Source organism: Streptomyces sp. NPDC046977, assembly GCF_040644455.1.
Lineage (GTDB): Bacteria > Actinomycetota > Actinomycetes > Streptomycetales > Streptomycetaceae > Actinacidiphila.
Genome location: NZ_JBEYWO010000006.1, coordinates 1 through 57012, shown reverse-complemented (window position 1 = coordinate 57012; position 57012 = coordinate 1). Strand labels below are relative to the sequence as shown.

The 57012-nt window shown below is 72.6% G+C and carries 51 protein-coding genes and 1 pseudogene (1 of these 52 only partly in view); 26 read left to right on the top strand and 26 right to left on the bottom strand.

Annotated elements, in window-relative coordinates:
• On the bottom strand, positions 1–238 hold the start of the coding sequence (locus ABZ883_RS11435; protein ID WP_360905253.1) for a PaaI family thioesterase. The gene continues 257 nt to the left of window position 1, outside the view; the window shows 238 of its 495 coding nt (coding positions 1–238); the start codon lies at positions 236–238; the stop codon falls past the left edge of the window.
• Between the two features lie 96 nt (positions 239–334).
• On the opposite strand from ABZ883_RS11435, the gene ABZ883_RS11430 reads away from it, so the two are divergent.
• A complete protein-coding gene (locus ABZ883_RS11430; protein WP_360905251.1) occupies positions 335–802 on the top strand; it encodes a helix-turn-helix domain-containing protein in 468 nt (155 codons plus the stop codon).
• A 61-nt stretch (positions 803–863) separates the two neighbouring features.
• Here ABZ883_RS11430 and ABZ883_RS11425 read toward each other — a convergent pair whose 3' ends face one another.
• Positions 864–1175 (bottom strand): hypothetical protein, encoded by a 312-nt coding sequence (locus ABZ883_RS11425; RefSeq protein WP_360905249.1) that lies wholly within the window; start codon positions 1173–1175, stop codon positions 864–866.
• A gap of 717 nt (positions 1176–1892) precedes the next feature.
• Between ABZ883_RS11425 and ABZ883_RS11420 the strand changes: the two genes are divergently transcribed.
• A complete protein-coding gene (locus ABZ883_RS11420) occupies positions 1893–3125 on the top strand; it encodes an MFS transporter (protein WP_360905247.1) in 1233 nt (410 codons plus the stop codon).
• A 40-nt stretch (positions 3126–3165) separates the two neighbouring features.
• Here the strand turns inward: ABZ883_RS11420 and ABZ883_RS11415 are convergent, their stop codons facing one another.
• Entirely contained in the window at positions 3166–4059 is an 894-nt protein-coding gene (locus ABZ883_RS11415) for a LysR family transcriptional regulator (RefSeq protein ID WP_360905245.1), read from the bottom strand.
• Between the two features lie 122 nt (positions 4060–4181).
• Positions 4182–5294, bottom strand: coding sequence for a PP2C family protein-serine/threonine phosphatase (locus ABZ883_RS11410; RefSeq protein WP_360905243.1), 1113 nt, complete (start codon positions 5292–5294; stop codon positions 4182–4184).
• A 342-nt stretch (positions 5295–5636) separates the two neighbouring features.
• Here ABZ883_RS11410 and ABZ883_RS11405 point away from each other — a divergent pair, with 342 nt between their 5' ends.
• Positions 5637–6533, top strand: coding sequence for an alpha/beta hydrolase (locus tag ABZ883_RS11405; protein WP_360905241.1), 897 nt, complete (start codon positions 5637–5639; stop codon positions 6531–6533).
• Here the strand turns inward: ABZ883_RS11405 and ABZ883_RS11400 are convergent.
• From ABZ883_RS11400 to ABZ883_RS11390, 3 genes are read right to left on the bottom strand one after another with little or no spacing between them, the layout of a single operon-like run.
• The gene (locus ABZ883_RS11400; protein ID WP_360905610.1) at positions 6460–7329 is read right to left on the bottom strand and encodes a metal ABC transporter permease; all 870 of its coding nucleotides are present in this window, start codon (positions 7327–7329) and stop codon (positions 6460–6462) included. The genes ABZ883_RS11405 and ABZ883_RS11400 overlap by 74 nt on opposite strands.
• A gap of 14 nt (positions 7330–7343) precedes the next feature.
• Complete coding sequence (locus ABZ883_RS11395; RefSeq protein WP_360905239.1) at positions 7344–8237, bottom strand: ATP-binding cassette domain-containing protein; 894 nt, start codon at positions 8235–8237, stop codon at positions 7344–7346.
• The gene (locus ABZ883_RS11390; protein ID WP_360905609.1) at positions 8234–9187 is read right to left on the bottom strand and encodes a zinc ABC transporter substrate-binding protein; all 954 of its coding nucleotides are present in this window, start codon (positions 9185–9187) and stop codon (positions 8234–8236) included. The genes ABZ883_RS11395 and ABZ883_RS11390 overlap by 4 nt, the downstream gene beginning before the upstream one ends.
• A gap of 191 nt (positions 9188–9378) precedes the next feature.
• Here ABZ883_RS11390 and ABZ883_RS11385 point away from each other — a divergent pair, with 191 nt between their 5' ends.
• The gene (locus ABZ883_RS11385; protein WP_360905237.1) at positions 9379–10218 is read left to right on the top strand and encodes a patatin-like phospholipase family protein; all 840 of its coding nucleotides are present in this window, start codon (positions 9379–9381) and stop codon (positions 10216–10218) included.
• Positions 10219–10281: 63 nt separating this feature from the next.
• Here ABZ883_RS11385 and ABZ883_RS11380 read toward each other — a convergent pair whose 3' ends face one another.
• The 3 genes from ABZ883_RS11380 to ABZ883_RS11370 all read right to left on the bottom strand — a co-directional run bounded on the left by ABZ883_RS11380 (position 10282) and on the right by ABZ883_RS11370 (position 15633).
• Positions 10282–13179 carry a M4 family metallopeptidase gene (locus ABZ883_RS11380; protein WP_360905235.1) on the bottom strand — a complete coding sequence of 966 codons (2898 nt, stop codon included), beginning with the start codon at positions 13177–13179 and terminating at the stop codon, positions 10282–10284.
• 235 nt (positions 13180–13414) lie between these two features.
• Positions 13415–14749: a GAF domain-containing SpoIIE family protein phosphatase gene (locus ABZ883_RS11375; protein WP_360905233.1), complete on the bottom strand. Its 1335-nt coding sequence runs from the start codon at positions 14747–14749 to the stop codon at positions 13415–13417.
• A gap of 287 nt (positions 14750–15036) precedes the next feature.
• Positions 15037–15633 (bottom strand): ABATE domain-containing protein, encoded by a 597-nt coding sequence (locus ABZ883_RS11370; protein WP_360905231.1) that lies wholly within the window; start codon positions 15631–15633, stop codon positions 15037–15039.
• A gap of 136 nt (positions 15634–15769) precedes the next feature.
• On the opposite strand from ABZ883_RS11370, the gene ABZ883_RS11365 reads away from it, so the two are divergent.
• From ABZ883_RS11365 to ABZ883_RS11345, 5 genes are all read left to right on the top strand, one after another.
• Positions 15770–16630 (top strand): DUF427 domain-containing protein, encoded by an 861-nt coding sequence (locus ABZ883_RS11365; RefSeq protein ID WP_360905228.1) that lies wholly within the window; start codon positions 15770–15772, stop codon positions 16628–16630.
• 53 nt (positions 16631–16683) lie between these two features.
• Positions 16684–17400, top strand: coding sequence for an SDR family oxidoreductase (locus tag ABZ883_RS11360; RefSeq protein ID WP_360905226.1), 717 nt, complete (start codon positions 16684–16686; stop codon positions 17398–17400).
• A 243-nt stretch (positions 17401–17643) separates the two neighbouring features.
• On the top strand, positions 17644–21477 hold the full coding sequence (locus tag ABZ883_RS11355; protein WP_360905224.1) for a S8 family serine peptidase: 3834 nt from the start codon (positions 17644–17646) through the stop codon (positions 21475–21477).
• Between the two features lie 90 nt (positions 21478–21567).
• On the top strand, positions 21568–22167 hold the full coding sequence (locus ABZ883_RS11350; RefSeq protein WP_360905222.1) for a hypothetical protein: 600 nt from the start codon (positions 21568–21570) through the stop codon (positions 22165–22167).
• Positions 22168–22338: 171 nt separating this feature from the next.
• Positions 22339–23001 (top strand): HAD-IB family phosphatase, encoded by a 663-nt coding sequence (locus ABZ883_RS11345; RefSeq protein ID WP_360905220.1) that lies wholly within the window; start codon positions 22339–22341, stop codon positions 22999–23001.
• Here the strand turns inward: ABZ883_RS11345 and ABZ883_RS11340 are convergent.
• From ABZ883_RS11340 to ABZ883_RS11320, 5 genes are all read right to left on the bottom strand, one after another.
• Positions 22985–23215 (bottom strand): hypothetical protein, encoded by a 231-nt coding sequence (locus ABZ883_RS11340; protein ID WP_360905608.1) that lies wholly within the window; start codon positions 23213–23215, stop codon positions 22985–22987. The genes ABZ883_RS11345 and ABZ883_RS11340 overlap by 17 nt on opposite strands.
• Before the next feature lie 219 nt (positions 23216–23434).
• The gene (locus ABZ883_RS11335) at positions 23435–26089 is read right to left on the bottom strand and encodes a hypothetical protein (RefSeq protein ID WP_360905218.1); all 2655 of its coding nucleotides are present in this window, start codon (positions 26087–26089) and stop codon (positions 23435–23437) included.
• Positions 26086–27003: a carbohydrate ABC transporter permease gene (locus tag ABZ883_RS11330; protein ID WP_360905216.1), complete on the bottom strand. Its 918-nt coding sequence runs from the start codon at positions 27001–27003 to the stop codon at positions 26086–26088. Before ABZ883_RS11330 ends, ABZ883_RS11335 begins: the two co-directional genes overlap by 4 nt.
• Positions 27000–27899: a sugar ABC transporter permease gene (locus ABZ883_RS11325; RefSeq protein WP_360905214.1), complete on the bottom strand. Its 900-nt coding sequence runs from the start codon at positions 27897–27899 to the stop codon at positions 27000–27002. Before ABZ883_RS11325 ends, ABZ883_RS11330 begins: the two co-directional genes overlap by 4 nt.
• Before the next feature lie 45 nt (positions 27900–27944).
• Entirely contained in the window at positions 27945–29228 is a 1284-nt protein-coding gene (locus ABZ883_RS11320; RefSeq protein WP_360905212.1) for an extracellular solute-binding protein, read from the bottom strand.
• 299 nt (positions 29229–29527) lie between these two features.
• Between ABZ883_RS11320 and ABZ883_RS11315 the strand changes: the two genes are divergently transcribed.
• Positions 29528–30574: a LacI family DNA-binding transcriptional regulator gene (locus ABZ883_RS11315; protein ID WP_360905210.1), complete on the top strand. Its 1047-nt coding sequence runs from the start codon at positions 29528–29530 to the stop codon at positions 30572–30574.
• 193 nt (positions 30575–30767) lie between these two features.
• On the opposite strand, the gene ABZ883_RS11310 is transcribed toward ABZ883_RS11315, so the two are convergent.
• The 3 genes from ABZ883_RS11310 to ABZ883_RS11300 form a co-directional block, all read right to left on the bottom strand.
• A complete protein-coding gene (locus tag ABZ883_RS11310) occupies positions 30768–32168 on the bottom strand; it encodes a hypothetical protein (RefSeq protein WP_360905208.1) in 1401 nt (466 codons plus the stop codon).
• 338 nt (positions 32169–32506) lie between these two features.
• Positions 32507–32953, bottom strand: a complete 447-nt coding sequence (locus ABZ883_RS11305; RefSeq protein ID WP_360905206.1) for a group III truncated hemoglobin — start codon at positions 32951–32953, stop codon at positions 32507–32509.
• Complete coding sequence (locus tag ABZ883_RS11300) at positions 32950–33384, bottom strand: hypothetical protein (protein WP_360905204.1); 435 nt, start codon at positions 33382–33384, stop codon at positions 32950–32952. Before ABZ883_RS11300 ends, ABZ883_RS11305 begins: the two co-directional genes overlap by 4 nt.
• 271 nt (positions 33385–33655) lie before the next feature.
• On the opposite strand from ABZ883_RS11300, the pseudogene thrS reads away from it, so the two are divergent.
• Positions 33656–34891, top strand: a pseudogene (gene thrS, locus ABZ883_RS11295) (threonine--tRNA ligase); the annotation flags it as partial.
• 16 nt (positions 34892–34907) lie between these two features.
• On the opposite strand, the gene ABZ883_RS11290 reads toward thrS, so the two are convergent.
• Positions 34908–35087, bottom strand: a complete 180-nt coding sequence (locus ABZ883_RS11290; RefSeq protein ID WP_360905202.1) for a hypothetical protein — start codon at positions 35085–35087, stop codon at positions 34908–34910.
• Between the two features lie 29 nt (positions 35088–35116).
• Here ABZ883_RS11290 and ABZ883_RS11285 point away from each other — a divergent pair, with 29 nt between their 5' ends.
• Complete coding sequence (locus ABZ883_RS11285; RefSeq protein ID WP_360905200.1) at positions 35117–35665, top strand: hypothetical protein; 549 nt, start codon at positions 35117–35119, stop codon at positions 35663–35665.
• On the opposite strand, the gene ABZ883_RS11280 is transcribed toward ABZ883_RS11285, so the two are convergent.
• Positions 35638–36249 carry a flavin reductase family protein gene (locus ABZ883_RS11280; protein ID WP_360905198.1) on the bottom strand — a complete coding sequence of 204 codons (612 nt, stop codon included), beginning with the start codon at positions 36247–36249 and terminating at the stop codon, positions 35638–35640. The genes ABZ883_RS11285 and ABZ883_RS11280 overlap by 28 nt on opposite strands.
• 170 nt (positions 36250–36419) lie before the next feature.
• Between ABZ883_RS11280 and ABZ883_RS11275 the strand changes: the two genes are divergently transcribed.
• Together ABZ883_RS11275 and ABZ883_RS11270 are read left to right on the top strand one after the other, a co-directional pair.
• Positions 36420–36782: a hypothetical protein gene (locus tag ABZ883_RS11275; protein WP_360905196.1), complete on the top strand. Its 363-nt coding sequence runs from the start codon at positions 36420–36422 to the stop codon at positions 36780–36782.
• A 164-nt stretch (positions 36783–36946) separates the two neighbouring features.
• A complete protein-coding gene (locus ABZ883_RS11270; RefSeq protein WP_360905194.1) occupies positions 36947–37516 on the top strand; it encodes an NAD(P)H-dependent oxidoreductase in 570 nt (189 codons plus the stop codon).
• A gap of 63 nt (positions 37517–37579) precedes the next feature.
• On the opposite strand, the gene ABZ883_RS11265 is transcribed toward ABZ883_RS11270, so the two are convergent.
• The 4 genes from ABZ883_RS11265 to budA form a co-directional block, all read right to left on the bottom strand.
• Positions 37580–37774: a hypothetical protein gene (locus ABZ883_RS11265; protein WP_360905192.1), complete on the bottom strand. Its 195-nt coding sequence runs from the start codon at positions 37772–37774 to the stop codon at positions 37580–37582.
• Positions 37775–37825: 51 nt separating this feature from the next.
• Positions 37826–38794, bottom strand: coding sequence for an alpha/beta hydrolase (locus tag ABZ883_RS11260; protein WP_360905190.1), 969 nt, complete (start codon positions 38792–38794; stop codon positions 37826–37828).
• Positions 38795–38987: 193 nt separating this feature from the next.
• Positions 38988–40673, bottom strand: a complete 1686-nt coding sequence (alsS, locus tag ABZ883_RS11255) for an acetolactate synthase AlsS (RefSeq protein ID WP_360905188.1) — start codon at positions 40671–40673, stop codon at positions 38988–38990.
• Between the two features lie 82 nt (positions 40674–40755).
• Positions 40756–41565: an acetolactate decarboxylase gene (budA, locus tag ABZ883_RS11250; protein WP_360905186.1), complete on the bottom strand. Its 810-nt coding sequence runs from the start codon at positions 41563–41565 to the stop codon at positions 40756–40758.
• Positions 41566–42037: 472 nt separating this feature from the next.
• Between budA and ABZ883_RS11245 the strand changes: the two genes are divergently transcribed.
• The 8 genes from ABZ883_RS11245 (at position 42038) to ABZ883_RS11210 (ending at position 49326) form a co-directional block, all read left to right on the top strand.
• Complete coding sequence (locus ABZ883_RS11245) at positions 42038–43270, top strand: ATP-binding protein (protein ID WP_360905184.1); 1233 nt, start codon at positions 42038–42040, stop codon at positions 43268–43270.
• Entirely contained in the window at positions 43267–43668 is a 402-nt protein-coding gene (locus ABZ883_RS11240) for a roadblock/LC7 domain-containing protein (RefSeq protein ID WP_360905182.1), read from the top strand. Before ABZ883_RS11245 ends, ABZ883_RS11240 begins: the two co-directional genes overlap by 4 nt.
• Complete coding sequence (locus ABZ883_RS11235) at positions 43665–44039, top strand: DUF742 domain-containing protein (RefSeq protein WP_360905180.1); 375 nt, start codon at positions 43665–43667, stop codon at positions 44037–44039. Before ABZ883_RS11240 ends, ABZ883_RS11235 begins: the two co-directional genes overlap by 4 nt.
• Positions 44014–44604 (top strand): ATP/GTP-binding protein, encoded by a 591-nt coding sequence (locus ABZ883_RS11230; protein ID WP_360905178.1) that lies wholly within the window; start codon positions 44014–44016, stop codon positions 44602–44604. Before ABZ883_RS11235 ends, ABZ883_RS11230 begins: the two co-directional genes overlap by 26 nt.
• A 61-nt stretch (positions 44605–44665) precedes the next feature.
• Positions 44666–46018, top strand: a complete 1353-nt coding sequence (locus tag ABZ883_RS11225; RefSeq protein WP_360905176.1) for a cytochrome P450 — start codon at positions 44666–44668, stop codon at positions 46016–46018.
• A gap of 100 nt (positions 46019–46118) precedes the next feature.
• Positions 46119–47381: a cytochrome P450 gene (locus tag ABZ883_RS11220; protein WP_360905174.1), complete on the top strand. Its 1263-nt coding sequence runs from the start codon at positions 46119–46121 to the stop codon at positions 47379–47381.
• Positions 47378–48193, top strand: coding sequence for an enoyl-CoA hydratase/isomerase family protein (locus tag ABZ883_RS11215; RefSeq protein WP_360905172.1), 816 nt, complete (start codon positions 47378–47380; stop codon positions 48191–48193). The genes ABZ883_RS11220 and ABZ883_RS11215 overlap by 4 nt, the downstream gene beginning before the upstream one ends.
• Positions 48194–48432: 239 nt before the next feature.
• A complete protein-coding gene (locus ABZ883_RS11210) occupies positions 48433–49326 on the top strand; it encodes an NUDIX hydrolase (RefSeq protein ID WP_360905170.1) in 894 nt (297 codons plus the stop codon).
• A 28-nt stretch (positions 49327–49354) separates the two neighbouring features.
• Here ABZ883_RS11210 and ABZ883_RS11205 read toward each other — a convergent pair whose 3' ends face one another.
• Both ABZ883_RS11205 and ABZ883_RS11200 read right to left on the bottom strand, forming a co-directional pair.
• Complete coding sequence (locus tag ABZ883_RS11205; RefSeq protein WP_360905168.1) at positions 49355–50860, bottom strand: aldehyde dehydrogenase family protein; 1506 nt, start codon at positions 50858–50860, stop codon at positions 49355–49357.
• A gap of 157 nt (positions 50861–51017) precedes the next feature.
• Positions 51018–51992: an aldo/keto reductase gene (locus ABZ883_RS11200; protein ID WP_360905166.1), complete on the bottom strand. Its 975-nt coding sequence runs from the start codon at positions 51990–51992 to the stop codon at positions 51018–51020.
• Positions 51993–52233: 241 nt separating this feature from the next.
• Between ABZ883_RS11200 and ABZ883_RS11195 the strand changes: the two genes are divergently transcribed.
• The 4 genes from ABZ883_RS11195 to ABZ883_RS11180 all read left to right on the top strand — a co-directional run.
• Complete coding sequence (locus ABZ883_RS11195) at positions 52234–53217, top strand: LuxR C-terminal-related transcriptional regulator (protein WP_360905164.1); 984 nt, start codon at positions 52234–52236, stop codon at positions 53215–53217.
• A 332-nt stretch (positions 53218–53549) separates the two neighbouring features.
• A complete protein-coding gene (locus tag ABZ883_RS11190; protein WP_360905162.1) occupies positions 53550–55007 on the top strand; it encodes an aldehyde dehydrogenase in 1458 nt (485 codons plus the stop codon).
• 92 nt (positions 55008–55099) lie between these two features.
• Entirely contained in the window at positions 55100–56071 is a 972-nt protein-coding gene (locus ABZ883_RS11185) for a class I SAM-dependent methyltransferase (protein WP_360905160.1), read from the top strand.
• Between the two features lie 162 nt (positions 56072–56233).
• Positions 56234–57012, top strand: a 779-nt coding sequence (locus tag ABZ883_RS11180) for a phosphotransferase (protein ID WP_360905157.1), incomplete at its 3' end; no start/stop codon positions are given.

The window sequence follows — 57012 nt, the reverse complement described above, 5'->3', positions numbered from 1 at the left end:
CGTAGACGCCGCCGTGGACACTGCCGATGGGGTTGTAGTGCTCCTCCCCCGGTTCCATGGTGAAGACGGCACGGCCGAACTCGACCTGTTGCAGAGTGATTCCGAGCGTCGCGGCGATGGGCGGGGCGGGCAGGCGTCCGGCCACGATGTCCTGGAGGAAGTCCAGTCCGCTGCGCTGCCCGACGGCGGCCGCGGAGACGCTCGGGTCCTTCCACTCGAACGTACGTGACCGGGTCATGACGGCCCTCTCCCTCTCTCCAGCTGACTTCGGCATCCGAAGTTAGAGGGTCGCACATCTGGCTGTCAATGCCGAAGCCAGCTTACGATGACGGGCATGACCTGGCTGGAGACCAGCACCGAGAACTGCACCGTGCAACGCACCCTCGACCTGATCGGCGAGAAATGGTCGCTGCTGGTGCTGCGCGAGGCGATGAACGGCGTGCACCGCTTCGACGACTTCCGCCGGCACATGGGCCTGTCCGAGGCGGTGCTCGCGGACCGGCTGCGCAAGCTCGTCGCCGCCGGGATCCTCGACACGGTCCCGTACCGCGAGCCGGGCAGCCGCACCCGGCACGAGTACCGCCTGACCCGCAAGGGCTGGGACCTGTGGCCCGCGATGATCGCCCTCAAGCAATGGGGCGACCGCTACACCGCGGATCCCGAGGGACCGCCCCTGGAGGTGGTGCACCGCGAGTGCGGCGCACCGGTGGAGGCGGTTGTCGTCTGCACGGACGGCGACGGGCCGCTGACACCCCGTCAGGCGGCCACGCGGCCCGGGGCATCGGCCCGCGCGGCCACCTGACACGGGGCTGCCCGTGCCCGGACCTGACAGGTCCGGGCACGGGCCGGGTGCTGCTCAGCGATCACCGGAAGCCGTAGCCACCGAAGCCGCCGAAGCCGCCGTAACCCCCGTAGCCTCCGAAGCCGTAGCCTCCGAAGCCGCCGTAACCTCCGTAGCCGCCGAAGCCACGGTAACCGCCGTAGCCTCCCCAGCCGCGGCCCCAGCCGCCACCCCAGCCTCCGCCCCAGCCGCCGCCACCGAAGTGGGCGGACGACACGGTGGCGGGAGCGACCTGCGGAGTGGCGGCGCTGGCCGCGCCGGCGCCGGCGAGTGCGAGAAGCGGTGCCGCCAGGGCGGCCGCGGCGACTCGACGAGTGGTGATGTTCGCGCGCATGGGACTTCCCTTCGGGACGGGAACGTCGGATCGCGGTCCGCGTGGGGCGACCGCTGCCGCACCGGCCCTTACGTGGTGGACCGGTACGACCTGGGCGCTTCGTCCGAGGACGTGGTCCCGCCGTTACAGACGTGACCAATGTGGCCAAAGCCACTAAAAACGCCCAGATATGACCGTGCCACGAGGGGGTCCGGGAGTCAAAAGATAGGCAGGAGGGGCCAAAGCGCCGCCTGGGAACTGGGCTTTCGCCGTATTTGCCACGCTCGGTAGCAAGTTGATCACTCACCGTGTGTGAGCGATGCCCGTAAGAGCGCCCGCACCTCGCACCGCCGGACGCACCGATGCGTCGTCCTGCCAAGTCCCCACATTCCGAGGCGTTTTGACGCCCGCTTCCGACCCCCGGCGACCCGCCGGCACCGGTGGGCAGACCCCGGATCGCCGCACCGGGACCACGGATTCGTGACGGAAAGTGTTCACGTAACAACTTCGCGTCGCACGGAAACCGGCCCCGGTCCGCGCGGCCCCGGCCCGCCTCGGGCATGGTTATCCCTCACAGAGATGACTGACATCATCATTCATCTCCACCGCATGGGAAGCGACGAGGCCTCCCCAACGCTGGACCACGCGTAGGGGCGGGTGCCGGCGAACGGCCCCGCCCGCAGGAGAGCCCCACCCGGACCGCACGACGCGGTTCCCGTACGAGGAGAGACAGCACCCGTGCTCGCATCAACCGCACAGCGGGCCCCGCGCACCACCGCGTCCGGCAAGGACGTACACGGTGTGCCGGGCTGGCTGGTCGCGCTGCTCGCCGTCGCCACCGGTATGACGGTCGCCAACCTCTACTACGCCCAGCCGCTGCTGTCCTCGCTGAGCCGGGTCTTCCACCTCGGTACCACCGCCGCCGGAGGGCTGATCACCCTCACGCAGGTCGGCTATGTGATCGGCATGCTGTTCCTGGTGCCGCTGGGCGACCGGCTGGAGAAGCGCCGGCTCATCACCGCGCTGCTGGCCGTCACCACGGTGGCCCTGGCCGTCGCCGGATTCGCGACGAGCTTCCCCGTGCTGCTGCTCGCGTCCCTGGTGAGCGGCGCCACGTCGGTGGTCGCGCAGATCCTGGTGCCCTTCGCCGCGAGCCTGGCCCCCGACCACGCGCGGGGCCGGATCGTCGGCCGCGTCATGAGCGGGCTGCTCACCGGCATCCTGCTGTCGCGCACCATCAGCAGCCTGGTCTCCGACATCGCCGGTTGGCGCTACGTCTACCTGGGCTCAGCCGTCCTGATGGCCCTGCTCGCGGTGGCGCTGCGCGTGGCCCTGCCGGAGCACGCCCCGACGACCTCGATGCCGTACGGCCAGGTGCTGCGGTCGACGGCACGCCTGGTGCGCACGCACCCCGCGCTGCGGCGCCGGGGGCTGTACCAGGCGGCGATGTTCGGCGGGTTCAGTGCCTTCTGGACCACCGTGTCCTTCGTCCTGACCGGGCCGCGCTTCCACTACTCCCCCGTCGGCGTGGCCCTCTTCGCGCTCGTCGGGGCCGCCGGTGCCGCCGTGGCCCCGCTGGCCGGGCACTGGGCCGACCGCAGGCTGGTGCGGCCCATGACGGCGGCCGCGTTCGCCGTGGCGGCGGTGGGCTTCGCCCTAGCGGGCTTCGGCGGGCACCACATCGTCCTGCTCGCCCTGGCCGCGATCCTGATCGACATGGCCGTGCAGACCACGATGATCCTCGGCCAGCACACCGTGTATCAGCTCGACGCCGGCGCACGGGCCCGGCTCAACAGCGCCTTCATCGCCATCTTCTTCACCGGCGGCGCCCTCGGGTCCCAGCTCGGCTCGCTCGCCTACCACGCCGCGGGCTGGACGGCGGTGAGCGCGTTCGGCGCCCTCCTGCCGCTGCTCGCGCTGGCCTACTGGGCCACCGAGCCGCGGCGGCCGCGGCCGGACGCCGCGGGCTGAGGCACTCGGAGCGGGCGACCGCGGCGGGGACCGGCCGGTGTCATCCCGGCACGCCGGTCCCCGCCGCGGGGATGTGCTCGATGTGCCGCAGCAGGGCCTCGACCGCCGGGGTCGGCTCGCCCTGCGGCCGGACCACCATCACCTTCCAGGCCGGGACGTGGTGGGTGAACCGCCGCACCGCCAGGCCGGGGAACCGGGCGGCGATGGACGCGGGCATGATGCTCACGCCCAGGTCGTGGCGGACCAGCTCGGAGGCGGCGACGATGTCGTTCACCTCGTAGACGGTGGCGCGTTCCACGCCGGCGGCGCGGAACGAGCGGTCGACGGCGTACCGGACCGCCCACCCCGGTGAGAAGTCGACGAAGGGCAGCCGGGCCACCTCGGCGTGCGACACCACGTCGGTCTCGGCGAAGGCGCGCGCGGGCGAGGCCACGAGCAGCATGTCCTCGCGCGAGAGCAGGCGGGTCACCAGGCCCCGCTGCTGCTCGCGGGCGAGCGAGACGACGGCCAGGTCGACGGTCCCCTCGCGCAGCGCCTGCCGGATGTCGGCCACGGCCGCCTGCCGCAGGTGGACGCTGACGCCGGGATGGTCCCTGCGCAGGTTCGCGAGGGCATGGTGCAGTCCGGCCCACACCCCCTGCATCGTGCCGACGGTGACGCGCCCGCGCAGTTCGCCCCGTACCGCGTCGACGGCGGCCCGCGCGTCGGCCGCGGCCCGCAGCGCCGTCCGCGCCGCGGGCAGGAAGGCCTCACCGGCCGGGGTGAGGGAGACGCGGTGCGTCGTACGGTCGAAGAGCGGGCTGCCGAGCTCCTTCTCCAGGGCGCGCACCGTCCCGGACACCGCGGACTGCACGACGTGCAGACGCCGCGCCGCCGCGGTGAACCCGCCCTCCTCGGCCACGGCGACGACCACTTCCATCTGCCGCAGGTCCATCGGCGCCCACCACCGTCCTCGCGTGTCCCGGGCTCTGGTGGGTCATCTCCGCGGGAGATGGCCCGTACCCGTGATCATCGCATCCGCCGGGGCGCGCGGCGGGGCGGGGCGGGCGCAGTGGTTCACGCGGAGGGTTCGCGGGCCCGGACTCCGTGGCACTGGACCACGACGGCGGCGATGTCGTCGCCGAGCCGTCCTCCGCCGTACCGGAGCAGGTCCTGGTGGAGCCGGTCCAGCAGTTCGCGGGGCGACCTGCGGCCCTGGCCCCTGATCCAGTCGGCGAGCGGGAAGAAGGCACCGGTGCGGTCCCGGGTCTCGGTGACCCCGTCGGTGTAGAGCAGCAGCTGGTCGCCCGGGTCGAAGGCGAAGGTGTCGACCCAGTAGCGGCCGCCGATCAGCCGCGCGAGGTTGAGCGGCGGGGACGGTGTCGTGGGCTCCAGCACGCGGATCTCGCCGCGGTGGATCAGCAGCGGCGGGGGGTGCCCGCAGTTCAGGATCCTGACGTGGCCGCTGCCGTGCGGGATCTCGGCGAGGACGGCGGTGGCGAATCGTTCCGGCAGATCGGGCCCCGGGAAGGTGGCGCTGTGCCGGGCGATGCTGGTCTCCAGGCGCGGCGGGATGTCCATCAGATCGGGCTCGTCGTGGGCGCTGTCGCGGAAGCAGGCGGTGATGGCGGCCGCCGCGCCCACCGCCGACAGGCCCTTGCCGCGTACGTCGCCGATCAGCAGCCGCACGCCGTGCGGGGTGTCGGCCGCCTCGTAGAAGTCGCCGCCGATCCTGGCCTGCTCCTGCGAGGCCAGGTACAGCGACTCGATCTCGACGGACTGCATGCGGTGCGGCAGCGGCCGCAGCAGCACCTGCTGTGCCGCGTCGGCGACGAGCCGCACCTGGAAGAGGGCTTCCTCGCGCTGGAGCCGGACGTGGCTGGCGTAGGCCGCCGCCAGCGTGACCGCGACGATCGCCGCGCCCGTGTACGGGGTCCCCAGGTCGGGGTAGACCATGCCGACGCCGATCATGACCAGGAGGCAGCACACGCCCAGCAGGATCGTGGGGATCACGGGCCACATCGCGGCGGCGAGGGCGGGCGCGGTGGGCAGCAGCCGGCTGAACGCGATCTCGCGCGGTGTGGCGAACGCGAGGACGGCGATCAGGACGGTCAGCAGCACCGGCGGCAGCAGGGCCGCCCGCCACCGGCCGACGCGGCGGGAGCTACTGCCCCGTAACTGTCTGCGCATGACCACGAAACGCATCATATCGGCAGAAAGAGTTCAGCAGCAGCCTCGCGGTTCAGGGGCGGGGGTGGCCCAGGGTGAGGACGCCGGCTCGGCGCGCGGGCCCGGTCGCCGCCGCGGACTCAGGCCCTGCCCAGCCGCGGGAACACCACGGAGAAGTTGACGGCCCGTCATCATCGAGGCGCAAAGCGCTCCTTGACGTTCCTGGTGCTCAGCTCCGCGCCCGGGCGCCCCCGTGGACGGCCGCCGTCCTGTGCGGGCGTGCCTTCCCTTCGGAGCACCGCGCGGCGTGGGACAGGGCCTGCCCGTGTGAGCGGCGGAAAGGCGGCCGCATAGGCTTCACGGGTGTCCGACGAAACATCGCTCTCCCTCTTCGCCCTGCCGCCCGGGGCCCGCCGTACGACGCTGCCGACCCGGCGAGGTGAATTCGCCGCCCTGGAGGCCGCTCCCGAGACCCCGGTCCGGGGCACCGTCCTGCTGCTGCCCGGCTACACCGGCAGCAAGGACGAGTTCATCCCCCTGCTGCGGGCCGTGACGGACGCCGGCTACCGCGCGGTCGCCGTCGACGGCCGCGGCCAGGACGCGACGACGGGCCCGGACGAGGAGTCCGCGTACGCGCAGGAGGCCCTGGTGGCCGACGTCCTGGCCCAGGCGGAGGCGCTGGCCGTGCCCGTGCACCTGCTCGGCCACTCGATGGGCGGACAGGTCGCCCGCGCCGCCGTCCTCACCGACCGCCGCCCCTTCCTGTCCCTCACGCTGATGTCGTCCGGCCCCGCGGAGGTCGGCGACGAGCGGGCGTTCCTGCTGAAGCTGCTGCTGGACGCCCTGGCGACCATGACGATGCAGCAGATCTGGGACGTGATGCAGCAGCTCAAGCCGTCCGCCACGACGCCGGCCGACACCGAGCTCCTGCGGCAGCGCTGGCTGCGCAACAGCCCGGTGCAACTCCGTGTCGCCGGGACCCGGTTGCTGGAGGAGCCCGACCGGACCGACGAACTGGCCGCCGTGACGGCGCTGCCGGTGCACGTGCTGTACGGAGACCGGGACGACGCCTGGGCGCCGGACCTCCTCGCGGACATGGCCCGCCGCCTCGACGCCCACCGGACCGTCGTGGCGGACGCCGAGCACTCGCCCAACCTCCAGCAGCCGGCGGCCACGGCGGCGGCCCTCACGTCGTTCTGGGACGCACTGCCCGCCGCGGGCGACGACGGCCCGCCAGCCGGCAGCACCCGTAGATCGTGAACGAGATCGTCGTGACGTAGGGGCTGATGGGGATGGTGCTGCCGAGCGCGAGGAGGATGCCGCCCTCGATCGAGAGGACGGCGAATCCCGCGCTCAGCACCGCCAGCAGGACCGGTGAGGCGGTCACCCGCGCCGCGGCCGCGGCAGGCGTGACGACGAGGGTCAGGACCAGCAGCGCCCCGATGATCTGCACCGACAGCGCGACCGCCGCCCCCAGCGCGAGCATGAAGGCGAGCGACAGCCCGCGCAGCGGCACACCGCGGGCGGCCGCGACCTCCGGGTCCGCGCTGGCGAACGTCAGCGGCCGCCACATCACCGCCAGGGCGGCGAGGACGAGCACGGACGTGCCGATCAGCCAGGTCGTCTGCGGGGTGTCGACCGCCACGATCTGCCCGGTGAGCAGTCCGAACTTGTTCGCGGCGCGGCCCTTGTAGAGCGCGAGGAAGAGCACGCCCAGGCCGAGCCCGAACGGCATGATGATGCCGATCGCCGAGTTGCGCTCCCGGGCCCGCGCGCCGAGCACGCCGATCGCGCCGGCCGCCGCCAGGGAGCCCACGATGGAGCCCGCCACCACGTTCACGCCGAGCAGCAGGGCGCCCGAGGCCCCGGCGAAGGACAGTTCGCTGATCCCGTGCACGGCGAACGGCAGGTCGCGCATGATCACGAAGACTCCCACCAGCCCGCCGACCAGTCCGATCACGGCACCGGCGATCAGGGAGTTGCGGACCAGGGGCAGGAGTTCGCCGTAGTGGTCGAAGACGAAGACCTGCTGCCACAGGCCGTCGGCGAGCGTCACGCCTGTCATATCGGTCATCTCCGTGTCTGTTCCGGCAGTTCGGCGTGGTGCGGAGGGGCGGCCGTCTCGTCGGGCGCGCCGACGACCGTGACACGGCCGCCGACGCGGACGACGTCGACCCGGGTCCCGTACAGCTCGGACAGCGACTCCGAGGTCAGCACCTCGTCCGGGGGCCCGGAGCGGTGGCCGCCGCGGGCGAGGTAGAGGACGCGGTCGGCCGCGGCCAGCACCGGGTTGATCTCGTGCGTCACGAACACCACGGCGGTGCCGTGCGAACGGCGCCGGGCGTCGACGAGCCCGGTCACCGCCCGCTGGTGGTGCAGGTCCAGGGAGAGCAGCGGCTCGTCGCACAGCAGGATCCGCGGATCGCCCGCCAGCGCCTGCCCGACCCGTACGCGCTGCCGCTCGCCGCCGGAGAGCAGGCCGACCGGCTCGTCCGCGTAGGCCTCGGCCCCGACCGAGCGCAGCACCTCGTCCACCCGGCGGCGCACCGCGCGGCCGGACCGGCGCGGTCCGAAGACATGGCCGTCGATGCCGAGGCGCACCAGGTCCCGGGCCCGCAGCATGGTCTGCGCGGACAGCGCGGCCTGCTGCGGGATGTAGCCGATGTGCCGACTGCCGCTGCGCGGGGGTTCGCCGAGTACGGTCAACGTCCCGGCGGACAGCGGCCGCTGGCCCAGCAGTGCGCGCACCAGACTGGTCTTGCCCGCGCCGTTGGGACCGAGGACGGCGAGGAACTCACCGGGCCGCACGTCGAGGTCCAGCCCCTCCCACAGCACGCGCGTACCGTAGGCGAGCGCGCCACCGCGCAGGCTGATCACCGGGGCCGCGGCGGTGCCGCCGGTGCCGCTTTCCGGGGAACGGCCCTGGCGGGCCGGGGGGATGCGGGCCGCGGCCGGGTCGCTCATGCGCCCAACGCGGCGGCGAGGGCGTCGACGTTCGCGGTCATCCAGCCGAGGTAGTCCTTGCCCTGCGGCAGCGTCTCAGTGACGGGGACGACCGCGACACCGGCCGCCTCGGCGGCCTGCTGGACCTTCTCGGTCTGCGGGCCCGAGGTCTGCTCGTTGTAGACCAGCGCCTTCACCTTCTTCCCGGTGAACAGCGCCAGGGTGTCCTGCAGCGTCCGCGGGGAGACGTCGTCGCCCTCCTCGATGGCCTCGCTGAAGTCCGGGGGCGTGGCGTTGCGCAGGCCGCTGGCGTCGAGCAGGTACAGCGGGACCGGTTCGGTGATCGCCACTGCCTCGCCGCCATGCGAGGCCTTGATGTCGGCCTCCTTCGCCATCAGGGGCTCCAGCTTCGCCTTGAACGCGGCGGCGTTGGCCTTGTAGTCGCTCGCGCCCGCCGGGTCGGCCCCGGCGAGCGCCCCGGCTATCTCGTCGGCGATCGCGGCGACGGAGGGGAAGTCGTACCAGATGTGCTCGTTCAGCTCACCGCCGGGCGGGGCGGTCTTGCCCGACACCTTCACCGCGTTGATCACACGGGCGGAGCCGTTGCCCGCGCTGCGCAGCATGCGGTCGACGAAGTCGTCGTAGCCGCCGCCGTTCTCGATCACGACCTTGGCCTTGGACAGCGCCAACTGGTTCTGCGTGCCCGCCTCGTAGGAGTGCGGGTCCTGGTCGGGACTGCTGATGATCGAGGTGACGGTGACCCGCCCGGCGCCGATGCTGCGGGCGACGTCCCCGTAGACGTTCGTGGACGCGACCACGGGCACGTTCGCGGACGGTGCGGATCCGGAGGCCGCGGCCGTCGGCGACGAGGTGTCCGACGCGGTGTCCTCCGTGGTGCCGCACCCGGCGGCGAGGACCGCGAGGCAGAGTCCGGCACTCAGGGCCAGGAGCCGGGACGGTGACGTGGGCAGGGACATGGATTCCTCCGACGCGCTGGGCAAGGGGTGGCGGCCCGGCACGGCGCGGTGCGTGGCGGGCTCTGGCGAGGACTATACACAAACGGTTTTCATTTCCGATAAGCGCTTCCGTGCCGCCCACGGCCCCTGGGGGGAGGATGGTGCGGGGATCACCCGGGACCCCCGACATGGCGAGAGGGCGGGACATGACCGAGGCACTGGTGCTCGGCGGCGGAGGCGTCGCCGGGATCGCATGGCTGACCGGGCTGCTGGCCGGGCTCGCGGACGCGGGTCAGGACGTCTCCGGGGCCGAGGTGGTCGTGGGGACGTCGGCGGGTTCCGCCGTCGCGGCCCAACTGGGCAGCGGGCTGACCCTGGAGGAGCTGTACGCCCGGCAGACCGAGCCCGGGCTCCAGTCCGCGGAGATCATGGTCGACGTGGACCTGACGACCCTCGGCGAGCGCATCGGCGGCTCGCTGCAGGATGCCACCGGTATCGCGGACATGCGCCGCGCGGTGGGCAGGTTCGCGCTGGAGACGGAGACGGTGACCGAGGAGGTGCGCCGCAAGGTCGTCGAGGGGCGCCTCCCCTCGCACGACTGGCCCGCCCGCACGCTCAGGATCGTCGCCGTGGAGGCCGGGACCGGCGAGCCCCAGGTCTTCGACAACACGTCCGGCGTGAGCCTGGTCGACGCCGTCACGGCGAGCTGCGCCGTGCCCGGCGTCTGGCCGCCCGCCACCATCGGCGGTCACCGCTATGTCGACGGCGGCGTCCGGTCGGCCACCAACGCCGACTACGCCGGGGGCGCCTCCCGGGTCCTGGTGCTGGCGCCGCTGGGGAGCACCGACCTGTTCCCCACCGAGGTGACCCTGGAGCAGGCCGTCCGCGAACTGCGCGCCGGCGGCGCCGAGGTCGCGGTCGTCGAACCGGACGAGGCCTCGCTCGCCGCCATCGGCACGAGCCCGCTGGACCCGTCCACGCGCCGGCCCTCCGCCGAAGCGGGCCGCGCGCAGGGGCGCGCGCTCCGGCTTCCGTGGAGCCGCTGACGGGGTACGGCAGTGGGCCCCCGCAGCGGCACGTCGCTGCGGGGGCCCACCTGGGGGAAAGGGTCAGGAGCAGGTGCCCGCCGGGCGGTTGCGGGTCACGAGATCGGTGTCGGTGGTCGTGGTGTCCAGCCACAGGACACGCCGCCCGGTGTCGGCGGCGGCGTTGGCCTGCTGGCCGTGGCTGCACGAGACCCGGCCGAGCGGGGCGCCCTGCGGGGTGAACTGGTAGAGCTTGGCCAGGGAGTCGTTGTAGTCGTCGAAGACCTGGCTCCAGGACGCGTAGACCGTGAGGGTGACCGCGGTGTCCGAGGCGGTCAGGCCGTAGGCGCGAACCGGGTGCGCGCTCTTCTCCGGGATGAGGTCGGTGACATGGGAGCCGTCGATGTCCGCCCGGCGCAGCGTGGTGAAGTCGTCGTCGGTGTAGTCGGTGTCGATGACCCAGTAGACCCCGGAGGCGGTGACGACCGGGGCGCTGATCCACTCCGGCTGCGAGGGTGCGCCCAGCATCGTGGTGGTGCCGGCCGCGATGTCGTACACCTCGACGGCGACTCCGTAGACACCGTCGAACAGGCCGTCCTGGATGTACGCGATGCGCCCGTCGCGCACCGACGGCTCCGCGGCCTGGTTCTCCTCGCGGCTGAGCGGAACCTTGCGCGGGACGGTCGCGCCGCCCTTGAGGTAGAAGACCCGCTGGCGGCCGGACGACGCCTCGCGGTACGACCACGCCACGGTGTCGCCGTCGACGCTGAGGCCGCTGATCTCGGCAGTGGTGCTGAAGAGCGTCTTCGGCTTCCCGCCGGTGACCGGCGCGGCCAGGATGTCGTAGGTGCGGGTGTAGGGGTCGTCAGGGGAGACGAGGTCGCCGACGGCCACCCAGACCACGCGCTTGCCGTCGGTGACGGGGCTGAGGTGGGAGCGGCCGTCGTCCGGGGAGACCTGGCGGGGCTTGCCGGAGCCGTCGGTGCGGCCCACCCAGACGGCGTACGGGGCCAGGCTGTCGGCGCTGGACTTCGGCGCCGCCCACCAGCCGTTGCTCGCGCTGGGGTTGTTGCCGCTGCCGGTGTACGACATCAGGGTGCCGACCCGGCCCATGAGGACGTCGCTGTCCAGGCCGAGGGACTTCTCCCAGCCGGGGACGATGCCGTGGGCGTCGAAGGCGCCCTTGACGACGGCCAGTTGGCTGCCCTTGACGCCGAGCGACCGGGCTGCCGCGACGACCGCATCACGGCCCTCGTCGAACCCGTCGAGCGGGGCTATGTAGGAGGTCAGGGCACGGTAGACGATGCGGTCGGCGAGCGTGCCGCCCAGCTGCTCGCGGATGTCCCACAGGGCGCCGCTGAAGATGGTGGAGTTCATGTGCACGCCACCGTTGTCGTACGAGGAGCCGAGCGGCAGGCCGAGGAACTTGGCCGTGGTGGCACCGTCGTTGAGGTCGCGGAAGGCGCACTGCCGCGGCGTGCGGGTACGGCACAAGTCGCCGCCGATGAGCCCCGCGTCGGGGTCGGTCATCGGGGTGTGGTTGACGGTGACGTCAATGGTGTTGCCGAAGTAGTCGGCGATCGCCTCGTTCATGGCGCCGGACTGGCCCGCGTAGACGAGGTTCGCGGTGTGCTCGACCACGCCGTGGGTCATCTCGTGGCCGACGACGTCGAGGTCGGAGGCGAGCGAGCGGTACTCGTCGTCGCCGGTGCCGTAGACCATCTTGGTGTGGTCCCAGAAGGCGTTGACGAACGGGGAGCCGAAGTCCGTCACGCCGACCAGGGAGTTGATGGTCATGCCCTTGCCGTCGAGGCTGTCGCGCTTGAAGGTGTCGCGGTAGAAGTCGTACACCTGGCCCGCCGCCCAGTGCGCGTCGACCGCCCCGGTCTCGGTGAACTCGGGGCCCACCTTCGGCGTGGGCGAGACGAACGGGACGACGCTCTCGGGCCACGCGCCGGAGACGTCCTGGTACCAGACGCTGGAGGCGTCCCAGGTCTGGATGACGCCGTGCTGCTTGCTGTCCGCCATGTGCGCGGTGTCGCGCAGCAGGTACTGGCCGGTGGCGGTGTCCTTGGTCAGGTACAGCGGCACGGTCCTGCCGCCCAGCAGGGTCCCGCTGCCGGTCACGCTCCCCGAACCGGCGCCGGGAGTGGCCGGCTTGCCGGTCCGCATCGATGTGCCCTCGGTGCCGACGGCGGAGGCGGCGGGCGCAGCGGCCGCGAAGGTCGGAAGGCCGCCGGACTGGAAGAGCGCGACGCCGGTGGCGGCGTCGACGTACACCTCCTGGACGAGCGGCGTGCGGGTAGCGGGGTCGGTGCCGCGCACGGTGACATGACGGGCGAGCACGCCCTTGCCGACCGGCAGGACGGTCAGGCCGCGGTCGGTGCCCGACAGGTCGTCCGCGGCGGACTTGGAGTGGGCCGGGCGGTAGCCGCCGCGGGCCAGTCCGGACCGGATCTCCTCGACGGCGCTCCGGACGGCGGTGGCCGCGGGGAGGGACGGCCGGGCGGTGTCGACGTCCAGGGCGGTGAAGTAGGCACCCGAGGTGCCGGTGACGGTCCGCTTCCCGTCCCGGTGCGTCATGCGCACCACGTACTGCGCACCCAGGACCGGCACGCCCCGGTACTTCTGGCCGAGCCGCACGGTCTCGGAGCCGTCGGCCTCGGTGGAGACCGAGTCCGTGACCAGGTCCCGGTCCGGTGCGGGGATCCGGTACCGCTCCTGGTGCCCGGCCAGGTGCGACCGCGCCGCCTCGGCGGCCGGGGCCGACGCGTCCACCGCGTCGTCAAGCCCCTCCACCAGCGCGGGAGTCGCCGTGCCGGGAGCCGGCTCGGTGCCGGCCGGCGCGGCCGGTGCCGCTTCCTCGGCGTGTACGGGAGACGTCAGGCCCGCGACACCCAGCGCCGTGGTGACGGCGAGCAGGGCGGCGAGGCCGGCGCGGCCGGGTCTGTGAACGGGCGTGCGCCGTGTACGAGATGACATGGACAACGTGCCTCCGACGGCCCGGTGCGAACCCGGGCCCGGTAGTGGGACATCCGATGCCTGGCGCACCATCGCGCCCGCGGCTCGCCCCGACCCTCGTCGCCTCACGCGCGCATGACAAGAGAAGATCCCTTGGGAGTACGCGCAATTGCACAGGTGCGAAGGCCGGGTGTCCGTCAAGCGCGGGCGCCGGCACGCGCGAGGACCCGCGATACGTCGGAGGGAACGGCCGGTCTCAGCCCGAGGGGGTGCGCAGCGCGAGGACGGCCAGGTCGTCGTGGCCGTCGCTCGGGTGCTGGTCGGCGATGACCGAGCAGAACCGGTCGACCGGCAGGTGGGAGTTGGCCGAGGCGAGTTGTGCCAGAGCCCGCAGGCCGATGTCGACGGGGACATCGCGGTGCTCGACCAGCCCGTCGGTGTACAGCACGACGGTGGAGCCGGGTTCGAGGCGGTGGGCGTGGTCGTGCCGGCGCTCGCAGATGTCGACCCCGAGGGGCAGGTCCGGCTCGGGAGCCAGATAGCGGGCGTGGCCGTCCGGGGTGACGAGCAGCGGCGGCGGGTGGCCGGCCGTGCTCCAGTGCAGGGTCCACGCGTCGGGGCCCCTGGTCTCGATGCGGACCAGGCAGGCCGTGGTCACGCAATGCTCGTCGAAGGCGTCCAGCGTGGTGTCCAGCCGGGACAGGACGGCGCTCGGCGGTGTGCGCAGTTCGTAGAGCAGCGCACGGAGCATGCTGCGGGTCTGGGCCATCGAGGCGGCCGCCCGCAGGTCGTGGCCGGCGACGTCGCCGACGACGGCGGCGCAGGAGCCGTCGGGCAGCAGCACGGCGTCGTACCAGTCGCCGCCGATGTGCTCGGGCTGCACGGGCGGCCGGTAGACGGCGGCCGCCTCGACGGGACGCAGGTCGGGCAGGCCGGGCAGGAAGAGGCGCTGGAACTCCTCGTTGCGGTCGCGGACGCGTTCGAAGAGGCGGGCGTTCTCGATGGCGACGCCCGCCGTCCCGGCCAGTGCCACCAGCATCGCCTCGTCGGACTCGTCGAAGGGGTTCCCGTCGAGGCGCTCGGAGAGGTAGAGGTTGCCGTAGACCTGCTGGTGCACGCTGATGGCCACGCCGAGCAGCGTCCGCAGCTTCGGGTGGCCGGGCGGGAAGCCGACGGACTCGGGGTGCCGGGCGATGTCGGCCACGCGCAGCGGCTCGGGGTGGTGGATCAGATAGCCGAGCAGACCGCGGCCGCGCGGGAGTTCCGTACCGGCCAGGCGCTCCTTCTCGGACTCGTCGAGGCCGACGGTGAGGAACTCCGCCAGGCTCTCGCCCTTGGCGTCGAGCACGCCGAGCGCGCCGTAGCGCGCCCCGACCACGTCCACCGCGGCCGACACGATGCGGGACAGCACGACTTCGAGATCGAGCTCGCGGCTGATCGCCAGCATCGCGGCCATCAGCAACTGCAGCCTGCGCTGGGCCCGCGCCAGGTCGTTCAGCTCCGTCGAGATGCGTTCCAGGCCCGGATCCAGCGGGAACCACGCGTGTCCCAGTCCGCCAGGGTCCCGCCCGGCGCCACTCACCTCACCCATAGCAGCGACACTCGCCCACGACGATCCGACAACGGCACGAAGCGCACACGACACCACCAGACACCACGATGCAGAACAAAAGCTTCGGCGGTGCCCGCGCGGTCCGCCACCGCGCGCCGCACCGCCATCAGGGTGGCGGCGCGCGCCGCGGCGCCCCGGGCGGCGGCCGGCGGCGGCGTGCCCTGGTGCGCGGGGGCGCGACGTCCCGCCCATGCACATGGGCGCGGTACGGGCCAGTCGGGGCGGGCGGGCACATCACCGGCATGGCCCACGGCGACCGGGAGGGGTCAGCCCGCCGCGTGGGTACGGGCGTAATGGCGTGCAACGCGGGCGCGGTTGCCGCAGATGTTGCTCGTGCACCACTTGCGGCGCGGGTTCTCGGCGAGGAACAGCATCGAGCACTCGGGGTTCGCGCAGCGCCGCAGCAGGCGCAGCCGGTCGGGGCTGCCCAGCAGGGTGATGGCCTCGCCCGCGATGGCGGCGAGTGCGGCGTTGCCGCCGTGCTCGGTGTGCCAGCGGGTGGCGGCGCGCGGCCCGTCGCCGGTGAGGACGAGGCGCGGGCTGGCGGGCACCGCCGCGGCCGCAGCGTTGATGTCGTCCACGGCGGCGGCGTCGGCGGGACGGTCCTCCAGATGGGCGTCCAGCACCTCGCGGATCGCGGCGCGAAGCCTGCGCGTCGCCCCCGGGGCCGGGACCGGGCCCGGGGGGAGCCGGCGGGACTGGATGTCCCACCAGGCGGTGGCGGCGGCGGACGGTTCGATGAGGTCGACGGGCGGCTCGGCGGCCGTCATCACCGTGTCGGCGAGATCCAGCGCAACCAGGGGCTCGCCCCCCATGGGGAAGCCCGCGGCTTGGAGCTCCTCGACGCTTACTTGAATGCTCACATAGTGATGCTACCCATTAGTCACGAAGAGGTCCACCTCGCACTTTCGCGACGCGTCCCGGCTGCCGTTGCCTTCAGGTTCTAATGGAACTAGTGTCGATTGAAGCATTAGCCATCGACACGGAAGAGGGACCGCCATGGGACTGTCATGGCAGCAAGGACCGCTCTCCACCACCAGGCTCGGGCGCTTCCTGGTCCCGGACCCCCTCCCCGAGCGGATGCTGTTCGCCGAACGGCTGCGCCGCCGCATGCGGGTCCGGTACGCGGGCGAGTGGATCGCCGACAGCGAGAACGTGGTCCTGCTCCACGAGCCCGGCCGCTATCCGGTGGCCTACTTCCCGCGGACCGCCGTCCGGGACGACGCGCTGCTCCCCACCGGCCGCACCACCCGGCACCAGGACCTCGGCGAGACCTCCTGGTTCACGGTGCGGGCCGGCGACCGGCAGGCCGAGCGCGCCGCCTGGCAACTGACCGCCCTCCCGGACCACGCGAGCGAGCTCGAAGGGCGCGTCGCCTTCGCCTGGCGGGCGATGGACGCCTTCTACGAGGAGGACGAACGCATCCTCGGGCACGCCGCCGACGCCTACCACCGCATCGACATCCGCGGCACCTCCCGCACGCTGGAGGTGCGCTCCGAGGGCCGTGTCGTGGCCCGCTCGGAGCATCCGGTGGTGCTGTACGAATCGGGGTTCGCGCCCCGCTGGTACGTGCCGCGGGCGGACGTCGACGAGACCGCGCTCAACCCGGCCGAGGGGCAGACGTTCTGCCCCTACAAGGGCCTCGCCGACTACTACGACATCGGCGGCTCGCGGAAGGCCGCGTGGTCGTACCGCGACGCCTACCCCGAGGTCGCGCGGGTGGGCGGACTCGTCTCGTTCGAGCCCGACAAGGTCGAGGTGCTGCTCGACGGCGAACGGCTCGTCCTCGAACCCGGCCAGCAGGTCGTCCCCCACGGCGTGGACCGCGGCCTGGACGCCGCCGAGGTCCGCGGCGCCTGACATCCCGGGGGCGGCGCGCCGGCCGCCCCTCCCGACCACCAAGGAGATCCCTCATGCCCACATCCCTCAAGGACCGGACCGTGCTCGTCGTCGGCCGCGGCAGCGGGATCGCCCGGGCCGTCGCCGACGCGGCGCTCGCCGAGGGCGCGCGCGTCGTGGCGGCCGGCCGTTCGGTGACCGGCCTCGAGGAGGCCTACCGCGGCACCGGTGTGACGGTCCGTCACGTCGACCTCACCGACGAGGCGTCGATCGCGGCCCTGGCCGAGGACCTCGGAGCCGTCGACCACATCGTGTCCGCGGCCTCCGCGCGCGCCCGCGGCCTGGTCGGCGAACTGGACCCCGCGGCGATCGTGCTGTCCTTCCACACCAAGGTCGTCGGACCGCTCATGCTGGCCAAGCACTTCGCGTCGCGGATGCCGGGGGACGGCTCGTTCGTCCTGCTCTCCGGTGTCGCGGCGCTCGAACCCGACCCGGGCTTCATCGGCGTCGCCGCGACGAACGGCGCGGTCAACACCGTCACCCGCTCGCTGGCGGTCGAACTCGCCCCGATCCGGGTCAACGCCGTCTCCCCCGGCACCGTCGACACCGGCGCGTGGGACGCGCTCGGCGACAAGAAGAAGAGCGACTTCTTCGCCCGGCTGTCCGCCGCCAATCCCGTCGGGCGCATCGGCACCCCCGAGGACGTCGCCCACGCGGCGGTGTTCGCGATGACCAACACCTTCCTGACGGGCGTCTGCCTGCCCGTCGACGGCGGGCAGCCGCTGGTCTGACCGGCGTCCGTACCGGGCCGGCCGCACTCCTGTGCGGCCGGCCCGGTCGTGTCGCCGTGCGGTGAACCAGGCGCTCCGCCTCCCCAGTTGGCCAACCCGTCCCTGCGCGTGGCAGCGCCCGGTGTCGTCCATGGGACATGGCGCCGATGCGACGCCGGGATGTGTTGGCGGGGCGCCGCCATGTGCGGATCATTCATCGAGGCTCCCGATTTCCCAGCCTTTTGTGCTCAGTTAGGAGATCCTTTGCCTCCCTCCTTCCGGCATGGCCGGCGGCTCGCCGCCGTCGGCATCGCCCTGTCCTTGTTCCCCGCACTCGGCGCCGTCTCCGCGTCCGCGTCCCCGCCTCCCGCCACGAGCGCCACGACCGCCGGTCTCGCCGCACGCGCGGCGGCGGCCCAGGGCAGTGGTGCCCCCCGCACCGTCACCCTGATCACCGGCGACGAGGTGACCGTCACCGGCAGCGGCCCGCTCACCGTGACGTCCCTCCACGGCCCCGACGGGCGGCCCGTGGCGGCATCGACCACGAAGGCCGACGGCGAGACCTACGTGTACCCGGACGAGGTCATGCCCTATGTGTCGGCCGGTGTCCTCGACAAGAACCTCTTCAATGTGACGCGGTTGCTGGCCTACGGCTACGACAACGCCCGCACCGACCGCACACCCCTGATCGTCCGCTACGCCGACCCGGCCCACGCGCGCGCCAAGGCGATACCCGAAGCGGCCGCCGGCGTACGGCCCCTGACGAGCATTCAGGGCGCGGCGGTGGCCGCGAGGCACGACGGCGCGGCCGCGTTCTGGGACTCCCTCACCGAAGGGGTGAGCCCTGCCGCCCTGAACCGCAGCAGCACCCTGCGCACCACGGTCGACGGCGCGCAGGGCTTCACGAAAAAGGGCGCCGCGGGGAAGCGGGCCGCCGCGCCGGTCCTGGCGGGCGGCATCGAACGCGTCTGGCTGGACGGCAAGGTGAAGGCCGATCTCGCCGACACGGTCGCCCGGATCGGGGCGCCCGAGGTGTGGAAGGGCGGCAACACCGGTCAGGGTGTGGACGTCGCGGTGCTGGACACCGGCGTCGACGACGGGCACCCCGACCTGTCGGGCCGGATCGCCGCGGAGGAGAGCTTCGTCCCCGGCGACACCGCCGTCGACCGGCACGGCCACGGGACGCACGTCGCGTCGACCATCGTCGGCACCGGGGCGGCGTCCGACGGCAAGGAGCGGGGCGTCGCCCCGGGTGCCAGGCTCCACGTGGGCAAGGTCCTGGACAACACGGGCTCGGGACAGACCTCCTGGATCCTGGCCGGCATGGAGTGGGCGGCCCGCACCGAGCACGCCAGGGTCGTCAGCATGAGCCTGGGCAGCTCCGACCCCAGTGACGGCTCCGACCCGATGAGCATGGCCGTCGACAGCCTGAGCGACGAGACGGGCGCCCTGTTCACGATCGCCGCGGGCAACTCCGGCCGGAGCGGGACGATCGGCGCGCCGGGAGCCGCGGACGAGGCGCTGACCGTCGGTGCCGTCGACACCTCCGACGCGCTCGCGGGCTTCTCCTCGCGCGGGCCGCGGGCGGGCGACGCGGCCATCAAGCCCGAGATCACCGCGCCGGGCGTCGGGGTGCTGGCGGCGCGGTCGCAGTACTCGCCGGGCGAGGGCCCGTACACGACGATGAGCGGCACCTCCATGGCCACCCCGCACGTCGCGGGCGCGGCCGTGCTCGTCGCGGCGGCGCACCCGGGCTGGACGGGCCGACAGATCAAGGACGCGCTGGTCAGCACCGCGAAGGCGACCCCCTCGTACACCGCCTACCAGGCGGGGAACGGGCGCGTGGACGCCGCGGCGGCCGCCTCGGCGACGCTGCTCGCCACCGGCACCGTCTCCGAGGGCGTGCAGACCTGGCCGCCCGCACCGGGCGCGACCGTCGACCGCGACATCACTTACACCAACACCGGCGACGCCCCCGTCGCCCTCGACCTCGCGGTGACGTCCCCCCGCTCCCCCGCGGGACTGTTCACCCTGTCGGCGCCAAAGGTGACCGTGCCCGCCCACGGCACCGCCGCGGTCACCGTGACCACGCACCTGGACGCCACGGCCCTCGGCACCTCGTACGACGCCCGGGTCGAGGCCTCGGCCGGTGACACGGTCAAGGTGGCCACCGCCGTCGGTGTCTCAACGCGGAACGAGCAGTTCGAGCTCACCCTCGTGCCCAAGGACCGCTCCGGACGCGTCGTCACCGGCGAGACGCTGGTCTTCGTCCAGCAGGGGCAGGACCCCGGCCTCATGGGGTGGCTGACCATCGAGGGCCCCACCACCTTCCTGATGGACGGCGGCCCCTGGACCGTCGCCGCCACCGTCCCGGTGGAGGGCGTCCACGGACCGCGCTCGCGCGGCCTCGCCCTGCTCGCCGTGCCCGAGCTCACCCTCGACCACGACACCACCCTCACGCTCGACGCCTCCAAGGCACGCCGGCTCACCGCGGTCACCCCGAAGGAGACCGTCACCACCGCGATGCGGGTCGACTACATCCGCACCCGCGAGGCCTCCGGCACCTGGCAGTGGAACTTCGGCTCCTGGCCCGACTACGACAGCTTCTTCGTGCTGCCCACCGACGGGAAGCTCGAGGACGGCATCTTCGAGCTGCGCGCCCGCTGGCGCGACGAGCAGCCCGTGCTGAAGATCTCCGCCGACGGCGAGGACGTCGACGACATCCTGGTACGGCAGGCGGCACAGCCGCTGCCCAAGGGCAACCTCCGCCTGGACACCGTCTGGGCCGGGCAGGGCACCCCCGCCGACTACACCGGTCTCCAGGTCCGCGGGAAGGCCGCCGTCGTACGCCGCGACGAGTCCGTGTCCCTCGCCGAGCAGACCGCCGCGGCGGCCGGGGCCGGGGCCCGCATGCTGCTCGTGGTCGACGGCGGGGACGGCCGGCGGCTGGACCCGCGCACCGACGTCAGCCCGCCGATCACCGTCGTCGGGGTCGGCGAGGACCAGGGCGAGGCCCTGATCCGCGGCGCCCAGCAGGGCGGCGCCTCACTGCGGCTGCACTCCGACCCGGTGACGGACTACCTGTACGACCTCACCCGCGTCTGGACGGGCGCCGTGCCCGCCGATCCGACGTACCGGCCGCGGGCCGGTGAACTGGCCGAGGTCAAGACCGAGTTCGACAATTCCCGGCAGGCCGACGCCCGGGACTACCGCTACGACATCTGGCCGGGGTTCTCGCTGGTGGGCCTCGGCACCGAACTCCCACGCCCGGCCCGGGGCACCCGCACCGACTGGGTCTCCACCGACTCCGGCGTCCAGTGGGCGCAGGCGGCCACCGTCATCGGGGAGGTCAGGACCCTGGCGCCGCAGCGCACGTACGCGCCGGGCAGCGTGACCCACGACCAGTGGTTCTCGCCCATCGCGCGGCCCCGCGCGAACTGGGCCTTCCCGGGCAACGGCAGCTGGCGCCAGGACGACGCACTGTTCATCACGGTGCCGGGCTGGGGCGACGGGGGCACCCGCCGCGAGGGCTACGCCGTCACCCCGGACGCACAGTCCACCGCCTCGCTCTACCAGGGCGGCACCCTGCTGGCCAGCTACCCCGGCACCTTCGTCTACACCGGCGGCCTCAAGCCCGAGCCGCTGCCGTACCGGTACCTCCTGGAGACCGCGCGCGGCGACTGGGACAGCCCCTACTCCACCAGTACGCGCACGGCGTGGGACTTCACCTCCGCCCCCGGCCGGCTGCACGAGGGCGTCGCCCTGCCGATGATCCAGCTCGACTACGCCGTCGACACCGACGACATGGGCCGGGCCGACCGTGACGCGCGCTTCACGGTCACGCCCTCGCACCTGGCGTCGCCCGAGGCGGAGCAGCAACTGCCGCCCACCTGGGCCATCGGCACGGTCGGCCTGGAGGTCTCCTACGACGACGGGGCCACCTGGCACCGGGCCCCGCTCAAGCACATCGGCGACGGTTGGCGCACCCGCCTGGACGCCCCGAAGGACGCGTCCTACGTCACCCTCCGCGCCACCGCCTCCGACGACCGGGGCAACGCGGTCGACCAGACCGTCACCAGGGCCTTCGGCCTGAAGTGACCCGACCCGGTGCGGGCCGGAGCGGTACGCCGCCCGGCCCGCGCCGATATCCGGTCGACGCGGGCCCGGCGTGCCTCGTAGCCTCCCGGCATGTCCCCTTCCCCCACGGCCGGTTCCTGGCACCACGTCGAGTCCCGGCAGGACTTCGCCGCCTATCTGGAACACCTCGCCGCCGATTGCGAGCGAGCGTGCACGGGCCGCGCGACGGGCGAACTCCCGGCCGGGCGCTGGACGAACCAGAGTGTCGACCGTTTCCTGCGGGGCTGGGCCCGGCTCCTCGGGCACAGGATCAACGGCACCGACCTTCTCCACGAACAGGCCCCCGGCAGGCCCGGATGGCAGGGTCTGGCCCACCAACTCGACGCCGCCCGCACGGCCACGCCCGCGCCCGTGACTGTGGGAGCTGTGCCCGGCATCACCTCGGAGCAGGTGGAGTCCGCGGAGGACCTGCGGACGTATGTCACCGCACTCGCGGCGGACTTCGACCGCGACCGGCAGGAGTGCCTGGCGCGGATCCGCCGCGGCGGTCGGGCGGACGACGGAAGCGGATGGGCACACGGCACGCTGTACAACTGGCTCGAGGCCTGGGCGGCCTGGGTCGGCGGCACGTCGCCGCTGCACGGACAGCTCGAACCGGTCACCTGGCGGTCGGTGGCCCTGCAACTGTCGGCGGCCCGGATCTACGAGTAGTTTCGGGGTGAGTTCAGGCCGAGTTCTCGCGGATGATCCCGATCCATGTCGCGTGCGGCTCCTCTCGTCGACGCTGACGGGTGCGGGCATGAGGTGTTAGTGCGTGTATCGGAAGCAAGCGGGGGGCACCCGCCGACCTGGTGTTTCTCGGGAGAGTGGCATCCTTGGCCAGTGCTCTCATCCGATCATGTGGGCGTCGTGTTCTTCGATGTCGATGGCACCCTCGTTCCGGGTACGAGTTCGTCGGTCTTTCTGGCTGGCTTCCTTGGCCATCGGGACGAGTTGGCCAAGGCCGAAGACGCCTACGCCTCTGGTGCCCTGGACAATCGGCAGGTCTCCGAGCTGGATGCGGCGGGCTGGGCGGGGGTTCCCGAAGACCGGGTTTCCCGCTGGCTCGACCGGCTTCCCTTGGTCTCGGGCATCACAGAGACTGTGGCCTGGTGCCGGCAGAACGGGTTGGTGCCCGTGCTGGCAACTCTTGCCTGGTCGCCAGTCGGCAGCTACCTGACTGACCGGTTTGGCTTCCACGCGTTCAGCGGGCCTCGCCTGGAGACCGTCGACGGCCGCTTCACGGGCCGGGTCGCCCGTCACTTCGACGAGTACGACAAACGAGATTTCGCCCTCGCCAAAGCGCGAGAGCTGAGGCTCGCTCCCCGCTCGTGTGGGGCCATCGGAGACAGCCGCTCCGACCTGCCGCTGTTCGCATCCGTCGGGTTGAGCGTGGCGTTCAATGCCTCGGCAGGTGCGCGCGATGCGGCGACCGTCACGGTGGACGGCAACGACCTGCGAGGCGTGCTTCCCGTCTTGAGCCGCCTGGTCACAGCCACTCGTTGATGGCCGCGGCCAGCACGGTCGCCCCGTAAGGTACCGCGAGCTTGTCGTACCTCGTCGCCACGGCCCGGTGCCCTTTGAGGCGGTTGATGCCGCACCCGACCGCGTGCCGCTCGCGGTAGCCGACCGGATCGAACTTCGGAGGCCGGCCGCCACGAGAGCCGCGTTCCTTGCCGTTCCGTGCCTGATCGGCCTTGTCCGGGATCATGCAGCGGATGCCACGTCGCCGCAGGTAGGCACGGTTCCTGCGCGAAGCGTACGCGTGATCCGCTCGGACCCGCCTCAGCCGGGTGCGCGACCTCCCAAGCCCCGGGCGAGGAAACCCGGACTCGGCCCAGGACGACCTCGAACTGCGGGGAGTCCCCTCGCTGTCCCGCGGTGATGACGATCGGCATGGGCTTTTGCCGCTGCTCGACGGCCGGATGCAAAGTGGTGGTCAGGCCGCCGCGCGGACATCGGTGAGTCGCCCGAAGGCGTTCTCCAGGGGTGCCCCGCCGGGCTGGAGCACCTCCGCCGCGATGCCGAAGAGCCCTGCGAGCACCGCCTCGGTGACGGCGACCGCGGCCACGCTCTCGCGGTTGGAGACGCCGCGTTCGGCGACGCGGTAGCCGCCGTCCGGGGTCACCTCCATGGCCTGGCCCCACAGGGCACCGGAGGTCGTGCGGTGCGCCCGGCGGAGGATGCCCGCGGCGAGGTCGGGACGGCCGAGGCGGCACAGGCCGTACGCGGTCGCGCCGGGCCAGGCGGCGAAGGCGCCCGCGGCACCGTGGTCGGGGCGGTCGGAGAACGGGGCGACGGGGTCGCGCGGGTCCAGGGCGCGCATCCAGTCGCCGTCGAGCAGCCGCCCGGTGACGAACCCGACCATCTCCTCGCGATGCGCGGGGGTGAGGTCGCCGGTCATGTCGGCGGCGACCAGGACGAAGTCCAGGCAGTGCCCGATGACGTCCGTCCCCTGCGGGTGGCTGATGCGCCAGCGTCCGTCGCCCGCGTACTGGCCGAGCACCGCGCGGGCCAGCCGCGCGCCCTCCGCCTCGGCCTCCACGGCCTCCGCCTCGCTGCCCAGCGACCGCAGCAGCGTGCCGAGCGAGCGCAGCATGCCCGCGTACCCGGCGTTGAAGGAGACCACGGCGTCCCGGTAGTTCGGCACGCACTCCAGCAACTCCCAGGCGTCCGCGCCCAGATCGGCCAGGACGCCGTCCGCGTACCGCGCGCGCCGCTCGCGCGGCCGGTAGGCCATCGCGCGCAGGTGGTCCAGCACGCCGCGGTCGCCGGCCCGCTCGGCGAGGAGGCCGGTGTCCCCGGTGACGGTGACGTACGCGGTGACCGTGCGGAAGAGGGCGTGGTCGTTGGCGGCGTAGTGGTTGCCCACCGGGAGCAGGTTGCGGGTGTCGAAGGAGTGGCAGTGGTCGTAGGGCTGCGCGAGGGCGGCCAGCAGCCAGGCGCGCAGGCCGCGGGGCTCCAGCAGGGCGGCGGTGCGGGCGAATTCGGACTGGTCCCAGAAGAAGGTCGTGGTGGGGCCGAGGCGCGGCCCCCCGGTGAGGAAGACCGGGCCGGTGCGGGACACCCGGGTGTTGCGCATGTACACGGCGAGCAGCGCGCCCAGGTAGTAGGTGCGTGCGAGGTCGGCGTCGTCGGTGTGCAGGGTGGGCAGGTGGCCGGAGAACTCCGGGTTGCCCGGGGTGAAGGCGTACCGCCAGGTGGTCCGCCACCGGTCGGCGATCCCCTCGAAGCCGGTCCCGAAGGTGCGCGCGGTCGCCGTGGCCGCGCCGTGCGTCTCCTCCTGGGACGTCCCGATGTCGAGGGCAAACTCCAGCACGTGTGCCTGCCCGGGCGCGAGCCGCAGGTCCCAGCGCGCGCGCCCGCGGGCGCCGTTCGCGGTCAGGGTGGCGGGCGGCTCGGCGAAGGCGTACGCCGACCGCGCCGGGCTACGGGAGTCGGCCACGCACAGGGCGCCGTCCGTCACCCGGGCCGTCCACCGCTGGCCCTCCCACCAGGGCCGGGTGCGGGCGCGCTCCGTGCCGTCGACCTCCAGGCTCGCGCCGTCGTCCCCGAGGCGGAGTGCGATCCGGTGCCACTGCCCGGGGGTCAACGCCACGTCGGCGCGCACCTGTTCGCCGCCGATGCGCAGGAAGGGGCGGCCCTCGTCGAGGCCGATCGTCGCGGAGTCGGGGTGGTTGCCGTGGGTGACCACGATGCCGTGGGCGGCGGCCCGGTCGACGCGCACCCGGAGGGCGAGGGCGTCCCCGGCGCCGAGGGCGGTGGTGCCGACGCGCAGGTCGGTGCCGGGCCGCACGGTCCAGGCGGCGCCCGCCGTACCGACGGGGGTGATCGTGCCGTCCGGCCGCCGGACTTCCAGCCGGTCCACCAGGCACGGGGCGCCCGGCTCGCGGACGCGGTCGGCGTCCGGGGCGGAGTGGTCGGGCAGTTCGGACTCCAGGAGCATGGGCGCCGCGTCCTCGTCCCGCTGGATGCCCGGGATGCGCGGCGAGCCGAGCCGCAGCCACCGCTCGCCGTGCGGCAGGGTCTGCACCTGACGCGGCCGGTCGGCCAGGACCTCGGACCGGAGGCGTTCCGTGGCGTAGAAGTCGTGGTGGTGGCCGTGGTTCCACGGGGTGCCGTACAGCCAGCCCCAGTCCGTCTCGTGGTGCGCGAACATCGCCAGGAGTTCCTGTTCGACGCGGGTGCGCACCGGCTGGGCCGAGGTGTTGCGCAGCGTGATCCGCCACAGCAGCCGGCTGCGTTCGTAGCCCATCCGTACCTCGGTGTGCACCGTCAACGCGCCCCGGGTGGCCTCGCGTTCGACACCCCAGGGGGACCAGCGCAGCCGTTCCGCGGCGAGCGGGCGGCCGTCGATCCGCAGCACGCCGGTGTGGTAGCCGCCGCTGTACGGCGGGAAGGCCAACCAGGACAACGACGTCAGATCGGCGTTCACATGCCCCTGCCCCCACTGGTTGCGGAGGCTGGGCAGGTGCGCGAGCCGGTCGGCGGGCATCCACTCGCCGGCGAGTTCGTCCAGCGGGGGCACCCCCGCGGTGGCCGGTACGGGGCCGGGGGCCGGAGCGGGTGCCGCGGTGCGCGGCGTCGCGCTCACTTGGCCGATCCTGCGGTGAGTCCGGCGGCGAACTGCTTCTGCATCAGCAGGTACCCGGCCACCGGGATGATCCCGGCGAGGAACATGATGCCAAACAGCTGTCCGTAATCCATCTGGTACTGCCCCACGGAGAGATAGAGACCGGTGGTGATGGTCTGGCCCTGCAGCGGGCCGAGGATGAACTGCGGGTTGAGGAAGTCGTTCCAGATCCACAGCGACAGGAAGATCGCCACGGTGGCGGTGGCGGGCCGGACCAGCGGCATGACGATCGTCCACCAGATCCGCAGCCCTCCGGCCCCATCCAGCCGTGCCGCCTCCACGACCTCGTCCGGCACCGCGCGCATGAAGCCGACGTAGACGAAGACCGCGAAGGAGAAGTAGCCGCCGCCGAGGTTGGACAGGACGAGCCCGGGATACGAGTGGTCGAGGCCGAGGAAGGTCAGGATCCTGATGGTCGGCAGCAGCACGACCTGCGGCGGGATCATCAGCCCCGCCGCGAGGACCGCCAGGATCGCGGCCCGCGGGCGGGTACGCCGGCGCGAGATCCAGAAGCTGAACGCCGAGCCGAGGGGGATCAGCAGCAGTACCGAACAGAGCACGACGATGAGCGAGTTGCGCAGACCGAGCTGGATGAGCTGGTCCGGACGGCCGAGTGCGGTGGACAGATTGCCGAGCGTGGGGTGGACCGGGGGCGCCGCCGGGTTGGCGACGATGGCCTCCTCGGTCTTGAAGGCGTTGACGACGGTCAGGTAGATGGGGCTGACGAAGAGCAGCACCACGGCGACCGCGGCGGTCAGCCGCACCGGGGAACGGAGCCCGCGGTACCGCCCGGTCCGCCCGGGGGCGGCCGCCGGCCGCTCCGGCCTCGGCCGGCGGCGCGTCGTGGGACGGGCGGGGGCGTGCTGGACGGTCACAGGTCGATCTCCCTGCGGCGGAGGATGCTCGTGACGGACAGGGCGATGACCGCGGACAGTGCCAGCAGGAACATGGCGACGGCCGAGGCGTAGCCGAACCGGTCGGTGGTGAACGCGGTCTTCACGATGTACTGCGCGGTGGACTGGGTGGCGTTGGCCGGTCCGCCGGAGGTGAGGACCTGGATGATGTCGTAGAGCTTGAGCACGGTGATCAGCGAGATGGTCACGCTGATGGTCGTGGCGGGGGCCACCATCCGCAGCGTGATCATCCGGAACTGCTGCGTGCCGGTGGCCCCGTCGATGGAGCCCGCGTCGTACAGCTCCTGCGGGATGTTCTGCAGGGCCGCGAGGTAGACCACGGTGGTGAAGCCGGAGAGCACCCAGGCGACCACGATGCCCACCGACAGCTGGGCGAGGTGCGGCCTGCCGAGCCAGTCCACCGGCTCGCCGATCACATGGAGCTTGATCAGTGTGTCGTTGAGCAGGCCGCCCTGGGTGAAGATCGCCTTCCACACGAAGCCGACGATCACCCCGGAGACCACCTGCGGCAGGAACGCCACGGTGCGCAGCACCCGGTAGGTGAGCGCGGTCCGGTTGAGCAGCACGGCGAGCAGCAGGCCCGCGACGTTGGCCACCGCCGTCACTCCGACGGCCAGTGCCAGGGTGAACAGGACGCTGGCGCGCAGTTGCGGGTCGTGCAGCATCTCGGTGTAGTTGCCGAACCCGATCCAGTCGCTGCCGGCCTTCAGGGGGTTCTCGTCGGTGAAGCTGCTGCGCAGGCTCATGAGGACCGGGACGACGATGAACACGGTGTAGAGCAACAGGCCGAACCCGGCGATCAGGCGGAGCCCGAGGTCCTGCGAGGCGTCGCGGAACCACGTCGACAGCGGTTTCACCCGCCTTCTCCTTTCCTGGGAAGGTGTGACTGACGTGCTGTCAGGTCACTTCGTCGCGGACTCCCACGCCTGGTCGAGCTTGGCCATCTCGCCCTTGACGTCGTCGGTGTTGAACAGGGCCTGGGCGGCGGCGAAGAACTCGTTGTTGAGCGAGCCCGGCAGCGCGTCGTCGTTGGTGGCCCAGCCGATCGCGCTGACCTTGGTGTTGTCCTTGGTCACGAAGGCGTAGGAGTCGGTGAAGGCGGGGCTGACGTTGACGCCGTAGCCGTCGAGGGTCTTGTCCTTGAGCATGGGGAAGGCGCCGTCGCCCTCGATCAGGGCCTTGAGGTTGCCCGCGTCGAGCGACCACGCCTTGGCGAAGGCCATGGCGCCCTTGGGGTCCTTGGCCTTGCTGCTGATCGCCATCGAGCCGCCCACCGCGAAGGGCACGACGGTGGACCCGTCGTCGGTCGGCCAGGGGAAGACGCCGATGGTGTCCCACTGGTCCTTGGGGATCGCGCCGAGGTACCAGCTGCCCATGGGGTACATGGCGGCCTTGCCGGCGTTGAAGTCCTTGATGGAGTCGGCGTAGCTGACGTTGAGCGCGCCCTCCTGGAAGTAGCCCTTCTGCACCAGGGTGCGCATCTTGGTCGCGGCGGCCACGACGTCGGCGTCGGTGAACTTCACCGTGCCCGCGTGCCGCTGCTGGATCCACTGCGGGTTCTTGCCCAGCACGTCGGCGCTGAACGCGCCGGTCAGCGGCATCCCGGCGGCGAACGGGTCGTTACCGCCCAGTTCGAGGGGGGTCACGCCGGACGCCTTCAGCTTCTCCGACACCGCGAGGAACTGCTTCCAGGTGGCCGGCGGGGTCACTCCGGCCTTCTGGAAGAGCTTCTTGTTGTAGAAGACCAGCGGGATGATCTGCGAGTTGGTCGGCGGGATGTACACCTTGCCCTTGATGGCGTTGCCCTGCGGCAGCAGGAAGTTCCGGTCGATCCAGGCCTGGTCGTACGGGGTGAGCAGGCCGGCCTCGGTGTACTGCGCGGGGGTGATCGACTGGAGCAGGTCGGGGAACTGGCCGGAGGCCCGCAGCTGCTTGGCGTAGGAGTCGCGGTCGGTGCTGGGAGCCACGACCTGCTTGATCGTCACGTCCGGCGCGGCCTTCTGCGCCCTGGCGATCGAGTCCGTCCAGAACGCCGGGGTCAGGGTCGGGGTGTTGAACGTCAGGTACGTCAGCGCGTTGCCGCCGGCCCCGCCGGAGGCGGTGGAGGAGCAGGCGGCGAGCAGGGAGAGTCCGGCGGCTGCGAGGAGAGCGGTGCTGCGCCTGCCGAGGGCCGTTCTTCTGGGCATGGCGGTCCCTTTCCGGGTGTGGAGTTGTCGGGAGACAGGCACCTGGCCCTCCGGGAAGCGGCGCACACCGCCCGCCGGAGCCCCGCGGCACCCGGCGAACGACCGCATCCCGACGCTGGGATAACGTTGTCTCGCCCCATACAGTAGAGTCCTCCGACAGCACGTCAAGTCCTCCGAGGACCACGGGCCGGTTCCGGAACACACCCGGGCGGTCCGGACGACCCCGGCAGGGGAACCGGGGAACTCCCGGGGAGACTGCGGACGCAGGGGAACGAGAGAACCGCGAGAGGGGAAGCCACGTGCCCGGACCCGACGCCACCGGCGAGACCGCCGAGCCCGCCAAGAGCGCTCCGCACCGGCCGCGCCGTCCCACGATGGTGGACGTGGCCCGCGAGGCCGGCGTCGCGCTGCGCACGGTGTCGCGCGTGGTCAACGGCGACACCACGGTCGGCGACGACTTCGCCGGCCGGGTCCGGGCGGCCGTCGACCGGCTCGGCTACCAACCCGACGAGCGGGCACGGCAGTTGCGCAGCGGACGCAGCGGCGCGATAGGCGCGGCGGTCCGTCACATCGCCGACGCGCACCCGGTGCTGCGAGCGATCGACGAGACCGCCCGGGCCGCCGGCCTCACCGTGGTGGCGATGTCGACCGAGGACGACGAGGAACGCGAGCGCGACGCCGTGATGTCCATGTGCCGGCGCCGCATGGACGGCATCATCATCGAGCCCATCGCCCAGGACCACCACTACCTCCAGCCCGAGATCGACTCGGGTCTGGCCGTGGTCGCCTTCGACCGCCCGGCCGCCGGTCTGGACGTGGACACCGTGCTCACCGACAACCGCGGCGGCATAGCCCAGGCGTTCGCGCACCTCACCGCGCAGGGCCACCGGCGGATCGGCTACATCGGCGACGACGAGCGGATCCACACCGGGCGCGAGCGCGCGACCGCCTTCCGGGACGCGCTGACCGGGATCGGCCAGCCCCTCGACGGCATGGTCCACCCGGGCCCCGTCGAACCGGCCCGCGTCACCGCCGCGCTGGCCGCCCTGCGCGAGCGGCCCGACCCGGCGACCGCCCTGGTCACCGGGAACTTCAGCACCACCGTCGCCGTCATCCGGGCGCTCGGCGCGGACTTCGGCAGCATCGCCCTCGTCGGCTTCGACGACTTCGGCCTCGCCGATCTGCTGCGGCCGGGGGTCACGGTCGTGGCCCAGGGCGACGAGGAGATCGGCCGCACCGCGATCGAACTGCTCACGGCGCGCCGCGCGAACCGGGCCCGCCCGACCCGTACGGTCATCGTCTCCACCCGGCTGATCCCGCGGGGGTCGGGCGAGCTGGCGCCCTGAAGTCGTCTGCTGCACGGGCCCGCGGACGACCGAGACATCGGACGATAACGTTGTCTCCACCTGCGGACCGGCCGCCGGAAAGCGCGTCAGTGACCGTCGAACGCGATGCCGAGGCCGCTACCGCACGTGGGCGCTCAAGGCCGGAGGGCCGGTTCCCGTGGCGGGAACCGGCCCTCCGAGTGCGGGGACGCGGTCAGTTGACGGTGAGCGCGGCCGTGTCGTTCGACGTGTTCGTGTCGAACGCCGGCTGCCCGGACGGCCCCCAGGCCATGGAGACGGAGCCCTGGGCGCCCGGGATCACCTGGTCGACGCGCACGGTGACGGAGAAGTCCGTGACGGTGCCGGCCCTCGAGACGATGCTCTGACTCGAGCAGAAGTACCCACCGCCCTGCGGACGGCAGTTGGCGGAGGAACCGACGGGCGATGTGCCGGGCGGCAGCTGGACGTCGACGGTGCCGACGAGGTCGCCGCTGCGGTAGAAGATGCTCGCGGGACCGTTGTTGGTCATGGCGAAGTCCAGCGTCACGGTGTCGCCCTCGGCCGCGGTGACGCCGGCGCCGGTCACCGAGAAGTCCGCCGTGTTGGCGGCCCGCAGGCTGGTGATGCGGTAGTTGCCGTGCGAGCCGCGCTCGGACAGCGACACGACGCCGGACGGCGCGTCGTTGGCGGTCCCGGGCGTGATGACCTTCAGCGTCAGCTGACCGCCGACGCCCTGCGTCCACCGGTGGCCCGCGGCCGACCGCTGGATGCCCGGATCACCGGCCGGCGCGATCATCGAGTCCAGGTAGGTGTAGTACGCGGTCGACTCGACGTTCAGCCGGACTGCCGGCGCGAGCGCGGCCTTCTCCCCCGGCAGCACCTGTCCGGGGATGGTGCAGAGCGCCACCTCCGCCACCATGGGGCCGCCATCGGTGCTGTACTCGCAGTTGGCGAAGTGTCTGGCGAACCCGATCCCGGGTGAGGCCCACAGCAGCACCTGCGTGCCGTCGGCGGCGCGGTCGCCGATGTTGGTGAAGCGCACCGGCTCGTTGACGGTCGACCCGACCGCCAGGTCGGTCAGGTTCGTCGGCTGGGCCTGGTCGTAGGCCGGTCCGCCGATCTCCACCGTGCCCTGGCCGCCCACGATCTCCGCGTTGTCCGCGGTACCGCTGATCGTGTAGCCGCCGGACGACCCGACCGGCGCGCCGGCCTTCGCCTTCACGGTCATCTGGGTCTCGGCGCCGATCGAGCCGACACCGGTCAGGTCGTCGTAGTAGAACGACTCCTCACAGTTGGCGACGTGCTGGACCACTGTGCAGTTGCCGGAGAACGTCACGTTCGCGATCTCGGAGAGCTGCGTCACGTCGATCGTCAGCGTGGCACTGGTGCTCAGGCTCTTCGCCGTGGTCGTGAACGAGAGATAGGGCGTCGCGGTCTTCGACACCCCGGCCAGGGTCGCCGGGGAGACCGCGACCGGCGCGATCTGCTGGAGCGCGATGACCGGCTGGTCGTCTGCCTGCGCCGGGACGGCGACAACTCCGGTGAGCACGAGGCCCATCGCCGCGCCGACGACTGCGGTCAGCGCCGTGGCGCGGCGATGCGGACGGTGTTTCATGTGGTTCCCCCCACAAAGAGATCACAGGGTGTGCGCAGCACAGGCTAGGCACCGGTTGCTGGAGTTGACCACGCTGTTCTCGCGCCCGGCCGGGGCCAAATCCGGTTGATCCAACATGAACACCGTGCGGCTTTGCGGACATTTGACGAGCGCGCAAGAGTGCCCTGACCTGAGGCCTTCGCGTCGGCGGCCCGCCCGTTCCCGTCCGCTGCGCCGTGACGTACGTGGACTCGACGGCCGTGCGGGCCGCCGGGCCGATGCGGAGGAGGCCGGGGCACTCGGCACCGACAGCGTCCGGTGGGCTCGACCGTCGATCAGGACAGCGACCGCGCCCCCGCTCACCCCTCCGGGGCTCCGCGGCGGCGGATCGTCACGAACTCGCTCGCTTCCCCGCCGTTCAGGCGGCGCAGCAGCGAGCCCGCGATGCGCTGCGCCTGGGTCTTGGCCAGTTCGGCCTTCTCGCCTCGGTAGAGCGAATCGACCGTGGAGGTCCACAGCGCCAGCCAGCGGTCGAAGTGGGCGGGGCCGAGCGGGGCGAGGCGGTGCAGGGCGAGGTGGGGGTGGAGTGCGTTGCGTCGGTAGAGGCCGGCCGCGAAGAGCACCGACTCCCAGAAGTCGCACATCACGGGCATGTGCGCGGCCAGGTCCATCTTTGCCACGTCGGTGAAGACCGGGCCGATGAGGGGATCGGCGAACGCCCTGCCGTAGAAGGCAGAGACCAGCGCCTCGACGTCCGCTCGGCCCACCAGGTCGCGGGCGGCGGGTGCGCCGCCGGCCGGGGTCACAGCCGCCCCAGGACGAGTGCGGAACCGCAGACCGCGAGGGCGAGCACCTTGGTGCCCTCCAGTGCGACGTACACCAGGTGCGTGCGACTGCGCGGCACCTGTTCCCCCGCGAGGACCCGCGCCGTGCGCCGGTTGAGCGGGGGTCGTACGGCGGTCAGCTGGACGGCCAGCGCGGCCAAGGCCACCGCGCCGGCGGCGATCGCGACCGGGCCGGGGACGTCCCCGGCCGTCGCGGCGGCGGCGCACACCGCGAGGGCCACCTCCACCCGGTTCAGGGCCCGGAAGACGATCCGGCCGATGCCGAGGCCGAGGGGCAGCGTGATGCCCTCGGCCCGGAACTTCAGCGGGGCCTCCAGGAACGAGATGCCCAGGACCATGCCCAGCCACAGGAAGACGGCGGCGATCTGCACGAGGACGGCGGCGGCGTTCATCGGTCGGGCCCGGCATTGCGGCGAGGTTCCATGCGCCCACCGTAGCAAAATATGCATCTGAAATGCATATTAGAGACCGGGGTCACAGCGGAAATGCCCTGCGTCCCACCGGCCGGCCCTGTTAACGTCGTCCGCATGAAGCGCGCTGCCATGACGACGACGCCGGAGAGTGTCCCGGCGCGCTGACCGATGCCATCAGTCGAAGCCCCGGGGCGAGTGCCCCGGGGCTTCGGCGTACCCACGGTCACTCGCCCACCGCCCCCGCGAGGAGACCGCCATGCACGACCACCGCAGACTCGGCCGAGAGCTCGGCCTGTTCGACACCGACCCGCTGATCGGGGCGGGGCTGCCCTACTGGCTGCCCGACGGCGCGACCGTACGGCACGCCCTGGAGGGTTACGTCCACGAAGCCGAGCGGCGCGCGGGGTACCGGCACGTGAACTCCCCCGTGCTCGGCAAACGCGAGCTGTACGAGATCTCCGGGCACTGGGACCACTACCGCGACGACATGTTCCCGCCCATGGACCTGGGCGGCGAGCAGGTCGTGCTGCGGCCGAGCCTGTGCCCGCACCACGCGCTCATCTACCGCTCCCGCGCCCGCAGTTACCGGGAACTGCCGCTGCGCATGGCCGAACTCGGCGGCATGTACCGCTCGGAGCTGTCGGGGGTGCTGGGCGGGCTGACCCGCGTCCGCGCCATCCAGCTCAACGACGCGCACATCTTCTGCACCCTCGGCCAGGTCGCCGACGAGGCGCGCGGCGCGCTGGAAATGATCCGCCGGGCCTACGCGGCGCTGGGCATCACCCCGGCCCGCTACCGGCTCTCCCTTCCCGGCCCCGGCGGCAAGTACGTGGCGGCGCCGGAGTTGTGGCGCAGGTCGGCCGCGCTGCTCGAAGAGGTGCTGGACGGCTCGGGCCTGCCGTACGAGGCGGCGGAGGGCGAGGCCGCGTTCTACGGACCCAAGATCGACGTGCAGGTCGCCGACGGCGCCGGCCGCGAGTCGACCCTGTCCACCGTCCAGGTCGACTTCCATCAGCCCGACCGCTTCGACCTGCACTACGTCGGCGCGGACGGCGCCAGGCACCGCCCCGTGATGGTCCACCGCAGCGTCATCGGCAGCGTGGAGCGGGCGGTGGCGCACCTCGTGGAACAGCACGGCGGCGCATTCCCCGCCTGGCTGGCCCCGACCCAGATCGCGGTCCTGCCGGTGTCCGACGCCGAGGTGCCGGTCGCCGAGGCGTTCGCCGGGCGGGCTGTCGACCTGGGACTGCGCGCCGAGGTCACCGGGCCGGAACGCGGCACCCTGGGCGCGCGGGTCCGCGAGGCCCGTCTGGTCCCGTACCAGGCCGTCATCGGCGCCAAGGAGGCCGTCGACGGTCAGGTGGCGGTGCGGCTGCGCGACGGCCGGCGGCTCCCGCCGCTCCCCGCCGAGGACATGCTGGCCCGCGTCCGGGCGCTGACCTCCGCGTACCGGACCGGCCTGTGGGAGGAGGAGAAGGGCGCATAGCGGTCCGGATCACCGATCACGGATCGCAGAGGCGGTCCATCAGGCGTCCGGCCAGGCGCAGCACCTCGCGTTCGGTCTCGCTCAGCCCGGCGAGGGCCGACGCGAGCCACGCGTCGCGTTCGGCCACGTCCGCCAGGAGCGCGGCGTGGCCGGCCGGCGTCAGGGCGAGGAGGGCTTGGCGGCGTCGCCGCCTCATGGTTCGTCCTTCCCGTCCGGTCGGGCGACGTGGCCCGGCGACGCACCGCCGACGCGCTGGCCGCCCTGACCGATGTGCTGTCCGGGTTCCGCGGTCACGACGCCGGGCAACTCGACGCGGCACGCGCCCGGTTCGAGGTCAGCCTCGTGCGTCTCGGCGAGATCGCCGCTCCCTTCCGGGCCCACCGCCGGCTCGTCCGGCTGCTGGGCCGCACGGCCCCTCATCCGGCCGACGCCATCGACGCGCTGCTCGGCTGCGCCGGGCCTGTCGGCGACCTCGCCGCGCTCCCCGTCCCGCCCGGGCCGGACCTCGCCGCCCGCGCCAAGGCCCTGACCGCCAATGTCGTCGCCGCCCGCCGCGCCCTCGGGCGCCGGCCGGGACCGCCCCGGCACGCTCTGCCCACCGCTCCGGACGGGGTACCGGCTCACGCGGCCCTGGACCGCGTCGACGCGGCCCTGCGGTGCCTCACCACCGTGCACGGCGATCCGCCCCCGGCCGGCGCGCGCGACGGCGGTGAGCAAACGGCCCGTCAGGACACCGGCGCCCGCTCTCAGCCCGCCGGGCGGGGCTCCTCGTAGGGGATGCGGTTGAGGTGGAGTACCTCGCCGAGGGTCCCCCACTCGTCGGCACCGAGCTTGGTGAGGGGGCGCAGCAGCGGGGCGCTCGGACGGCCGTCGGCGAGGACGTCCTCGTCGGCGACGGCATGGAGTACGCGCCCGAAGACGAGGGTGGAATTGCCCATGCGCACGGTGGTGTGCGAGCGGCACTCCAGGGCGACCGGCGAGGCGGCCACCCGCGCCGGGCGCACACGCAGGCTGGGTTCGCGCTCGATGCCCGCGTAGTCGAACTCGCTGACAGTGCGCGGGAAGTCGGTCGCCGTCCGGTTGACGAGGCGCAGCAGCGCCTCGGAGGCGAAGTTGACCACGAACTCGCCGGTGTCCTCGACATTGCGCAGCGAGTCCTTCCGCCCGATCGAGGTGAACTGCACGATCGGCGGATCGGTGCTGGCGATGCTGAAGAAGGAGTGCGGCGCCAGGTTCCCGGTGAGCCCGTCCGGTGTGACGGTGGAGATCCACGCGATGGGCCGGGGGACGACGACGGAGGTCATGAACCGGTAGAAGGCGCCACTGCTCATGGTCTCGGGATCGAAGTCGACGCGCATGGCCGCAGTATCGCCGCGCGTCCCCGCGGCCCGCCGCGTCGCCGGGTCCCGGCGTGTCGGGAAGGTGATGATCCACAGCGGCCGCGGAGGCTACCACCCCCGGCACGACCTGCGCGAGTGCCGTCGTGAACCACTCCACGGATTGATCAAGTTCCCTTAAGCTGCGCGTCATGCACACGACCCTGACGGAGCACGCCCGGTGCTTGTACGGAGACGAGTACCGGCCCACGCGCGACTGCGTGCTCGACCACCAGGAGCAGCACTTCGTCGGCGAACTGACCTTCGCCGACGCCGACTCGATCGTCGCGATGCTGCACGACCTCAGTCCGCACGTCGTCGACGGACTGCTGCCGGTGTGGATCCGCAACCTCGCCTACCGGCTCGCCCTGCTCCAGCGCCCCCACGACGCGGCGCTGCTGCGGGAGGCGGCCGACAGCCTCTACCTCCACGGGCCGGCCTGGGACGACATCGCCGCCGACCTGCGGCGCCGGGCCGACGAGGTGGACCGGCAGCCGGCGGGTCCGCAGGCGTAACGACGGGGCGGCGCCAACCCCCGGGGCCCGCCCGGTCCTCACCCGCCCGGCGCAGCCACCGCCCGGCGATCGGGCGAAACCCCGGGCGGGTCCGGTTGCCGGAGGCACGGGCATGGAACGTGACCCGGCACACCGACCCCGGACGACCGCCCAGGAGCAGCGCCATGACCAGGATCGCCGTCATTCTCGGCAGCACGCGGCCCGGCCGCAACGGCGCCGCCGTGGCGGAGTGGGTGTACGACAACGCCGCGGCGCGCAACGACGCCGAGTACGAGCTGGTGGACGTCGAGGACCTCGGGCTCCCGCTGCTGGACGAGCAGGTGCCGCCGTCGATGGGCCACTACAGCCGCCCGCACACGCAGGCGTGGGCGGAGCGCGTCGCGTCGTTCGACGGGTTCGTCTTCGTGACCGCCGAGTACAACCACTCGATCCCCGGCGCGCTGAAGAACGCCATCGACTTCCTGTACGCGGAGTGGAACAACAAGGCGGCGGGGTTCGTGGCCTACGGCAGCGCGGGTGGGACGCGGGCGGTGGAGCACCTGCGGCTGGTGATGGCGGAGGTGCAGGTGGCGACGGTGCGTGGCCAGGTGGCGCTGTCGCTGTTCCACGACTTCGTCGACATGAGCCGCTTCGAGCCGGGCCCGCGCCGGGCCCAGGAGCTCGCTGTCGTCCTGGACCAGGTCGTCGCCTGGAGCAAGGCACTCGCGCCGCTGCGCCGGGTCTCCGCCGGCTGACCGGTCCCTGGGCAAACACCGAACGGCGCCCGCCCGCCGGGTGACCGGCGGGCGGGTCCGGGCTCAGCCGGAGCAGGCGGTGCGCTGGGCCTCCTGCCACTCGCAGCGTGGGCAGAGCGGGGTGCCCGGGATCTGCGCCTTGTACTCCGTGGGCTCCCGGCACAGGGTGCACTCGGCGACCGGCTCCCCGGGGGCCGCCGTCCAGTCGACGGAGGCGAGTACCGGGACCGGGACGTCGCAGTACGGTTCACTGCTCATGTCGTTGCCTTTCGCGAGGACGGCCGGGGACCCGTGGAGGGGTCCCGTGACTCAGACGGTACCCAGTGCCTCGCGCAGGACGGTCTGGGCCTGGGTGATGGCGGCCTGGGCGGCGTGGGTGCCGCGCAGGGCGTTGACCATGACGAAGTCGTGGATGATGCCCTGGTAGCGGACGGCGGTGACGGGGACGCCGGCCTCGCGGAGCTTGTTGGCGTAGGCCTCGCCCTCGTCGCGCAGGACGTCGGCCTCGCCGGTGATGACCAGGGCCGGGGGCAGTCCGGTGAGCTGCTCGGTCGTGGCGCGCAGCGGGGAGGCGGTGATCTCGGCGCGCTGGGCGGGGTCGGTGGTGTACTGGTCCCAGAACCACTGCATGCCGTCGCGGCGCAGGAAGTAGCCCTCGGCGAACTGGTGGTAGGACGGGGTGTCAAAGTTCGCGTCGGTGACCGGGTAGAACAGCACCTGCTGCACCAGGGGCAGGCCGCCGCGTTCCTTGGCCATCAGGGTCAGGGCGGCGGTCATGTTGCCGCCGACGGAGTCCCCGGCGACCGCGATGCGGGTGGCGTCGAGGTCCTTGGCGGCGCCGTCGGTGACGATCCAGCGGGCGACGGTCCAGTTCTGCTCGATGGCCACGGGGTAGCGGGCCTCGGGGGACAGGTCGTACTCGGGGAAGACGACGGCGGCCCGGGCGCCGGTGGCCAGTTCGCGGACCAGGCGGTCGTGGGTGTGGGCGTTGCCGAAGACCCAGCCGGCGCCGTGGATGTAGAGGATCACCGGCAAGGTGCCCTCCACGCCCGCGGGACGGACGATCCGGGCGCGGACGCTGCCGGTCGGGCCGCCCTCGACGGTGATCCACTCCTCGTCGACCTCGGGCCCCGCGATGTCACCGGACTGGACCTCGTCCACGGCCTTGCGGCCCTCGGCCGGGGCCAGGTCGAACAGGAACGGCGGCTTCGCCGTCGCCGCCGCGAAATCCGCCGCGGCGGGCTCCAGGACAGGGGCGGTGGGCACGTGCTCGGACATGGCCGACTCCTTCGAGAGCGGTGACCGGACCGTTGCGGCCGGTTCACGAGGAGAAACATAGCCCACGATTGACTTGTGCACAAGTTAGTTGTCACGCCTGAACCGGCGCCTGAACCGGGCGCGGGCGGCCGTCAGGGACGCCATGTCCCCGACGGCCGCCGGGATCGACGGCTTCCGCCCCCGGACGGCGCCCCTACTCCAGGACGCCTTCGTGGAGTTGGGCGAACAGTTCGGTGTTGCGGCTGTAGTCGACGGGGACGTCGATGACCGTGACGCCGGGCTGGACCCGGGCCTCACGGGACAGCGACTCGCCGAGGACCTTGGTGAACTGCTCGTCGGTGTGCACCCGGTAGCCGTGGGCGCCGAAGGCGGCCGCGTAGTGGGAGATGTCGTAGTCGCCGAGCCGCACCCCGGAGGTCCTGCCGTACTTCAGCTCCTCCTGGAAGCCCACCATGTTGTAGCTGTTGTCGCGCAGGATCACATGGGTGAAGTGCAGGCCGAGGCGCGTGGCGGTCTCCAGTTCCTGGGCGCTGAACAGGAAGCCGCCGTCGCCGGAGACGGACACGACCTGCTTGCCGGGGCGCACCATACAGGTCGCCATCGCCCACGGCAGGGCCACGCCGAGCGTCTGCTGGCCGTTGGAGAACAGCAGGTGGCGGGGCTCCCAGGCGCGGAAGTGGCGGGCCATGTAGATGTAGTGCGAGCCGATGTCGCAGGTGACGGTGGCGTCGTCGTCCACCATGTCGCGCAGCGTCAGCAGCACCGACACCGGGTTCAGGCCGCTCCCGTTGTGTCCGGCCATGCGCGCCGTCTCGTCAATGCCGGCCAGTGCGCGTCGCTGTTCGGCGAGTTCGCCGAGCACCTCCTCATCGAGCCGCAGTCCGGACAGCCGGCCCGCCAGTTCACGGAGGGTGGCGGCCACATCGCCGCGCACCTCCACGGCCGGCCGGTAGTGGGTGTCGACGTCAGCGGGGAGGGAGTCGATGTGCACCAGGGTGCGCGACGGATCGCTGTTCCACAGCCGGGGGTCGTACTCGACGGCGTCGAAGCCGATGGTCACCAGCACGTCGGCGTGGGAGATCAGGATGTCGCCGGGCTGGTTGCGGAAGAGCCCGACACGTCCGGCGTAGTGGTCCTCCAGCTCCCGCGGCACCACGCCGGCCGCCTGGAAGGTCTCCACCACCGGCAGGTCGGTTGCGGCGATCAGCTCGCGCAGCGCCGCGCAGGCCTCGGGCCCCGCCCCGCGCAGCCCGACGAGCAGCACCGGACGCTCGGCGCCGCGGATCATGCGTGCCGCCTGCTCGACGGCGGCGGACGGCGCGGCCCCCTGGGCCGGTGCCTGCACCGGCTCGGTGATGCGGGCACCAGTGGGCGCGGCGAGCACGTCGGACGGCAGCACGACGGCCGCGGCTCCGCGGGGCTCGGTCACCGCGGCACGCAGGGCGTTGGCGACGGCCTCCGCGACGTTGTCCGGGTCGTCCACCTCGCCGGTGTACTTGGTGAAGGGCTTCAGTGCCGCGGCGGCGTCCATGGACTGGTGGCTGCGCTTGAGACGGTCGGCGCGGGACACCGCGCCGCACAGCGCGACCACCGGGTCCTGTTCGGTGTTGGCGGTGAGCAGCCCGGTCGCGCTGTTGGAGGTGCCCGGGCCGGAGGTCACCACGATCGCCCCCGGCACGCCGGTCAGCCGGCCGACCGCCGCGGCCATGAAGGCCGCGTTCTGCTCGTGCCGGCACACCACCAGCTGCGGGCCGCCGTCCACCAGCGCGTCGTAGATCGCGTCGATCTTGGCGCCGGGCACGCCGAAGACATGGGTGACGCCGTACGCCGAGAGCACCTCGACCGCGCTCTGGGCGGCGCGTACGTCGGATGCGGTCATGGGAAACCCCTTTCGCCGTGGGCTCGATGGGGAACGGGAGGCGCGGCTCGGGCGGCGCCGGGACCGCCGGCCGCGCCGGCGGTCAGCCGCCCTCGGCCTGCCGGATGCGGTCGGACAGTCCGGAGGGGTTGAGGTCCGAGGAGAGGAACTGCTCCGTCGTCGGCAGGCTGAGGTGGAGCTCCGAGCGCTCGCCGAGGGCGATCGTGCCCTGGTCCAGCCGGAAGTCCAGGCAGTGGCCGCCGCGGGTGTGCCCGTCGTCCAGGAAGTGCAGGTGGTAGCCGGCCACCGAGATGCCCTGCTCGTACTCGGGGGTGCGATAACCGGCCAGGGTCCCCCGCAGGCCGGTGAAGGTGGTCTCCGCCTGCCCTTCCGCGGCCTGGGTGAGCGGTGGGTAGGGCGGCTCCTGCCGGCGTACGGTACGGGTGCGCACCTCGCCGAAGAGCCCGGTGATCCGGATCGCGTAGATCAGGTTCGGGCTGCGCGTGGTGCGGTCGACGAGCGCGGTCACCTCGGCGCGGGTCATGGGCGCGGCCACGTCCTCGGTGGTGTCGGCCCCGAACCAGGTCAGGGCCGCGAACGGCGAGAGCTCGCCGTCCTCGGCCACTTCCACCCGGCCGCCGGCGCGCAGGTGGTAGCAGACACCGTCCAGGACGAGCATCTCGCCGTCGAGGTGGTTGAAGGTGCCCAGGCCGAAATCGCCGTGCCGGAGCAGTTCCGCCACGGACACATCACCGTCGTACACGCCGTCGATCAGCGCACCCATGGTGGAACTCTGGTACACCTCCCGCGCGTGCCCGGGGTCGTGCCCGGCGCCCCGGCTGCCCTGCCGGTGGGCCAGGACGGTGCGGACGAACCTGCGGAAGCGGTCCTGTGCGTTCTCCACGGCAGCCATCGCTCGTCCTCCGTCGCGCCTGGCGGGCCCTTTAAACATGCTCTCGCCGTGGTCGGGGCTCGCAACCGGAGTGGTTCCCCGCTGCCCGGCCCCCCGGTGGCCCCGCGTCCTCCTGCGCTTCCCTTCCCGGCCTCCCGGCGGTGGCCCGATCCGGGCATGGCGGGACAACCGGGAACACCGCCCGCAGCCACCCCGGAGGCGCCGCTGACCTGGAAGGTTGCGGTGACGATGTGAAGATGTGCAACTGCCCGAACCGCGTGGTTATTTAATGATCCACTGCTGCTAGGGTGAGCGGGTTTCCAGAAGGCTGATGGCGCGTCATGCGCGCGGGGGACAGTCTCCAGGGCCCCATCGCGGAGGAGCGGCTCTTGGCTCGGCTTGACGGCACACGCCCTGTCGCGGTGTTCGCCATTGGCCCGACGCCGCGGCCCGGATCGTCGCCTCCGTCGTGATGCGACTTGAAGAGAGCCTCATGACATCGATTTGGGATGATCCACTCCTGTGGATCTCGATAGTTGTATTTTGTGCCGCTGTCCTGATCATCCTGCGTGCGCGCAGGACCAACATGATCCTGCGCGGCAACAACGCCCGGCTCCAAGGTGAGCGCAACGCGCTGCAGCAGGAGCGGGACCACGTCCGCGCGGCCCATGCCGAGCAGCGGGAACAGCACACCGCCGAAGTGGCGGAGGTGCGCAAGGACGCGGAGGAGGACACCAAGACCGTTCTGAAGTCGGCGATGCGCACGCTCCAGGTGCTCGCCGACGAGCAGCAGGTCGTCATCGACCGGGTGCAGAAGAAGTACGGCGACGACCCCCAGATCCTCGCCGACCTGATGGCGATCGACCACGCCAACAGCCAGTTCGGCCGCCGTGCCCAGGGCATCGCCGTGCTCTGCGGCGGCTGGCTCGGCCGCCGTGAGGCCGTCGCCTCGGTGTACGACGTGGCGCGCAGCGCGCAGGGCCGCATCCGGCGGTTCGACCGGGTGCAGATCCATGCGCAGGTGCACTTCACTGTCGCCAGCCGCGCCGTCGAGCCGGTGGCCGTGGTGCTCGCCGAGCTGCTGGCCAACGCCACCAACTACAGCGCGCCCGACACCCCGGTCGAGATCAACATCCGCGCCGTGCCCAAGGGCGTCTGCGTCATCGTCGACGACGCCGGCCTCGGCATGAGCCAGGAGGAGAAGGACCGCGCCGCGGCCCTGCTGTCTCCGCCGGCTCCGGTGGGGATCACCACGCTCGGCAACCCCCCGAAGTTCGGCTTCGCCGTCGCGGGCATGCTCGCGGCCCGCTACGGGTTCGAGGTGTCCGTCGACTCCGTCTCCCCGTACGGCGGCGTGCGGGCGGTAATCCTTCTGCCGGAGGACCTTCTGAGCAACGAAGTCCCTGCACCGCAGCCCGAGGCCGTCCACGACCGCGCCCACGCGCACGCCCACGACGACACGGAGCCGGCACCCGCCAAGCGCCTGGCACCCGTGAGCGCTCCCGTCGCCATGGCGGCCACGGGCACCACGGCGGGCGGCCTGCCCAAGCGCCGTCGCCAGCGGGTGACGGTGCTGCCGCAGCCCGCGGCGTCCGACGCCGACGGCACGGCCGCACCGGTGGGCGAGCAGTCCAGCGGCACGCGGGCCTCGCGCATCGGGGCGTTCCAGCGCGGCACCCTGTCCGGTCGGGACACCACGAACACGGAAGGACTCCAGGACCAATGAACCCCGATCTGTCGTGGGTGCTGAACGACGTACTCCAGGTGCGCGGCGCCCGGCACGCGATCCTCGTCTCGGCCGACGGTCTGCTGCTGGAGAAGTCCAGCGAGATCGGCCGTGACGACGCGGAGACCAACGCGGCGGCGATGAGTTCGATGCAGTCGCTGTCCCGGGCCGTCGCCCCGTTCACCGGCGGCGGCGGCAGTCCGTGGCGGCAGACCCTGCTGGAGTACGAGCACGGCTGGATCTTCCTGATCGCCGCGGGCGACGGCGCGTACCTCGCCGCCTCGGCGGCTCCGGACGTGGACATGGAGGCCATGAGCTTCCGGATGCAGCAGCAGGTCGGCGCGCTGGGCAAGGCGATGACCACGCCGCCCCGCCAGAACGCCGGTGCCGAGGCATGACGTCGTCCGGCAAGGAAGAACCGGTCTCGAGCGACTTCGTCCGCTCGTACGTCATCACCGGCGGCCGCCAACTCCCGGCCGCGGACCAGCTGTCCCTGCTCACCCTGGTCACCATCGCCCCCGAACGGGAGCTGCCCCTGGGGGCGGGTCCCGAGGTGCGCGCCATCTGGGAGCTGTGCTCCGGGGGGTATCTGTCGGTGGCCGAGGTGGCCGCCCACCTCGCACTCCCGGTGGGCGTCGCGAGACTGCTGCTGACCGATTTAACCGAGCATGGGCACCTGCTGCGCCGTGAAGCCCCGCCCCCCGCCCAGGCCGTCGACAAGAGAATCCTCGAAGAGGTGTTGCATGGACTCCAAAGGCGCTTTGCCTGACAACGCCTATGTGTCGGAGGGGGTGACCACCGCCGCGAAGATCCTCGTGGTGGGTCACTTCGCCGTGGGCAAGACGACGTTGATCGGCACGCTCTCGGAGATCGCCCCGCTGCGCACCGAAGAGAAGATGACGCAGGCGTCGCTCCACGTGGACGACCTGGCGGGCGCGCCGGACAAGCGGACCACCACGGTCGCGCTGGACTTCGGCCGTCTGACGCTGAGCGAGGAGCTGGTGCTCTACCTGTTCGGCACCCCCGGTCAGCAGCGCTTCATGCAGCTGTGGGAGGACATGTCCCGGGGCGCTCTCGGGGCACTGCTGCTGGTCGACCCCGCCCGGCTCGCCGAGTCATTCCCCGTCATTGATCTCGTCGAGAAGTACGGCCTGGAGTACGCCATCGCCGTCAACAACTTCGACACCGAGCACCGCTACCAGGAGGACGAGATCAGGGAAGCGCTCGACCTCTTCCCGCACACCCCCGTCGTGTACTGCGACGCCCGTGACGAGGCCTCCTCGGCACAGGCGTTGATCTCCCTCGTCAAGCACCTGCTCACCCACGCCGCCTGACCACCGGAGCCCTTCACCGCCCGCCAGGGCGGGAGGACTCCGGCCCCCTCAAGGAACCCCCATGGAATCTCAGCACCCCACCCCCGTCCCCGGCGCCCCTTCCAGATGCCCGATGCACGGCCACGACTTCGCGGCCGACCCCGGGCGGATCTACGACCAGCTGCGCGAGTTCGGCCCCGCCGCGCCCGTGGAGCTGTCCCCCGGTGTCGACGCCACCTTGGTGACCGAGCACCACACCGCGCGCCGTGTCCTGCAGAACCCGACCCTGTTCGCCCGCGACTCGCGCCGCTGGACCGCGCTCAACGAGGGCCGCATAGCGCTGGACAACCCGGTGCTGCCGATGATGGCCTACCGGCCCAACTGCCTGTTCACCGACGGCACGGTGCACCTGCGGCTGCGCAAGGCGGTCACGGAGAGCCTGGACCGGCTCAACGTCAGCCGGCTGTCCCGCGACGTGGAGCAGATAGCCGACTACCTGATCAGCCAGTTCAGCGAGCGCGGCCGCGCCGACCTGCTGAACGACTACGCCAAGCTGCTGCCGCTGCTGCTGTTCAACAAGCTCTTCGGCTGCCCCGCCGACATCGGCGACCGCCTGACCACCTCGATGGCCGCCATCTTCGACGGCGAGGACGCCCTGCGGGCCAACGAGGAGCTCACCGCCTGCCTGATGGAGCTCATCGCCCTCAAGCGGCGCACGCCCGGCGACGACATCACCTCCTGGCTGATCGCGCACCCCGCGGGCCTCAACGACGAGGAGCTGAAGGACCAGCTCGTCATGCTCATGGGCGCCGGAGTGGAGCCCGAGCGCAACCTCATCGGCAACACCCTGCTCCTGCTGCTGTCCGAGGACTCCTCGGGCCGCCACTCGGGCATGCTGATCGAGGAGGCTATGGACGACGTGCTGTGGAACAACCCCCCGATCGCCAACTACGCCACGCACTTCCCGCTCCAGGACGTGGACCTCGACGGCGTGGAGGTGGCGGCCGGCACCCCGCTGGTCATCAGCTTCGCGGCCGCCAACAGCGACCCGGCGCTCACCGCCGAGCGCGAGACGCTGAGCAAGGGCGCCCACCTCGCCTGGGGCGCGGGACCGCACGCCTGCCCGGCGAAGTCCCCGGCCCAGCTGATCGCCCTGACGGCGGTGGAGAAGATCCTCAACACCCTCCACGACCTGACGCTGGCCGAGGACCCCGAGAAGCTGCAGTGGCGGCCGGGTCCGTTCCACCGGGCCCTGGTGACGCTGCCGGTGAGCTTCAGCCCCCTTCCGGCCACCCGGTTCGCCGAGCCCCTGCCGCGCGCCCAGGTGCCGGCGGCGACCGGTCCCGCGGTGACGGAGGCACAGCCGTCGCCGGAGGGCCGTCCGCAGGTGAAGAAGGGGTTCTGGAGCACGTTCCTGGACCTCTTCCGGGTCTGACGAGCGGCATGTGACAGGAGCAACACCCAAGGACCGCATGACCGCTGGAGAGGAAGGGGTAGGTTCCGCCGGTCCGGACGCCCAGCCTGAGGAGCTCTGCGTGACCGCAGTCGGTGACATAAGTGGCACAGTCATTGACCGTCGAGCCGTCATATCCGTCCTTCGGCGCCTTCGCACCGCACAAGGGCAGGCCGATCCCTTCCCCCTCTACGCGGAACTGCAGTCCATGGGTGATGTCGTGCCCGCCCCCTGGGGCGGGTACTTCATCACCGGATACGACGCCTGTGACCAGGTCCTGCGCGGCAGGAACTGGATCGTCCCCGACTTCGCCTGGCAGGAGCGGCAGCGGGACACCGAACGGTGGCACGCCCCGGCCACGCAGGAGATGAGCCGGACGCTGTCCCGGCTGAACGCGCCCGCCCACACCTGCCAGCGCCGCAGTCTCGGCAACCCCTTCGACCGCACCACCGTCGCCGCCATGGAGCCGGAGGTCGAGGGGCATGTCACCCGGCTCCTCGACACACTGGAGGACCGGCTGCTCGCTGACGGCGTCGCCGACTTCGTCGGCACCGTCAGCGAGCAGTTGCCGGTCGTCACGATCGGCCGCTGGCTGGACATCCCGGCCACGGACCACGCCCGTATCCTGGATTTCACGCACCGTCAGGTGCACGCGCAGGAACTGCTGCCCACCAAGTCGGAGTTGGCCATCTCGGAAGAGGCCACGGCCGACATGCGGGCCTTCTTCACCGACCTGGTGGCCGGCCGGCGCGCCCGGCCTGGCAACGATGTCCTGTCCGGCTGGATTCGTCACTGGGACGAGCAACTGCCCGGCGATCGCGAGGCCGCCGACCGGATGATCTACCAGTTGGTCATGTTCCTCACGATCGCCTCCCTGGAGACCACGGCCACCTTGCTGTCGGTCGCCGTGTGGCTGCTGCTCGACGAGCCGGCTCGCTGGGAGTGGCTGCGACGGCACCCCGAGCACGTCGACGACGCCATCGAGGAAGCCCTGCGCTACGACCCGCCCATCCACCTCAACAGCCGTGTCGCCGCCGACGACACGGTCCTCGCGGGCGTCCCGATCGCCAAGGACACGATGGTGCACGTGATGTACGGGGCGGCCAACCACGACCCGCGGCGGAACGCCGATCCGCACGCCTACGACATCCTGCGCAAGGGCACGCATCTCACCTTCGGCGGCGGCGCCCACTACTGCCTGGGGGCCGCGCTGGCACGACTTGAGGCCCGTACGTTGCTGACCGCTTTGCTGAAACGATTCCCCGCACTCCGCCTCGCCTCCGCGCCCATCTACGCGCCCCGCATGGTCTTCCGCCGTGTGACCTCCATGAAAGTGACCGCATGAACGCCCCGCAGTCCCTCCCCCACCCGGCCGGCGGCGCGCCCCGGCCCCTCACCACGCTCAGGACCGGCCGGCGGGGCCCGGTCCTGGACATCGAGCTGCACGATCCCGGCCAGGGCAACGCCGTCACCGAGACCATGCTGGACGAGCTGCTCGCGGTCCTCACCACCGCGGAACCGGGGGTGCGGGTCATCGTGCTGTCCGGCGCCGGCGACGACTTCTGCCTGGGCGGCGATCGTACCGAGTACGCCGGTTTCCTCGACCACGACCCCACCGGCGGCGGCATCCGCGCGTCGGCCACCAAGGGCCGCCTCGTCTGCGAGGCACTCAGCGGCAACTCCGCGGTCACCATCGCCAAGGTCCACGGCAAGGCCATCGGCGCGGGTCTCGGCCTGGCCCTCGCCTGCGACCTGCGCGTGGGCTCCGACACCGCCTCCTTCCGTCTCCCCGAACTCGCCCTCGGCCTGCCCACCGCCTGGGGCGGCCTGCTCCCCCGGCTCCTCAACGAGGTCGGCGCCGCGCGCGTGCGCGAACTCGTCCTCACCGGAAGGTCCTTCGACGCCCACGAGGCGCTGTCCCTGTCCGTCCTGCAGAAGGTCGTCCCCGAGGACCGGCTCGACGACGCCGTCGCCGCGTGGGCGCGACCCGTCGTCCGGCGCCCCGAGGGCGCTCTGCGCGTGACCAAGACCCTGCTCAACTCCTACACGGCCCCGACCCGCCTCGCCGACACCTCGGCCCTGGACGCGGAGCTCATGGCCGCCGTCCTTGCGGCCACGCACTACACGCGCAACGAAGGCACTGTGCACCAGATGTGAGCCCGGGGCCCGCTGCCGGCGGCACCGCGACGCGCACGCCCGGCCCGGCCCCCGCCGGGCGGCGCGTCACGGTACCGCCGACATTCATGTCCGGGGCACGGCCGGTCCACGGCGCGCCACGCGGTACTCCTGCGCCGCGGCCTTGTCCTGGCATCCTGCTGGACGTCGACACCCGCGCCGCAGGCCGTAGGGTTCCCCCCGGAGCCGCCCGGATTCCCACCGACCCGAAGGACTCGCCCATGCCCGCGGTCACGCCCGAGCCGCACCAGACCACCGCGCTGATCGTCAACCGGCGCGGCCAGTACCTGCTCCACTTGCGGGACGCCAACAAGCCGATCAACGACCCCGGCACCTGGTCGCTGCCCGGCGGCGCCAGGGAGGGCGACGAGACGCCGGAGGAGGCGATCGCGCGGGAGCTGCTGGAGGAGACGGGCCTGACCATCGACGGCCTCACCCGGTTCGGGGTCGTCGAGCGCCCCGACCCCGACGGCCGCCCCCGGCCGCACGTGCAGATCTTCCTGGGGCAGTGGGACGGCGACCCCTCCCGCCTGGAGGTGGGCGAGGGCATCATGTTCGCGTTCTTCGACGTCGCCACGATGGCCCATCTGACCATGGCGCCGTGGGCGGCCCGGGTGATCGAGCGCCACCAGGCCGCCGGGGCCGCGGTGCCGCCGCCCGGCGGTGCGCCGGCCGGCCGGGGGGTTCCGAACGTCGTCGGCGCCCACCTGTACCTCGAACGCGACGGCCAGGTGCTGCTCGGCCTGCGCCACCCGGACTCGCCCTTCGCCCCGCTGCAGTACCACTTCCTGTCCGGCCACTGCGAGCAGGAGTCCGCCGTCGCCTGCCTGGTGCGCGAGGCCCGCGAGGAGGCGGGCCTGGTGATCGACCCCGCCGACGTGGAGTTCGTCCACGCCGTGCACATGCTCTGGGCCCCCGGCACCCGGCCCCGCCTGCAACTGGTCTTCCGCGCCCGGCAGTGGAAGGGCGAGCCGCAACTCCTCGAACCCGACAAGTGCGTCAGCTGGGACTGGTGGCCCGTGGACCGCCTTCCGGAACGGACCGTCGCCTACACCCGTGCCGCCATCGACGCGGTCCGGCACGGCCGTCCCTACACCGAGATGGGCTGGTCCTGACGGCCGTCCGGGCCCGGGGTGGGCCGGCTCAGAAGCGCACGTAGACGTTCTTCTGCTGGGTGTACTCGGCCAGTTCCTCGATGCCCTCCTCGCGTCCGACGCCGGAGTTCTTGACCCCGCCGAAGGCGGTGCCGGGAAGGTGGGAGGAGCTGGCGTTGACCCAGACGTAGCCCGTGCGCAGGTCGCGGGCCGCGGCCAGGGCGGTGTGCAGGTCCTGGGTCCACACGCTGGCGGTGAGGCCGTAGGGCAGGGCGTTGGCCTCGCCGACGGCCTCCTCGTAGCTGTCGAAGGGGGCCGCCACGAGGACCGGCCCGAAGATCTCGTCCGTGAAGAGGGGGCCGCCCGGTCCGCCGGGTGCGGAGAAGAGGGTGGGGCGGACGTAGTAGCCCGGGCGGTCGGGGAAGGTGCCGCCGGCGACGAGGTCGAGGGCCGGGTCGGCGAGGCCGGCCCGGACGTAGGAGGAGACCTTGCTGTAGTGGGCCGCCGAGACCAGCGGGCCGATGTCGGTGCCGGTCTCGGCGGGGTCGCCGATCCGCAGGTCGTCCATGCGCCGCCCCACCTCCCCGACCACGCGCTCGTACAGCGACTGGTGGACGAACAGCCGGGAGGTGGAGCCGCAGCTCTGGCCCTGCCACCGGAAGTTCATCCCGGCCATCACGCCGTCGATCGCGGCGCGTACGTCCGCGTCGCGGAAGACGATGATCGGGTTCTTGCCGCCGAGTTCGAGGGTGACCGTCTTGACGGCGGCGCTCGCCGCGCGTGCCTGGACGCGCCGTCCCGTGGCCGACGAGCCGGTGAAGGCGATGCGCGGGACGTCGGGGTGGGTCACGAGCCGTTCGCCCGCCACGGACCCGAGCCCCGGCACGATGTTGAGCACTCCCGGCGGCACGATGCGGGCGGCGATCTCGCCCAGCCGCAGCGCCGACAGGGAGGTCACCTCGGCGGGCTTGAGGACCACGGCGTTGCCGGCCAGCAGCGGCGCGGCGACCCGGGCCGCGGCGAACATCAGCGGGTGGTTCCAGGGGACGATCCGCCCGACCACGCCGTAGGGGTCGCGCAGGGTGAAGTCGAACGCGTCGGGGTCGGCCATGGGGACGGTCTCGCCGCGCAGTTGGAGCGCCAGGCCCGCGAAGTAGCGCAACTGGGCCACGGCCACGCGGAAGTCGTCCCGCATCACACCGATGGGGCTGCCGTTGTCGATCGTGTCGATCCAGGCCAGTTCCTCGCCGTGCGCCTCCACGGCGTCGGCCAGCACGTTCAGCACGGCGGCCCGGTCGGTGATCGACGTCGCGGCCCACGCCGGCGCCGCGTCGCGGGCCGCGTCGACCGCGGCGTCCACATCCGCGCAGCCCCCGAGGGGCATGCGCGCCACCACCGTCTCGTCCGCCGGGTTGATCACATCGAGCGTGCCCCCCGAGACCGCGTCGGTCAGTTCCCCGCCGATCAGCATGTGCCAGGGACGGTCCACGATCTCGCGCGTGCGGGGCCGCGCGGCGAGGGTGCCCTGCGGATGAGTCAACCACGAAGTACGCATACATCCCATGTTTGCACCATTAGGGGATATATGCGCTAATATCTTGGATTCGTTCCAGACAACCCTGACGCCCGGCAGGCGCGCGGGGCCCGGTGCACGGCATCGCCCCTGGTGAGCGGGGTGCGCACCGGCGGCCCCGGCACGGGCACCCGGTCGCTCAGGCGCTGTAGAAGTTGCGCTGCCAGCGGTGCCGGGCCAGTACGTCGAGCTGTCCGGACGCCAGGGCACGGCCGTCGCTCACGGCGGCGTTCCGCTCGACATTGCGCACGGAGCGCATGCCGGGGATCACCGTGGAGACCGCCGGGGAGCTCAGGACGAAGCGCAGCGCCGTCTCGGCGAGCTCGTCGCGGCCGATGCCGAGGTCGGCGACGATGGCGTCGACGTGCCGCTCGACCTCGGCGGGCCGGTCGCCGCGGAAGTAGCGGTTGCGGAAGTCGCCCTCCGGGAACGTCGTCCCGGCCGTGACGCCGCCGGTCAGCCCGCCCTCGTCGAGCGCCACCCGGACGATCACGCCGACACCGTGCTCCTGGCAGGCCGGGAAGAGGGCGTCCGCCGGGGCCTGGTCGAAGATGTTGTAGATGACCTGCACGGTGTCGACCACGCCGCTGCGCACGAGCGCGAGCGCGTTGCCGGGCTCGTGATCGTTGACGGAGACGCCGAAGAGGCGGATCTTCCCCTCCCGCTTCAGGTCGGCGACCGTCTCCAGCCAGTCTCCGCGGCCCACCCACTCGTCGCTCCACACGTGGAACTGCAGGACGTCGAAGTGGTCGAGGCCGCTCGCGCGCAGGCTGGTCTCCAGGCTCTCCCGGATGTGCGCCCCCGGGAACCCCTCCGCGGGGTCGACGCCGTCGGGCGCGGGCCACAGGCGGTTCTTCGGCGGGACCTTCGTCGCCACAAGGATGTCGTCGCCCGCGCCGGCCCGCCGGCGGACGAACCGCCCGACGATGCGCTCGCTCTCGCCGTAGCCGCGGGCGGTGTCGATGAAGTTCACCCCGAGCTCGACGGCCCGGTCCAGCGCCCGCACCGACTCGTCCTCGGTCGCGCCCACCCACGCCGACTCCCCGATGCCCCAGGCCCCGTAGCCGATCTCGGACACCCGAAGCCCGCTGCGTCCCAGGTCCCTCGTACGCACAGTCGTCCTCCCGCGGATGCCGCCGTGGCGGCGCGATCGATCCCCGTCGGCACGACGATAGGCGATCACGCGCGGGGCGGGCGGAGCGGTCCACGGCGGACCGGCCGGCGGATGCCCGCCGGCGAATTCCCGGAACACCGCCATCGGCTTGATCGCCCTGACAAGATGAACCGGCGGCAGCTTCCCGCCATGTGTCGTGAGAACGACACCTGTTCATGCTTCCGGCGCACGGAGAAGGATCATGCTCGAATCGATCGGCCTGAGCCGGCAGGACGAAGCGGTCTACGAGATCCTCATCCGCCGGACCCGGGCCACCGTCGCCGACCTCGCCCACGACGGCCATCTCTCCGTCGCCGTCGCCCGGCGCTCGGTGCAGTCGCTGGTGGCGCTCGGCCTCGCGATCCGCGCCCCCGGCCGTCCCGTCACCTACGTGGTCGTCGCCCCGGACACCGGGCTGGAGGCGGTGCTGCGGGACCGGGAGCGCTCGCTGAGCGAGGTGCGCGCGCAGGTCGCGGGTCTGATGGACGTCTACCGCGCCGCCACCCGTTTCGTGAACCCCGACGACCTCGTGGAGGTCGTCTCCGGGCGCGAGGACGTCAACCGCCGCTGGGCGCACATGCAGCAGAGCACCCGCACCCAGGTACGCGGCTTCGACCGGCCCCCGTACGCCGCGGTCGAGGCGCACACCGAGCCGAACCGGGACGAGCTCGCGCTGCTGGACCGCGGTGTGGCCTACCGCGTCATCTACGACAGCAGCGTCCTGTCGCTCCCCGGCTGGCTCGACGACGTCACCGTCGGCATACGCCACGGCGAACAGGCGCGCATCGCCCCCGGCCTGCCCATGAAACTGGCCGTGTCGGACGACCGGCTGGCCATCATTCCCCTGCTGCGCCCCGGCGACAATGCCGTGACCGCCTCCTACCTCATCCACCCCTCGCCCCTGCTGGACGCCCTGATCGCCCTCTTCGAGGCGCTGTGGGACCGCAGTGTCCACGTCCGGGCGCACGAGGGGGTCACGACGGAGGGCGGCCAGGAGGAGCTGTCGCCGCAGGAGGCACGGCTGCTGACGCTGCTGGCGGCGGGCGCGACGGACAAGGCGGCCGGGCGGGCGATGGGGTGGAGCGAGCGGACCGTGCAGCGGCACGTCACCAAGCTCATGCAGCGCTTCGGCGCGCAGACCCGCTTCCAGATCGCCATGGAGGCCACGCGCCGCGGCTGGATCTGACACTTCGTCATCATCGGCGGTCGATGCGGGGCGGCCATCTGGTGTCACGTGCCCCCAGATGGGTGTAGCCTCGGGGCATTGCGGTGCACAACCGAACAGACCGCACATATCGCCGCCAGCGAGGGCTGGATTCGCCCCCGCCGCGGCCTCCAAGGCGCAGCGCCCCCTGCCGCGCAGCGGGCCGCTCGTACGTCCGTCGCGCTGTCGCGACGCGCCGGACCACCATCGCGCACGCGCCCTCGACGCCGGTGCCACGGAACGCCCGCGGCCACGGCGCGGGATCGATCAGGGGACGGCCCTCACGGTCGCCGCCCCGGAAGAAGTGCTTTGCCATGACGTCCTTTGCCATGCCTGTGAACGAGAGCCGTCTGTTCGTCGGGGGCCGGTGGACCGCGCCGTCCGGCCACCGCACCATTACCGTCACCTCGGCCAGCACCGGCGAGCGACTCGGGGCCGTGCCCGAAGCCGGCCCCGCCGACGTCGACCGCGCCGTCCGCGCGGCCCGCACCGCCTTCGACGCCCCGGGCGGCTGGCCGACCTGGGAGCCCGAGCGCCGCGCGGCGGCCATGGTCCGGCTCGCAAACGAGCTCGCTTCCCGGAGCGAGGCGACGGCGATCAGCGTCAGCGCGCAGAACGGCATGCCGATCTCGGTCGCCCGGGCCTACGAGGGGTCGGTACCGGCCGCCCTCCTGCGCTATTACGCCGCCCTGGCCACCGCCGCTCCCGCCGAGGAGTTCCGGTCCGGCCTGCCCCGGGGCACGACCGAGGTCCGCCGGGAACCGGTGGGCGTGGTCGCCGCCGTCATGACCTGGAACTTCCCGCAGACCGTGGGATTCTTCAAGATCGCACCGGCGCTTGCGGCGGGCTGCACGCTGGTCCTCAAGCCGGCCCCGGAGACCGTCCTGGACTCGGTGCTGCTGGCCCAGGCCGTCGAGGCGGCGGGCCTGCCCGAAGGGGTGGTCAGCATCCTTCCCGCCGGGCGCGAGACCGGCGCCTACCTGGTCGCGCACCCGGGCGTCGACAAGGTCGCCTTCACCGGTTCGACCGCGTCCGGGCGCCGCGTCGCCGCCGCGTGCGCGGCACTGCTGCGGCCGGTGACCCTGGAGCTCGGGGGCAAGTCCGCGGCCGTCGTCCTGGACGACGCCGACCTCGGGCAGGACCCCGGGGAGCGGTTCGCCGCCAGCCTGCTCAACAACGGCCAGACCTGCTTCGCGAGCACGCGGATCCTCGCGCCCCGCAGCCGCTACGACGAGGTCGTGGACGTCTACACCGCGATGGCGCGCGACGCGCGGGTGGGCGACGCGCTCGACCCCGCCACCCAGATCGGCCCGCTGGTCAGCTCCCGGCACCGGGAGCGGGTGGAGGGCTGGATCGGCAAGGGGCGGGCCGACGGCGCCCGGCTCACCACCGGCGGGGGCCGGCCGCCCGGCCTCGACCGCGGCTGGTTCGTCGAGCCGACGGTCTTCGCCGACGTCGACAACTCCTCGGTGATCGCCCAGGAGGAGATCTTCGGCCCGGTCCTGACGATCACCCCCTACGAGGACGAGGACGACGCCGTACGCCTCGCCAACGACTCCGCGTACGGGCTCGCCGGCACCGTGTGGACCACCGACCTGGAGCGCGGCGCCCGCGTGGCCCGCCGGATCCGCACGGGCACGATCGGCCTCAACGGGTACCAGCCCGACATCGCCTCGCCCTACGGCGGCGTGAAGAACAGCGGACTCGGCCGCGAACTGGGCCCCGAGGGGCTGCAGGCCTACCAGTGGCTGCAGTCCGTCTACCATCCCTGACCTCGCCGGCACCGGCGAGCGGCGCGGCCGAACGGATTCGGCGCGGGCATCGTGTCCTCCTGTGCAAGCCGTACGACGAGGAGGCCCGTCCGATGTCCACACCGCCCACACCGCCCGCCGCCGCGCCCGCTACCGTCCTGTCGCTGAACGAGGACCCGGCCGCCGTGCTGGAGGCCGCCACCTGGGCCATGTCCGCGATGGTCGGCACCCTGCACGACGCGCTCACCACGCCGCTCGCCGAGGTGCTGGCCGCCGACCCGCACCGCACCGCCGTCCTGGAGCAGGCCGGGCTGGTGCGCCGGGAGGGCGACGCACTCGTCCCGCACTCCTCCCTCGTCCCGCCGGACGGGCCGACGGCCCGCAGTGCCGTGGAGGCCCGCCTCAGCTCGCTGCGGCAGGCGGTGGCCGCGGCGGCGGGCGAGAGCTCCGGCGGCTGGGCGGCGCTGGACGACCGCGTGCTGCTCAACCAGGGGCGCGCGTCGGCCGCGGTCGGCCGCGCGCTCGGCAGCCGGATCGTGCCCCAACTGCCCGGCCTGGGCGACCGGCTGGCCGCCGACGGCGGCCGCATCCTGGACGTCGGCACGGGGGTCGCCGCACTGGCCCTCGCGCTGGCGGAGGCCTTCCCCCGCGCACAGGTCACCGGCATCGACGTCCTGGAACGCGCGCTGGACCTGGCGCGCGGGGAACTGGCCGGGGCCCCGCAGGAGACCGCGAGCAGGGTGACCCTGCTGCTCCGCGACGTCGCCGACACCTCCGAGCAGGCCGCGTACGACCTGGTCTGGCTGCCCGCGCCCTTCCTCTCGGAAGCGGTCCTGGACACCGCCCTGCCCCGGCTGGCCGACGCGCTCGTGCCCGGCGGCTGGCTCGTGGCGGGCGCCGGCTCCCCTGCCCCCGACGGTCTGCGCCGGGCGGTCGGCCGCTGGAACGCCGCGCGCAACGGCGGTTCCGCCTACGACGCCGACCAGATGGCGGCCGTCCTGACCGCCCAGGGCCTGGAGGACGTCCGGCGCTTCCCGACCGTCCCCGGCGGCCCGGTGCTCGTGGCGGGCCACCGCCCGCGGTAGCCGGGGATACCCCCGGGTGCGGTGCATCGCGGCGTGGTCGGGCTGCTCGGACGATGCGACAACTCCCCCAGACTGAAGGCTGAGGGCGTGCCGTGCCTGGGGGCACCTCCCGTCGTGGCTGGGCAAGGCCGTGTCACGACGACACGGGCTAGGGTGACCGGCATGACGGCCCGGGGCGAGGCGGCGGACGGCGAGGCACTGGCAGGCGGGGTCATGAACGCGGGCGCCGTGTTCCGCCGCGGTGCCGTGGTGGAACGGCCGGCCCCGCGCACCGCGCGGGCCCTGCACGCCCACCTCCTCGCGCTCGCGGACCGCGGCTTCGACGCGGCCCCGAAGCCCGTCCGGCTCACCGGCGACGGCCGCGAGCAGCTGACCTGGATCCCCGGTGACGTCCCCCTGCCGCCGTTCCCCGGCTGGGCGACGACCGGGACCGCGCTGCGTTCCGTGGGCGGCCTCCTGCGGCGCCTGCACGACGCGAGCGAGCGCATTCCCGTCGACTCCGGCGCCGGGTGGCCCCGGGACCTGGCCGACCCGGAAGGCGGGACGATGCTGTGCCACAACGACGTGTGCCCGGAGAACGTCGTCTTCCGGGACGGCCGTGCCGCGGCCCTGATCGATTTCGATCTGGCCGCCCCGGGCAGGCCCCTGTGGGACCTGGCCATGGCCGCCCGCTACTGGGTGCCCATGCTCGATCCCGAGTCCGCGGCGGCCCACTACCCCGCCGGACTGGACGCCCCGGAGCGACTGCGCGTCCTCGCCGACGGCTACGGCCTCACCGCACAGGAGCGCGCGGCACTTCCCGCTCTGGTCGAAGCGGCCACCGCCGTCTGCCGGGCGTGGGCCGGCGGGGGGGGGGCGCGGCGCCGCCCCCGCGGCCTTCGGCGGATGGGGGGGCGCCGTGGGCAACGCCGCGGGGGGCGGGTGGGGGGCAGGGGACGTGG

Bases quoted from the DNA above. Each gene is read 5' to 3' on its own strand.
- ABZ883_RS11385 (WP_360905237.1), top strand. From the start codon at position 9,379: ATGACCGAGGCACTGGTGCTCGGCGGCGGAGGCGTCGCCGGGATCGCA.
- ABZ883_RS11195 (WP_360905164.1), top strand. From the start codon at position 52,234: ATGCTCGAATCGATCGGCCTGAGCCGGCAGGACGAAGCGGTCTACGAG.
- ABZ883_RS11210 (WP_360905170.1), top strand. From the start codon at position 48,433: ATGCCCGCGGTCACGCCCGAGCCGCACCAGACCACCGCGCTGATCGTC.
- ABZ883_RS11280 (WP_360905198.1), bottom strand. From the start codon at position 36,249: ATGCGCGTCGACTTCGATCCCGAGACCATGAGCAGTGGCGCCTTCTAC.
- ABZ883_RS11430 (WP_360905251.1), top strand. From the start codon at position 335: ATGACCTGGCTGGAGACCAGCACCGAGAACTGCACCGTGCAACGCACC.
- ABZ883_RS11415 (WP_360905245.1), bottom strand. From the start codon at position 4,059: ATGGACCTGCGGCAGATGGAAGTGGTCGTCGCCGTGGCCGAGGAGGGC.
- ABZ883_RS11205 (WP_360905168.1), bottom strand. From the start codon at position 50,860: ATGCGTACTTCGTGGTTGACTCATCCGCAGGGCACCCTCGCCGCGCGG.
- ABZ883_RS11190 (WP_360905162.1), top strand. From the start codon at position 53,550: ATGACGTCCTTTGCCATGCCTGTGAACGAGAGCCGTCTGTTCGTCGGG.
- ABZ883_RS11240 (WP_360905182.1), top strand. From the start codon at position 43,267: ATGAACCCCGATCTGTCGTGGGTGCTGAACGACGTACTCCAGGTGCGC.
- ABZ883_RS11320 (WP_360905212.1), bottom strand. From the start codon at position 29,228: ATGCCCAGAAGAACGGCCCTCGGCAGGCGCAGCACCGCTCTCCTCGCA.
- ABZ883_RS11245 (WP_360905184.1), top strand. From the start codon at position 42,038: ATGACATCGATTTGGGATGATCCACTCCTGTGGATCTCGATAGTTGTA.
- ABZ883_RS11270 (WP_360905194.1), top strand. From the start codon at position 36,947: ATGACCAGGATCGCCGTCATTCTCGGCAGCACGCGGCCCGGCCGCAAC.
- ABZ883_RS11310 (WP_360905208.1), bottom strand. From the start codon at position 32,168: ATGAAACACCGTCCGCATCGCCGCGCCACGGCGCTGACCGCAGTCGTC.
- ABZ883_RS11365 (WP_360905228.1), top strand. From the start codon at position 15,770: ATGGGACTGTCATGGCAGCAAGGACCGCTCTCCACCACCAGGCTCGGG.
- ABZ883_RS11225 (WP_360905176.1), top strand. From the start codon at position 44,666: ATGGAATCTCAGCACCCCACCCCCGTCCCCGGCGCCCCTTCCAGATGC.
- ABZ883_RS11410 (WP_360905243.1), bottom strand. From the start codon at position 5,294: ATGCGCAGACAGTTACGGGGCAGTAGCTCCCGCCGCGTCGGCCGGTGG.
- alsS (WP_360905188.1), bottom strand. From the start codon at position 40,673: ATGACCGCATCCGACGTACGCGCCGCCCAGAGCGCGGTCGAGGTGCTC.
- ABZ883_RS11265 (WP_360905192.1), bottom strand. From the start codon at position 37,774: ATGAGCAGTGAACCGTACTGCGACGTCCCGGTCCCGGTACTCGCCTCC.
- ABZ883_RS11360 (WP_360905226.1), top strand. From the start codon at position 16,684: ATGCCCACATCCCTCAAGGACCGGACCGTGCTCGTCGTCGGCCGCGGC.
- ABZ883_RS11260 (WP_360905190.1), bottom strand. From the start codon at position 38,794: ATGTCCGAGCACGTGCCCACCGCCCCTGTCCTGGAGCCCGCCGCGGCG.
- ABZ883_RS11380 (WP_360905235.1), bottom strand. From the start codon at position 13,179: ATGTCATCTCGTACACGGCGCACGCCCGTTCACAGACCCGGCCGCGCC.
- ABZ883_RS11185 (WP_360905160.1), top strand. From the start codon at position 55,100: ATGTCCACACCGCCCACACCGCCCGCCGCCGCGCCCGCTACCGTCCTG.
- ABZ883_RS11235 (WP_360905180.1), top strand. From the start codon at position 43,665: ATGACGTCGTCCGGCAAGGAAGAACCGGTCTCGAGCGACTTCGTCCGC.
- ABZ883_RS11290 (WP_360905202.1), bottom strand. From the start codon at position 35,087: ATGAGGCGGCGACGCCGCCAAGCCCTCCTCGCCCTGACGCCGGCCGGC.
- ABZ883_RS11300 (WP_360905204.1), bottom strand. From the start codon at position 33,384: ATGAACGCCGCCGCCGTCCTCGTGCAGATCGCCGCCGTCTTCCTGTGG.
- ABZ883_RS11275 (WP_360905196.1), top strand. From the start codon at position 36,420: ATGCACACGACCCTGACGGAGCACGCCCGGTGCTTGTACGGAGACGAG.
- ABZ883_RS11375 (WP_360905233.1), bottom strand. From the start codon at position 14,749: ATGGGTGAGGTGAGTGGCGCCGGGCGGGACCCTGGCGGACTGGGACAC.
- ABZ883_RS11215 (WP_360905172.1), top strand. From the start codon at position 47,378: ATGAACGCCCCGCAGTCCCTCCCCCACCCGGCCGGCGGCGCGCCCCGG.
- ABZ883_RS11350 (WP_360905222.1), top strand. From the start codon at position 21,568: ATGTCCCCTTCCCCCACGGCCGGTTCCTGGCACCACGTCGAGTCCCGG.
- ABZ883_RS11425 (WP_360905249.1), bottom strand. From the start codon at position 1,175: ATGCGCGCGAACATCACCACTCGTCGAGTCGCCGCGGCCGCCCTGGCG.
- ABZ883_RS11395 (WP_360905239.1), bottom strand. From the start codon at position 8,237: ATGAGCGACCCGGCCGCGGCCCGCATCCCCCCGGCCCGCCAGGGCCGT.
- ABZ883_RS11230 (WP_360905178.1), top strand. From the start codon at position 44,014: ATGGACTCCAAAGGCGCTTTGCCTGACAACGCCTATGTGTCGGAGGGG.
- budA (WP_360905186.1), bottom strand. From the start codon at position 41,565: ATGGCTGCCGTGGAGAACGCACAGGACCGCTTCCGCAGGTTCGTCCGC.